Source organism: Pseudoalteromonas sp. MT33b (genome assembly GCF_014117385.1).
Lineage (GTDB): Bacteria > Pseudomonadota > Gammaproteobacteria > Enterobacterales > Alteromonadaceae > Pseudoalteromonas > Pseudoalteromonas lipolytica.
In genome coordinates this window covers 57,672-115,342 of sequence record NZ_CP059831.1, presented here as the reverse complement: position 1 = coordinate 115,342, position 57,671 = coordinate 57,672, and the positions used below count along the sequence as shown (strand labels likewise).

Here is a 57,671-nt window from a genome sequence, read left to right as displayed (position 1 = left end):
CACCAGCATGAATCGTCGCGGCCAAATAAGCATCGTGTACTTGCTTAAAATGGTTAACAAACAACTCTCCGGGAAACCCCATTTCATCTCCAGCTAAATCAACCGCAACAAGATCGTTTTTAAATGCAAGCAGTGCATCAAGTTCTTGTTGGCAAATTTCAGTCCCGTACGTACGTGACATAATACCAATCAAACTCACTTTAATCGGGGCACCTTGGCAAGCACTTTTTACACCATCAACAACCGCTTCCACAACACCTTGTGGATGTAAGCCTTGGCTTTGCGCCATGTAATAAGGGCTAAAACGCAGCTCAACATAATCAAGTTTTTGTGCTAATGCATCTTCAACATTTTCGACTGCGATACGACGACACGCATCATAATCTCCCAGCACTTTTACACCCCAATCAAGCTTTTGTAAAAACGCCACTAAATTAGGTTCAGGGTCAATCACCTGTACGTGCGGAATAAGTGCGTCAATATGGTCTGCCGGTAGCGCAAGATTAAACTGTCGACCCAAGTCTAAAATTGTCTGTGGTCGAACATTACCATCAAGGTGGCGATGAATATCAAGCAAAGGAAGTGTGTTGTTGATCATAATTGGCACTCAGTTCAGTCAGTTTTCGCGGATCATACGTACCCGCGTTGATATTTCAAGTTTAGATGATTTTATTTACTTTATTGAGGTCAATTGTCTGCATTAATTCACTGATTTATTTTGTAAGTGATACCACAAGGTTTTAAAGAGTTTATCGGCATCAATGGGTTTCGTTAAATATCCATCCATGCCACTGGCCAACCCTTTTTTCAAATCATCATCATGCGCATTCGCTGATAAGCCGATAATTGGTAGGTCATTTATTAATAATTCATTACGAATAACTTGCGTTGCTTGCAAGCCATCCATATTCGGCATCTGAATATCCATGAGTACTAAATCATAACTCTTTTCACTAATCATCTTAATTGCTTCGTGACCGTCTTTGGCAACATCGGGAAGGCACCCTTTTGTTTTTAAAATAGCGCATGCCACATGCTGGTTAAGCGGGTTATCTTCCACTAATAAAATAGCCACATTCGCAAATGAAATCGCCGAAATGTCAATTTCTGATAGCACGTCATCCGTGTGGATGACAGCCTCTAAAGGCGACTCAAACGGCACTGTGAATGTAAAGGTAGAGCCTTGCCCTTCAACACTCGTTAGGCTTATGTCTCCGCCCATTAAATCAATAAGCTTTTTACAAATGCTTAAACCGAGTCCCGTACCGCCAAAGCGGCGAGATGTCGAACTATCGGCTTGAGAGAATGGTTGAAATAGCTGCTCCTGCACCTCTTTTTTAATTCCAATGCCCGTATCAATGACGCTAAAATAAGTCATCTTATTTTCTTGCCAAATTCGTAACGTGATCTCGCCTTCAGGGGTGAACTTAACGGCATTATTAAGTAAATTAAGCAGAATTTGTTTCAGCCGAATAGCATCTGTTTGAATCACTAATGATTCACTTCGGTCGTAATCAACCACAAAATTAAGTGAGCGTGAGTTCAGTTCAAACTGCATTAAATTACTGATCTCATTAATTAAGCTATTAATATCGACAGGTTCTTGGTGCAGCTCTAATCGCCCAGCTTCGATTTTCGAAAAATCTAGCACATCATTAAGAACGCGCAGTAACACGTTTAGCGCACCATCTGCTTGTTCGATATAAGCACGGGCTTGCTGCCAATCTTGCTCTTGTAACGCCAAATAATGTAACCCTTTGATACCATTGATTGGGGTGCGGATTTCATGGCTCATATTAGCCAAGAACTCACTTTTAATTTGACTGGCTTTATCGGCTTTTAATTTTTCTTCTCGTAAGCTTTGTGTCTGTTTTGCCACTTGCTGACGAATTTGAATATTCGTGCCCGTCACCGAGATTAAAAACGTAATCAGCAACCATACGAATAGCATGCCCACTATTTGCGCAAACCAATACACAAGCCATGAGGATTGCTTAACCGGCTCCCACAGCTTTACTTGCCAAACACGCTCACCAACAATGAAATTAAAATGCGCTATTACCTTTGTACCAACCCGCTGCGGACTGAATATTTCGGTGGGATTATCTCCATCCGTCATATCATAAAAACTGGCATCAATATCGGTGTTTTGGTTGTAGTTAAGCGTTTGTGCCAAAACCTCTAAGTTAACGACAGCCACAACATAACCTTTAAAACCAACTTGGTGATGTAAATCCGCATACACAGGGTTGAAAAACAGCACTCCCCGTTCATTCCCGCCCCCTTGCATAAGCGAAATAGGTTCACTGACGGTGACACTTTTACTCAAGCGCGAATTGGTCAGCGCCTCAAAACGGACCGCACTTGAGGCCAAGTCAAAGCCTTTCACTGCTTCATTTCCAATCAAGGGATGAATGTACTGCACTGGAAAATAAATATCGCGTTTGCTGACAGCTTGCCATTCACCTTCAGTATTTTTTTCTTTTACGTAATAGTCGTCACCTAACTCATCGCGCAGTAAGTTTTCGTAATTACTCAACTGTGAGTGAATGACTTTGGGTGCCCACTCAAATGCAGCTATTTCGGTGCTATCTTGCAATTGTCGAGAGGTAAAGCGCTTAAACTCTCTAAAATCAACGTCATCGCTGCTAGCAAAAAATGTCGCCAGTAACGCTAGATGAGACTGTATTTCACCAACACGGTGTTCTAAATTAGTCTTAATGGCACTTACTTTAGTCTGTTGACGTTGCTCGTCCTTAGCTTTTTTTACACTTGATGCGCCATAAAAGCTGACACAAATAATCATGTAAATCACCAGAGACGGCACAATAATTTGAACACGTTGTTGAATGTGATTGTAACTAAACGCAGCCAGTACCAATGGAGTAAAAATCAGTACACCAATGCTGTCACCAATCCACCAAGCAACAAAATTGTTTAACGCCATATAATGGGGGATCACATCATTGATAACCAATAATGCGGTGCCTGCAGAGGCAGCTATTAAGCTACACAATGGACCGCCAATAATCAGCCCTTGTACGCTTTGTCTTAGCGAAGAAAGTTCGAGTGGATTTTTTACTAAATGGATAATAATGTAATACGCAAGCCAAGCTTGAAAAGTTGAGGCAAGGGTTACACCGATTGCTTGCAGCATTATCTGCCAATGCAAAATGTCGGATACGTTATCTAAATGAATTAAGTTAACCAGAAATGCACCCAGCAAAACCCCAGGGAGTGCTCGGTTTCGGCTGAGTAAAATACTGGCAAGAGCAATACCCGATGGAGGCCAAGCTGCAACAGCATAGCCGTCGATTGCCAGTAAAGAATTGCTTAAATACCCCGTAAAAAAGTAGGCCAGAGCGATACTTATTGTTAACGTAAACGCATTTTTCAAGCCATCACTCCTTAACTGGCAGTCATAAAATTATTGATACAGAACCAATGCTTTGTCTGGTTGCCCACTCTTACTGTAACTCAATACGGCTTGCTGTAAGTAGTCGTCACGATTCGTTGCGTTCAGTGCTTTATCAAACACACGTGCAGCTAAATCGTATTCGCCATGCGCATTGGCTAAACACGCAAGCGCAAGAAGAAGGTCGGTATTTTCGGTGTCTTTCTTCAATACATCTTGCAAACTGGCCTGCAGTTTTAGCGCATCACCTGCTGCACTAGTGCGAAGAATACGAGCTAAGTCTTTATGTTGCAGAGGCTTTTTAATCATTTTAATTAAGCTTAGCTCTATTTTATTTAGTTTTCCTGCGCGCGCCATGGCTTTTAAGTAACTTACTTCTGCCATTGGTTTTAAGTTCTTTGTCAGTTGCTCAAAACGCTCGGTTAACGAGGTGTCAGCCTGCGCTGCAAAATAACGGTCAAACACCTGTTGCCATTCTTTTTCTGTGAGCACTTTTTTACGCAGTAATCGTGGCATAAAGTCATCAAGCGCAGACCATTTCTGCTCTTGAACTAATACCTGAGCATACATTTTGAGCTCTAGGTTTGTTGCTTTTTTGCGCTCGGCTAACGTTTTTAATTCCGCAAAGATCGTGCTGCATTCACCGCTAGCAAGCCATAAATTAGCCACTTTTAATTGATTTGCTTGGTTGATTTTATCAAGATAGCTAATCGCTTTTTCACTGTTATTATTCGCCAGTGCAGCTTTGGCAAGCAGTGCATAACGTATATCGGTCCACGGCTCTGCGACACTGTTGTTATCCAGTGCTAATTCAAGCTCTGCGTAGTCGTTATTAATCAAACTCCATACGCCTTGTTCAATAGCCGCTTGTTTGCGCTCTTCACTGCGGGCAAAAAAACGATGGCGTGTATGGCTATATAACGACCATAAATAACGCACCAACTTATACCCTAAGTAAGCAATACCACACCCCAGCACAATAAGGGCTGCAACCCCCCATATAGTGCCCTCGATGGTCGTTTTATTGAACGCAATCAGTACATAGCCTTTTTGATCTATAAAAAAAGGAGCAATGCCTAAACAGACTGCAATCGCAATTATCAGCAATAAAAAGCGGATCATTGTGCCCACTCCTTCACCTGCTCCGTACTTTGCAATGACACGTTAGGATTAAAATCGAGTTGCTCTTTAGAAAGCTCAGTTAAACTCTTTAATGCAGCTTTAGTCACGGCATCATCTTGCTTAAAGTAGTCTTTAACAAGCGCATGTGCCGCTTCAACCGCTGTAAAGTACACACTACTTTGCTTGGTTAAAATCGCATCCTGAGCTTGTGCTAAATAGAGACTTAAACGCTGTTTAACTAAATGACGCTCTTGCTCACTTAAAAACGGCGCCACAACCATGTCTTCTCGCGTACGAACCGTGACAAAAAAATCTTTGAATTGCAGCCACGACTTTGCAAGATTCTGACGCCATTCGCTGACATTTTCACTTAATTGATTAGGATCGTCCTGGCTGACTTCTTCAGGTAATGAAATCGCGTTAAATACCAACTCATCGACTTTTTGATTGATGCCATGCAGCTTTAAATAAATCGCTTCAACAGCCACTGGGTCAATGCCGTTCAAAGTTTGTAAGTCCTGATGAATTGCTTGGCGAATAGCCCCCGTACCAGGATGCTCTGCTAATAAGCTGTCTAATCGTGATAAAACAGCAGCCGCTCCCCGAAAGTCATGCTCAGCCCACAACTTAAACTCAGCCATACGCTGCAGACTGGTCACTTCTTGTGGGTTTAACGTATAGCTTTGTTGCTCAGCACGCTTTAAAGCGGCTTGCAGTTGTTGCTGAGTTTGTTCGGCATTTTCACGCAACGTATCCGCGACTTTTTGCTCGCTATTATACAAAGCTTGTTGCAGAGTTTGCTGAGCATTCTTGATGGCATCGAGTTGTTGCTGTAGACGTTGGTTTTCAGTTGTTAACTCGTTAAATGCCAGAGTAGACTGCTGATCGCTATTCAGTTTATGGTAAAACTCATAACCGACCGCTGAAGCAACGAGAAGTGAAATCAACAGTGCCAAACTACCGGTTTTACTTATCCCTTTTTTATGCTGAACCACTTGGTTTGATGCAGGCTTAGTCGCTGCTGCCTTTTTTGCTGGTTCCGCCGCAGCAGGTTTGGCTGACTGTTTTAGATCTGATTCACTCATTTTGCTACCTTGCTGATTAATGCAGGCGAACATAGCGCTATCACTAGCCCCTGCAGCAATATGTATATGTGTTCTAATGACATTTTTTTGTTGTAGGTATTCAGCGATACGTTCACTAGCAACATAAAACTGACACCCCTTCAACCATGCCAACTGTGACTCATTTAAGCCATTAAAAATGGCATCAACAGCCGCATTACTTGTAATGACTATACCCTCTACACCCGCTGTTTGCCAGTGGTCCATCCACTTACCTGATTCGCTTTCTATGGCACGTCGCTTATAAACAACAAGTTGATTTAACACAGCACCACGTTGTTTTAATGTTTTTGCTATTGTGGTACGCCCACCTTCTCCTTTCACTAAAACAATATTGCTAAGCTCTACATCTTGCAGTGTTTTAAGTGCAAGTAAGCCCTCGGAGTCGTGTTTTTTAGGAACTGCTGCGCGTCGCCCAAATGCCTCATGTATCGCATCTGCCGTCTGTTGGCCAACCGCATAAAGCTGCGCAGTTTTGTTAATTGTGGGGGTAAGCTTTAATAATGCGTGAACGGCATCTTGTGAGATAAAAATAATTTTGTCGGCATTTTCAAGCGGCGCGAGTGCTTGACTACTTGGCGTAAGATAATCAAGCGTCAATACTGGGCACAGGGTCGTTTGATAACCCGCCTGCTGAAGCTCAAGTGCAAGCTCAGTGCCTTTTCCTTCTGGACGAGTTATCAAAATATGCATATTACGCGTCTCTGTATACGTCAGCTAAAATTTTGTCTGCACCTTGCGCCAATAACTTTTCAGCGAGTTCAATGCCTAACTTCTCAGCATCAGCTACTGGGCCTGTAACGTCGTCGCGCAGCATTTGACTACCATCAACCGCGCCAACTAAACCACGCAAATAAACGTGATCATCATTCACGAGTGCAAAAGCACCAATCGGCACCTGACAACCGCCTTCTAAGCGTCGATTCATAGCGCGTTCGGCATTAACACGAATACGCGTTTCTGTATGCTCAAGCGGAGCCAGTAACGCTTTAGTTACTTCGTCATCAATACGGCATTCGATACCAACTGCACCTTGACCATTTGCAGGTAAAGAGACTTCTGGCTCGATGAACGCAGTGATTCGTTCTGGCATTTCAAGGCGAATTAAACCTGCAGCGGCAAGGATAATTGCATCGTATTGGCCATCATCGAGTTTCGCTAGGCGAGTATTCACATTACCGCGTAAATCACGGATATCTAAGTCTGGTCGCGCTTCTCGAATTTGACATTGACGGCGTAAACTTGACGTACCGACGATTGCACCCTGTGGTAACGCATCTAAACTCTTAAAGTTGTTTGATACAAATGCGTCTCGTGGGTCTTCACGCTCACAAATCGTATGCAACGCTAACCCTTCAGGGAACTCAACCGGTACATCTTTCATTGAATGAACAGCAATATCAGCGCGGCCGTCAAGCATCGCTTGCTCAAGTTCTTTTACAAATAAGCCTTTACCGCCAATTTTAGCCAAAGGGGTATCAAGAATAATATCGCCTTGCGTTGACATTGGAACGAGTTCAACTGTCACATCGTCATGAAAGTGTTCTAGTTGGGCTTTTACAAATTCTGCTTGCCATAGCGCTAGCGCACTTTTACGAGTGGCAATTCGAACGCGTTTGATTGTCTGTGTCATGAAAAATCCAATTATTTATCTGGCTGAACTTAATCAGCTAAAATTCTAAATTCTTTTTGTGCAAGTAAAGTGCCTTGTGCGTCAACGACTTCAACACGCCACTCACCAAGCTGTTCTGGCATAATATTTTTTGTCGAATAAGTGCGATAACGCGGACTGCTTACTGCTAATTCAATAGAGGCTAGCTGCTCATCTTGGTAATACCATTGATGACGAACCGTTTGCCCTTGCATATTTCTAAGCTCACTAAAGAAGCTCAAACTATGCGTAATGTCCGCTAATCTTACATCGTTTTTTAGAACATTGACTGGTTCTCGATCAACAACATCGGTGGTTAATACCGCACGGCTCACTTTATCTGTATCTATTTTAGCGCCAATGGCCACGCTGGCAACATGAGCTGATTGTGAAAACTGCTGCACTTTATTATTAGGTGCTAAAGCGAGCTGCTGTTCATCGTTATTTTCAGGCTTCGCTTCACTGTCTGTGGTCGTTTTAGCCGGTAATTGAGTGTCTTGCGAAGTAACGGTGTCAAGTGATTGCACGTGTGTTTTGGGCTTGAGAGACTCAGTTTCTGGCTCATTGGCCACACTATTAGGCACAAGGTCAGGGGTATTCACATCGGGCTGCTCTGCACTGTCCTCTGTGTTCTCGTTAACGTGCTCTGCTGCAAGATTATTATCAGGAGCTTGTAATACAGCGGTAGTCAACTCAGTGTGCGGCTCATCTTGTTCACTTTGCTCAGCACTCACAGCACCTACGAAGCTGTATATTACAGTCGCCAGGGCCACTAAAATCACGCCACTGAACATAAAAATACGTCGCCAATGCCATTGGTACGTTACCGCTGTGGGTGATGTGCTTGCAGGCTCCGCCGAATTCATATTTGCTGTTATTACAAGTTTGTTTGTCATGTTGGCCTCTTCACAACCAAAAATTAACTTAAGCGAGCAATTAACCACGCTCGAATAGCCATCAGTTCTTCACCACACACCTGATGTGCCATCGGATAGTCTTGCCAGCTAACTTCCATGTTATTTGCGCTCAGTACGTCAAATGCTTGCCTGCCCGCGCTATGCGGTACAACATCATCCATACGCCCATGCGCCATAAATATATTTAACGCCTGTTGCTTAGCTTCGTCAGCCAACTTATCGGGTGCGCACATATACGTTGATAACGCCATGACACCTGCTAACTTATAATCAAGACGTGGAGCCAAATGCAGTGACACGACTCCCCCTTGCGAAAACCCTGCTAAAATAATTTTACTCGCGGGGATGCCTTTCGCTATTTCTTGATCAATGAGCTCAGCCACTTTAGCAGCAGACTCTCGTACGCCTTGTTCGTCGGCACGCTTATCTAAATCCATCGATTTAATGTCGTACCATGAGCGCATCGCCATGCCCCCATTAATGGTGACCGGTTGCACTGGCGCATGAGGAAACACAAACCGCACACCGAGCTCTTTCGGTATCGCTAACTGCGGAGCAACAGGGGCAAACCCCTCCCCCGAGTCACCCAAGCCATGCAACCAAATAACGGTTGCCTTATGCTCACCTTGCGCGGGGTATTCTATAAACCCTAAACTCATAACTCAGAACGCCACTCGATTGGTTGACCCGCTTGGCGCGTAGCCGCATCGCACATAAATTGCCAGAACTCAGCACCAGAACGATTATCAATCCACTTATCGTCTCGCAATTCAAAGTGATGACCATTGAATTTAGTTGCCACCCACACTTGGTGCAATGGCGCTTGTTTATTGATCACTATTTTGCTGCGATCTGGGAAGATGATTTCTAAAATACCTGATGCAGACTCGTAGTCTAAATCAGCATCACATTCATCGATTTGCTCTTCAATTGTTAGCATCAACGCATCGGCTAGTGTGTGGTATTCATGATCAGTCATTTTAGTGTCCTTTAACGGGCTTTAAGCCTAGATCTGGAGGCAGATTGTGTACATCAAGTGTAACAGGAATAAATTCATCCGCGAATAGCTGCATTTTTTAAATATTCTGTTACTCTGCGATTATAAAGCCAGCAACCGTATTAATCTAATGAAAGAGACTCATAGCCAAAAATTTAAAACAATTTTACCTCTTAGTGCCCTACTTATGCTCACTCTGGTGGGCTGTGGACAAAGCGGTGCGCTTTATCTTCCAGATGATACTGCAAAGCCAGCAGAATCTCAGCCACAGGCTGATCCATCCGAACAACCAGAGCAAAAACAGGACCAATAGATGGACTTTTTTAACTACAATAATAATCAGCTGTTCGCTGAAGACATCGCTGTCAAAGAGCTTGCCGACCAATACGGTACGCCCTGCTATATCTATTCACGTAAAACCTTTGAGCGCCATTATCTCGCTTTCGCCGAGGCAGCTAAATCACACAAAAGTTTAGTCTGTTACGCCGTTAAAGCGAATTCAAACATTGCTGTATTAAATATTTTAGCGCGCTTAGGCTCTGGTTTTGACATTGTTTCTAAAGGCGAGTTAGCTCGCGTTATTGCAGCCGGTGGCGATGCCAGTAAAGTGGTATTTTCTGGCGTTGCAAAAACTGCTGACGAAATTGCCTACGCGCTTGAATTGGGGATCAAGTGTTTTAACGTTGAGTCGGTTGCTGAGCTAGACCGTATATCAGAAGTAGCAACTTCACTAAACCGTGTTGCACCTATCTCGATTCGCGTGAACCCGGATATCGATGCCAAAACACACCCGTATATCTCAACCGGTTTAAAAGAAAATAAATTTGGCATTGATATTCAAACAGCGGTCAGCGTTTATCAATATGCAGCATCGCTTCCAGGCTTAAACATTACTGGGGTTGACTGTCACATTGGCTCACAGCTTACAGAAATTAAGCCTTTCTTAGCGGCTCTGGAAAAAGTGCTGACCTTAATCGAAGAATTAAAAGCCGTGAATATCACACTTACCCACCTAGATATTGGTGGAGGATTAGGCGTGCCTTATAATGGTGAAACACCGCCTCACCCAAGTGAATACGTTGATAAAATCACATCTCGCTTAGCTAATTATCAAGACTTAGAGCTTATTTTTGAGCCCGGTCGAGCCATTGCAGCTAATGCGGGTATTTTAGTGACCAAAGTTGAGTTTATTAAACAAAATCAAGACAAATATTTTGCCATTGTTGATGCCGGTATGAACGATATGCTGCGCCCATCTCTTTACCAAGCATGGCAAAAAATTGTGCCTGTCGAACCGCGCGAAGATGACACGCCACGTCAAAACTACGACATTGTTGGCCCAGTGTGTGAAACGGGTGACTTTTTAGGAAAAGACCGTGAGCTTGCGCTACATGCTGGTGACCTACTGGCGCAACGCAGTGCTGGTGCATACGGCTTTACCATGAGCTCAAATTACAACTCACGTCCACGCGTCGCTGAGATCATGGTCGATGGCAAGCAAAGCCACTTAATCCGCCAACGTGAAACCTTAGAAAGCCTTTGGCAAGGTGAGAAAATTTTACCATAAACGTTTTTATAACCGCCCTGCTCTGTGGCATGATTAGCTCAGAGCAAATCCGAATTAGAGCGCTATGTTAGTTAATTTCTCAAAAATGCACGGCCTAGGTAACGACTTTGTTGTTATTGATAACATCACGCAGAATGTTTTCTTGTCACGTGATCAAATAAAGAAACTGGCAGATCGCCACTTTGGTATCGGCTTCGATCAATTACTTATGGTTGAAGCCCCTTACTCTCCTGATTTAGATTTTCACTATCGTATTTTTAATGCTGACGGCAACGAAGTGGAACAATGTGGCAATGGTGCTCGCTGTTTTGCGCGTTTTGTGCGCATGAAAGGCTTGACCAACAAACATAAAATTACCGTATCAACCAAGTCGGGAAACTTAACCTTATACATTGAAAAAGATGGTCAAGTAACCGTAAACATGGGCCACCCAGTCTTTGAGCCAAACAAAATTCCTCTCAAGGCAAGTAAACGCGAGTTAACTTACATTATTCGCACTGAAGAGCACACCATTTTTAGCGGTGCCGTGTCGATGGGGAATCCGCACTGCGTGTTAGAAGTCGACGACATTCAAACCGCAGAAGTCGCAACCTTAGGCCCACTACTTGAAAACCATGAACGCTTTCCACAGCGCGCAAATGTAGGATTTATGCAGGTTATTTCACAAGACCACATAAAACTAAGAGTGTGGGAGCGAGGCGTAAATGAAACATTAGCCTGTGGTACAGGGGCGTGCGCAGCGGTGGTGATTGGTCAAATACAAAGTAAACTGGCAAGCACTGTACAAGTTGACTTACCAGGAGGAAGCTTACAAGTGCGCTGGCAAGGTGAAGGTCATCCAGTAAGAATGACAGGGCCTGCAGAGCATGTATTCGACGGACAAGTGGCATTATGAGTAAACTAACAGAACAACATGTAGCTGAGTATTTAAAAGCACATCCCGACTTTTTAATAAATAATCCAGATGTTCTTGCGACACTTGAGTTGCAACAGCAAACGGCCGCTGCGACATCATTAGTGCACATTCAGCAGCGTCAGTTGCGTGAACACAACACCTTATTAAAAAATAAAATTGAGCAGTTAGTTGCACAAGCAAAAGAAAATGAATTGATTCATCGTTTGTTTAGCGAATGCCATCGCCAACTGTGGACTAACTACGACTTCAAAACGCTGGCAAATAATCTGCGCAATATTATTTGCACAAACCCGCTAATCAATGAATGTCAGTTAGTAAAGTATGAAAAAAAATACGATGATTTAATTGCTCACCGTTTACAAAATGACGGCATCTACTTAGGACGAGTGAATCAGCAAGAACGCGATTTATTATTTTCAGAATCAACCCAATCAACTGCCTTGTATTTGATTGGAAATAGCAACCACCCTGTCGCTATTTTGGCGTTTGGCAGTGATGATGTTAACCACTTTGAGCCCGCTAAAGACAGTTTTTTTGTGCTTGAGTTCGTTCGCTCATTACAGCTACGGTTATTGGAACTTGCATGAGCGACGTAACAACGCCAGACCTTAATGAATTAAGCGATGCATGGCGTACGCCCATCCAGCTTTTTGCTGACTACTTACGTTACGAAAAACAATATTCGATACACACCATAAACCAATACACCAGCCAGCTCGGCTTTGCCGCTTTATATTTTAGTAAGCTCAGTGAGAACTGGTTTACGGTTCAAGGTGAGCATATTCGCCGCTACAGTATGCAGCTGCGCAGTAAACAGTTAAGTGGCCGCACCATTAGTTTAAAGCTCAGCTGTATTCGCAGCTTGTATAAATTTTTAAAAGCAAAGAACATTGCCAATCAGGCACATTACCATAACCCTGCTGAAGCTATTAAAGGGCCTAAATTCTCAAAACCCTTGCCGAAAAATTTAGACGTTGATCAAATGGCAAAATTGCTAGAATTACCCGATGACGATCCTCTCGCTATTCGTGATAAAGCGATGATGGAGTTAATGTACTCATCGGGCTTGCGTATTAGCGAGTTAGTTGGTGCCAACATACAAGATATCAATCCCCGAGAAGGCGAAATTTTAGTACGGGGTAAGGGCAACAAAGAGCGTTTACTGCCCGTGGGGAGTAAAGCGTTAAGTGCGTTAAAAGCATGGCTAAAAATTCGCCCACAATTTGCACACCCTGATGAAATAGCCATATTCGTCAGCAGCCAAAAGAAACGTATTTCAATACGTCATGTACGGTTGCGCATGCAAGAGTGGGGGATCAAGCAAGGTATCAGCTCACAAGTACATCCGCACAAGTTACGTCACTCATTTGCATCACATATTTTAGAATCGTCGGGTGACCTGCGTGCTGTACAAGAGTTATTGGGACACACTAGTTTGTCTGCGACTCAAGTTTATACACACCTTGATTTTCAACATTTAGCCAAAGTATACGACAACACCCACCCACGCGCTAAAAAGCGCTCAACACCCGAGTAACCCTGTAATTATGATCCGATTTAATCGTGCCTTATCGCCCGTTTCTGTTCTAAGTTTTGATTTAGATGACACCTTATACAACAATCATCCAATCATAAAATCAGCCTTACAAGCCCAAGCTGACTACTTAGCAAATATTGAGCAATGGCCTGCCGACAGTATGAACTACTGGCTGACATGTCGCGATAATGCATTAAAACAAGACACAACCTTGGTTGACGATGTCACTCGTTGGCGACAAGCAGCCCTGTTATATGCAATGCAGGATCTTGGCTTTGAACACGACCTTGCCAAACACCATGCCGAACAAGCATATCAGGCCTTTGCAGATGCTCGTAGTCAAATAACCGTTGCTGATGATGTGCTTGAATTACTTGAAAAGCTTGGCAGGCATTTTCGCTTAATCGCGATTACTAATGGCAATGTCGAGGTTGAAAAGTTTAATCTAAATGGGGTGTTTGAGTTAGTGCTTCAAGCAGGCCCACATGGTAAAGCAAAGCCTCACGCTGCTTTATTTAATAACGCAGCGCAGTTATTAAATGTCGCTCACAGTGAAATTTTGCATATTGGTGATAGCTTAGACACTGACGTACAAGGCGCTAATAATGCGGGCTGTCAGAGTGTTTGGTTAAATAACCAAGCGACTAATTATCAATACAAAGGGCTGGCGGATATTGAAATTGAAGATATTTTTGCATTAAATCACTTAATTAAAGAGTAACTATTTTTACACGGTCTCGGTTGTTGCTAAAGTAATCCTCTAATCATTGAGATTTTTAGGCAAAATAAATGAATACTCTGCTGAAACTTTTACTACTGTGCTCATTAAGCATTAATGGCTACTTTATTTGGCAGCTCAGTCGTCAAGAGACCACGGTGATAGCAGATAAACAGCAATTTACAGCAACTCAGGTTAATAGCGCTGTTCAACCTAAGCTATTTGAGCACGCCATCACATTGTTTAATAACCAACAATTCGATAAGGCTGTTGCCGCATACTCGCAGCTCAAGGACAATTCACCGCAATACGCACAGCAACTTAAACATGCATGGCAACAAACCGTTGAAACATGGCTGCTAGAGCAGCACGAGCATATCAGCGAGCAATTTCTAAGCGCCTTTTTAAACAGTCATCCATACGATGCCGCCATGTTAAAGCTCGATGCAAAACGGTTAATTAATCAAGGTTATGTACAACAGGGTATTGTTAATTTGATGGCGCTAAGTGATCAATTAGACAGTAATCCGCACAGTGACCTCACTCAGCAAATAGAAGAGCTCACTACTTTACACAGCAATCACTTAATTAACACACAACATTGGCAGCAATTGCTCGAACACAGCCAGCAATGGTTAGAATACGCGCCCTATCATGCCTACTACTTATATATTCATGCATTGGCTTACTACCACTTAGGTGACTATGTGGCGAGTCAAATAAGTTTAGAGCAGTTACCTAATAACCATGCCTTTAAAACACAATCCGACCAACTTAGGCAAAAAATACAGCATGCTTTGGCAGGCGTTGAGAAAATAAAATTAACTCCCCGAGGGGCGCATTACCTTGTTAGTAGCGTTATTAATAATGAGATTGAGGCCACGCTCATGATTGATACGGGAGCAAGCTTTACCGTTATTGACCAAGCGCTATTGAATACACTCAGCGAACCGGCACGCTATATTGACACCTTACACGTAAATACGGCGAATGGGCTCGTTGAAGCACAACGCTATCGAGTACAATCGTTTCGCATAGGCCAGCAAAAAGTTGATGACTTTGATATTTTGGTTATCAACAATCACACGGGCTTCGGACTACTTGGTATGAACTTTTTAGAGAAATTTAAGTTTAATATCAATCAGCAACTGGATGAGTTAGAGTTAACAAAGACTATTTATTAAGGACGAAACATGACACTCAATGACTTCTTACAAAAATTAGCTGAAACACCCCATTTAATCGAGTTTACCGATACAATGGCGGTAATTGATCGTCATTATGACTTTACGCCCAGTGGTTTCAATAATCACGGACTAATTAGTTCAGCCAATGAGAATAATGGATCATGTAAAATCTTCGCGTTTGCCAAACTTAATCAACTCAGCAAACAAAACACCCTCGATTGTTTTGGCGCGTTTTACCGTGAAGACGTTGTTAAACACCCTGATGGCCAAGATCACATGAATATACGCACATTTATGCTCGCACCTGAGACTACGCCGTTTTTGGGGATCACCTTTAGTGAAGAAAATGTACTAAAGGCAAAATAACTACAGCTTTTTTTCCATAAAATAACGGCAGCCGTTGAGTGGATAATTTGCCATTTGGTACACCACTTGGTAGCCGTTTTTTTCGTAGAAAGGTTTAGCTTGGAAATCAAGCGTATCGAGTTGAGCGACCGTTGCCCCAAGCGCAATAGCTTTGGTTTCTAACTCATGGAGCAAACGCGTTGCAAGCCCTTTACCTCGTGTAAAGTCGTCGCACCACAGCCAACTTATCAGCAGCCAGTTACCAAATACATAACCATGAATACCCGCAACAGTATCACACTTTTTATTCACGTATTTAAAACCTAACGGCACGCGTTCAGCATTAAAGTGCTGCTTATTAAATGCAACAACATGCGCCCTTAGCTCATCGTTTAGCTCTACCGAGTCATCACTTTTTAATTGATACATAGCATACCTATAAATGTTATGACTCAGTATAAGCGTTTAACGTATTCAGTATAAATGATTTTTTCCGTAAGGGACTTCTAGCATGTTGCTCGCAAGTTTTTCTGGCTGGCCACACATTTCATCGTACGCACTGGTATGACGTAACACCATCTCACCATAGCTCAAATGATCAAGTCGCTTTTGAATATGCAGCGGGCTCAAATCACGGATAAACTCGCCTTTCTCGTCAGTAACATAGTACTCCACATTATTGATAACCACAGACACTTGATAAAGTGCCATTTCCAATGAGTGCACAATAACTTTTTGCAGTGGTTGGTGCGCTGCAAGTTCAGATAACTTAATCGCCATGTGAAATCCTCTTTGTGTATAGAGTTATCTATACGTGAATTTGGTATACTGTGATCAAATTAATTGTGCAAAAATCATCCATGGTAGAAAAAGTACGGCTTGCTAAATATATTGCTCATGCTGGCATATGCTCTCGTAAACAAGCCTCACGCTTAATTGACCAAGGCGTTGTAAGGGTTAATGGCCAAGCGGCAAATCATATTGACCATGTAAACGACGAAGATGAAGTGATTGTTGAAGGACAGACGATCACAGGAAAAGCACCAATGGTTTATTTTGCTTACCATAAACCCGTAGGCATTGATTGCAAACTCAATCGTAGCGATGCACAGAGCCTTATCCATTTTTTACCGAGCGAAACCCGCGTTTACCCCATTGGCCGCTTAGATAAAGACTCCCGCGGACTGTTAATACTGACCAATGATGGTGAGTTTTGTAACCAATTAATCCACCCAGACTTTCATCAGCCAAAACGCTACCTGGTCACGGTCGATAAACCGTTAAATCACACTTTCTGCCAAACAATGGCACATGGCGTGCCTGTCGATAAACACATCACTCTTCCGTGTGAAGTAACGCAAGTAAATGAGCAGCAGTTTATGATTATCTTAAGGCAAGGGCTTAACCGTCAAATTCGCAAAATGGCGCACTATTGTGGCTACAAGGTTATTGATCTTTATAGAATTGAAATTGCCAATTTATCTATCGAACAGCTCGGCCTTGCAGAAGGGCAAACAACCCGTATCGAAAAAACAGACATCATCTAACAAAAAAAGTTTGCATTATTTGACTACAGGTGTAATCTTTAATTAAAGATTACATATGTAGGCAATAAAATGATTGAACTTTCAAAAGCAGAATTCGAAGTATTAGATGCCGTGTGGCTCGATTATCCTGCGACAGCCAGCCAAGTTATTGAGCGTTTAAGTGACGATAAAGAGTGGCACGAAAAAACCATAAAAACCTTACTCAGCCGCTTAGTTAAAAAAGGCGCACTCAGCTTTGAAAAACAAGGGCGACTGTATAACTACACGCCTTGCATTGCGCGTGAAGAGTACACACTAAAAGAAAGCCAAAGCTTTGTTGAACGTTTCTTTAATGGCCGTATAGCCCCGCTGGTTAGCGGCTTTGCAAAGTCTGAACAACTTTCTCAAAACGACATTGATGAGCTTAAAAAAGTCATTAATGATTGGGAAAAGCAGCAAAAGTAAGGTGATGTCATGTTCGAAACGTTTTTTAATTGGCTATTAGAGCAGCAACTCTTTATCTCTTGCGCTATTTTATTTCTTATCCTTCTTGAGCGAAAGCTCCTCAGCCACGTATCTGCTCGCCTTGTTTATGCGTTATGGGCATTACTCCCTGCGTGTTTAATGTTGGCAAATTTGCCTGATCATTTAAAACCAATACACAATCAGTTCATTAGTCAGTTTACCATTACCCCATCTAATCCAGTGACGCCACAGCTATCACTGAGCTGGTTCACTATTTATAGCCTAATAACAATTACACTTATGCTCTGTGCCGTGTACTTTCATTATCAGTTTCTCACTCGCTTAAAATTAAAGCCAATAGCGACCCCTAATGACAACTATAAAGGATTACGTTTTTATCAAAGTGAAAAAGTCAGTTCACCCTTAGTCATTGGGCTGATAAAAACCAAATTAGTCCTGCCATCTAATTACAACATTAATTACGACCAGCATGCTTTAGCCCTTATTTTGGAGCATGAGTGTGTCCACATTCATCGTAAAGATAATTTAATTAACGCGTTGGCGCTCATGGGCACCTTGTTAATTTGGTTTAACCCACTCGCCTGGTTGGGCTATGCCAGCCTGCGTCGATTGCAAGAGCTTTCATGCGATGAACACGTACTAAAAGATAAATCAACGGAACAACGAATTCTATACAGCAAGGCATTAGTGCATTGTGCAAGCTTTAGCACCGTGGGACTCATGGCTTACTCACAATACGGAGATAAAAACACCATGTTACAAAGACTCAACCAAATTAAACAACTCGATAATAGCTCGTTTATTGCAAAAACAGCACTTGTTATTTTTGCGGCCGGTATGCTTAGTAGCTTTGCAATTGCAAAACAGCCTGTGAATGCAGAGAAAGAAAAAGACTACCAAGCTGTGATGCGTGTAGAGCCTATCTATCCAGTGCAGGCAGTAGAGCAAGGAATAAGCGGCTCAGTTGTATTGAAATACGACATTTCACCCAGCGGGGCCACCAGCAATATCAGTGTTGTGAGTGCTGAGCCTGAGGATGTATTTAACCGAGAGGCTAAGCGCGCACTAAAAAAATGGCAATACGCGCCAACTGAATCAGGCTATAAAAATGTCCTCGTGCAGCTCGACTTTGCTTTGGATGAAAACGTTAAAGCGAAGGATTTAATTGAGAAAATTAAAGTGAGCTCTAAGTAATTAACGAGCACCAAAGACCCTAAAGCAAGCGCCTTTTTTAAGCCGCTTGCTTTGTGGTTTTTATAAACAGACTGCAATCATCGCCACGGCACAAACATAACCAACGAGCCAAACCAATGAACGCAGAATATCTTGGTTTATATAGTAAAAAATGCAGTACATAACACGTGAAACAACATGCATAACAGCCAATGTTTCGGTAACGTGATACACATTGTTAGTACTCATAACGACCGCTAAAGCAACACCAAAAACAATCAAAGATTCAAAACTGTTTTGGTGTGCAGCCAACGCGCGAGCGCCAAATCCTGTTAGTTTGCTCTGCTGCTCTCTTGGGTGTTTATTGTCGTATCCCGCAAGCTTATTTTGTGCAAATGCGACGGGCGCTTTCGCTAAATAAGGCAATAATACAGCAATGAGTGCACACAGTATTAATGTTGTCATAACGCTTCCCTATTCTGTTGTATACACCTACCCTAACGTAAACAGAAAAAAGCCGCTACCTTTAACGACACCGTCTAACACAGCTGATTTTTTCTCAAGTTGATCGATAAGCTAATGCGCTTATAACACGGCTTTGTTACTCTAACAGCCTCTCCCCATTAATTTATTTTCAATATGACTTGGATTTTCTTAACCATTTTTGCCGCCTTTATGCAGTCGTGGCGAAATGCATTACAAAGTAAACTCAGCGCACATGTCAGTGTAGCAGGGGTCACTTTGGCACGTTTTATTGTTGCAAGTCCTATTGCAGCGCTGTATTTATTGAGCCTTTATCGTTATCAAGCAACCGCACTCCCCGACTTCAACCCTGCTTTTATTGGTTATATTGTTGGTGCAAGTGTTGTACAAATTGTCGCAACCGGCTTAATGGTTAAACTGTTTAAAATGAACAACTTTGCTGTTGGAGCAGGGCTTGCTAAAAGTGAAGCTTTAATGGCCGCCATTTTAGGAGTGCTATTCTTTGGTTCTGCGCTGTCTTTATTAGGTTGGTTTGGTGTATTTATTGGTGCCATTGCCGTCTTACTGCTCAGTGGGATTGCCAATGTCAAACACTTCAACTTAGGTACCGCGTTATTGGGATTGGCTTGTGGTACTTCATTTGCGCTTTCATCATCTTGGATCCGCGAAGCAAGTCTTAACTCAGGACTGAGTTTTCCGCATTCTGCAGCATGGGTTTTAGTACTTATTATTAGTCTGCAAACTGTTATGTTGTGTTTTTATATCGCGCTAAAAGAACGCGACACCTTTGCAAAAATGTGGCAACACAAAGGCACGACAACTGCCGTCAGTGTGTGTAGTTGTTTGGGGTCTATAGGGTGGTTTAGTGCCATGAGTTTACAGCATGTTGCGTATGTGAAAACGCTAGGGCAAATTGAGGTGTTCTTTACCATAATGGTATCAATACTGTGGCTTAAACAGCCGCTAAAACGCCAAGACACGGCAGGGCTCGTGTTAATTGCGCTCGCGGCTATACTCGTTATGCTTCCTTAAAAGAGCGGCAATAGCCGCTTTTTTAATGACTGATTTTAAGCGTGATCACACCACTTATAATCAGTAATACACCCGCGATGCGACCAAATGTGGCTGCATCGCCGTAAAACAAAATACCCACTAAAAAAGTACCTGCAGCACCAATGCCTGTCCATACTGCATAAGATGTCCCCATGGGTATTTGTTTTTGTGCAAGCCATAACATGAACCCGCTGGCGACCATAAACGCCACGGCAATCGAAATACCTAACCAGCGGCTTTCTTGATCTTGCGACATTTTAAGCCCAACAGGCCAGCCTATTTCTAATAACCCCGCCACAATTAAGTATAGCCATGCCATTAGTCGTCTCTCTTTTTCAGTATCACATCGTACAAGTCTTCACGACGGTCTTTTAAGTTACGCACGGTTCCTTCGCTGTGAAGAATCTTCAACTTATCCATGTCTAAATCACTGAATAACAGCATTTCGGTATTTGGGGTTGCTTCGTTTAATGTCGCATCGTGTGGAAATGAAAAATCTGACGGCGTTAATACTGCCGATTGTGAATACTGTACATCAAGGCTTTCAACTTCAGGTAAATTACCAACAGAGCCAGCAATAACCACGTAGCACTCATTTTCAATAGCACGCGCTTGTGCACAATGGCGCACACGTAAATAACTGTTTTTAGTGTCTGTCCAAAAAGGCACAAACAAAATATCTAGGCCTTGTTTTGCTAAAATACGCGACAACTCTGGAAATTCAACGTCATAACAAATTTGGATCCCCACACGCCCCGCGTCGGTTTCGAATACCGCAATTTTATCGCCGCCTTGAATAACCCAGTCGTTTTGTTCATGAGGCGTAATATGTATTTTACGCTGCTCATCAATTTTACCGCTTCGATGACACAAGTAGCTGACATTATAAATCTTATCGCCCTCTGCCAGTGGCATTGAACCGGTAATAATATTGGCATTGTATTCAACAGCCATACGTGACATCGCATCGCGAAAAGTTTCGGTGTACTCAGCTAAGTAACGGATCGCTTCTGTTTGATTGCTTTGCTCAGTTAAGCCCATTATTGGCGCATTAAAGAACTCTGGAAATAAAATAAAGTCGCTTTTATAGTCAGACACTGTATCCACAAAATATTCAACTTGTTTTAGCAGTTCTTCTACCGAGTCAACACAGCGCATTTGCCATTGTACAGCCCCTACACGCACTATAGATTTAGTTGATTCAAGCACAGTATCAGTGGGTTCAAACATAATGTTATTCCACTCTAACAACGTAGCGTAGCCCACTGACTCTTGGTCTTCAGGTAGGTATTTTTTTAGCAGTCGCTTTACCTGAAAATCATTCGAAAGCTGGAAACTGAGAATCGGATCATATAATTCTTTGTGATCAACTTTCTCAATGTATTCCATTGGCGACATATCACTGCTGTGATTGTAATAACGTGGAATTCGCCCGCCCGCTAAAATAGCGCGTAAGTTATACTGACGACAAAGCTCTTTACGTGCGTCATATAAACGACGACCGAGTCGCATACCTCGGTGGGTCGATGAAATAACCACATCTAATCCGTATAACGCATCGCCTTCTGGATCACTAAAGACACGGTCATGACCATCAACAATATCTTCATAAGTATGGGGGTTAGAAAAACGCGCATAATCAACTTGCACACTCAGTGCTATGCCTACTAAAACGCCATCATCCACAATCCCGATTTGACCTTCAGGAAATTGATCAATCAGTCTGAAAATCGTATGGCTTGGCCACGCGCCCCCCAGCCCAGGATAGGCTTGATCCATTAAAGTTTTTATTTGTGGATACTGCTCTTTCGTTAAATTACAGATCGCTAAATGCGTTTTTTCTGCCGGCATACATACTCCTTTTAGGCACGAGAGGACAAACCAAGCGGCAATGTGCATACTATTCTCTCAACTAATTGATTCTAGTCTGCATCTTTTGCTTGTTATGCTAAACCCTAAGCTTAGCAAATATCAGGTGAACACGTGTTTAATCCTGCGCCCAAATTGTGAACTTTTTTACTGTTATCTATGTGAATAACCTAGAATAGCTGATCACTGCTGAAATTATCATCTATACTTACATTCTCCCTGTCTGTATCTATGAGGTTGGTTTGATAAAACATCTACTTAAACAACCTACGCAGACTGGATTAGAAGAAATTGAACATGTAAAGTTTCTCATCATTTCTAGAATTGCTTATTTTGCGTTAGCAGTTCATGCCTTATTAATACCAGCCTTTGCCCACATTGGAGCCAATACGCTTGCCATAGTAAACGTATTAAGTGTTTTTGCTTGGGGCGGTGGCATCTTTCTTATAAACCAAGGATTAACCTCATTAGCGCTGAGAGTATTTTGCCTCGAAGTGCTCATTCATGCAGTGGTGGTATGTGCAACACTGGGACTCAGCGCAGGGTTTCAATTTTATTTATGGACAATTTCTTGTATTTTAATGATCGACTATCAATTGCCGTTAAAACGCGCTGCTATTTATAGCTTTTTAATGATCATCACCTTTGCTTTGTTATACGTCTTTTTTGCCGAAGTAACCTATACCTTTTCCTACCCTGAACTCATTCCTCATATCAATGTGATCAACATCATTATCGCTGGATTACCCATGGTATATGGCATTGGCTTAATTAGAGAAATAACGATATCACAGCGAATAGAGCTGACAGAAATGGCCTCTCGTGACCCACTTACAAAATTGTATAACCGTCGTTTTGCAAAAAAACTCATCCTAGCAGCCCATAAAAAAAGCATTGAGAACGCTGATAACCTCTGCTTAGTTATGGCTGATATTGATCACTTTAAAAATATAAATGACAGCTACGGCCATGATAAAGGCGACACCATATTGTTGAATATTTCTGCCGCTATTCGTGCTTTTTTAACTGAAAATGATATTGCGGTACGCTGGGGAGGAGAAGAGTTTTTGTTACTACTAGGGCACACCAATCAACAACAAGCCTTTGCCAAAGTCGAAGCATTACGCCAGCAAATTGCAGCCATTGAACCGCATCAAGACTTTCCTGAATTAACCGTCACGATGAGTTTTGGCCTTATTGAATGGCAACCGTTAGCGTCGCTTGAGTGCATGCTGCAACAAGCAGATGCCGCATTGTATAAAAGCAAGCACTCAGGGCGAAATAAAACCACCATCGCGACCGGACAAAGTAGCGTATTTAATAACGTTGACGCCGTTAGTTAACCGCGTTAATCGTAATACTGTGTACGATATTTTGCGGCAACAGTGGCGTCAACTCGCTAGACACATAATCATTAAACCCTGCACGGTAAAACTCCGATAAAGGATGACCTGACTGACCTCCAGGAATCGCCATAATCGCATTTTCTAGATAACCTGGCTGTACGATAAAGCGCTGTGATGCGCCAAAACTTCGACCTTGTACTGCGGGCATAAAAGTATCGCCAAACCCCGGAGCCGTTGGCATATTCAACAGCTTTTTAAGCACTGGGATCTGCTTAGCGAATGGGTGTTCAATCACCAATTGATTCACTTTTCCCCACTCCCAACTATGTAAATTATTGCCATACTGCTTCGTTAATTTAGCGACGGTGTGATCGAATACTGCCAACATTTGCTGCTGCCAATCGCTGTACTTTGGATTTAACCAGTGTGCCGGTTTTTCCTCAATCAATTGCCGAAGCGCAGGCTCTAAATCACGCTTTACATATTTCAAGCTACCGCCGTCTAACTTAAGTGTGTTTTCAAGAGGACTAAATAGGCTATTAATAACTTCGTCTCGATAACGTTTCACTAAGGTATAGCCTATTGAGTCGCTACAAGCACAGGCTTGCCAGTTGTTAAGCGCTGTTAAGTAAACAGCATACTTATCACCGGCAGCAGTTAATTGATTAACAAGTAAATTATGCCAATCTTTTAAAAAGCGCGCTTCATTATCGTGTTGTAAGTCATAAAAGTCTTGTTCGTTAAACTGTTGTTTTTCAAATAAGCGATCGCGAATTTGCGCTGAACGAGCCCCCATCGCATACGCTCCATTACCAAAACGCGCATGGTCTGCTGCAGAAACAACACGTGAATTACCCGTCCAAAGGCGGCCACTCTCAGGGTTTTTAACAAAGGGGCGATCGGTTTCATTATCATGCCATTTGGGTGAGTAATCTTGCTCCGATACCGCAAGCTGATGAGGCACTTTACGTGCTGGAATTGCCCCCATATTTTTCCATGCTGCACTGCCCTTATCATCAACCACCATGAGGTTTTGCACCGGAATACCAACATACTCTGCAAGCGATAAAGCGTCATCGACATTGCGCGCTTGCTCAAGCTTTAAAAGCGCCATGTTTACAGCATAATCATGATGGGCAACCCAGCTTAAGGCGTATGGCTTACCGTTAATCTCTGTCACAGGGCCATATTCACTCATCGTTAATGCATAATGCTCAGTGCTGCCATCATTTAAGAGTATGGGTTCGTCGATTTGCCATGTTTTTTCTTTTCCATCCAGTGCAATCCAGTCAGCAGTGTCGAGGTACCCATTGGTAAACCCCCAAGCGATTTTATTATTAGTGCCCACAACAATAGCGGGCGCTCCCGGTAATGATACCCCTGTAATTTGCTGCATTTCTCCCTTTAATGGGTAATTCAATTGCGCGCGATACCAAATGATTGGCACAGCAAACGACAAATGCATATCATCCGATAACATGGCCGACCCTGTGGCGGTTAAATCGCCTGTTACTGCCCAGTTATTACTGCCTACTTCTTGGTTTTCATCAATGTGAGTCATCGCCCACAGCGGCTCATTTAATGCGGGAATCTTGCCTGAATATGGGGCTAATTTACTGTTATCTAGCGCGGCTTGATAGGGACTCGGTTGAGTTATAAATTCAACCATTGCATTACCGTACCGTTGTTCAATTTCAATCAGTGTTTTATCACGCTCAAAGGTTGCCGTTTGCAAATCTAAGTACATACTAAAAATAATCAGTAAACTGTCTTCACTTTGCCAAGGCTTGGCCTCTGCGCCCGTTAAAATATACTCAAAACTGTCGAAACCAACTTGTGCATGCCCTTCATTGACTCCCGCTGTATAAGCTTTTAATAAAGCCTGATCTTTATCCGGTAATTGTGCGAGCATAATTTGGCTGCGTTGTCGCAATTGATGAAAACGCATTTTTTTATCAAGGCCTAGAGCTGCTTTTCCAAATAGCTCACTCAGTTCCCCTGCTGCGTTTCGACGCAATAAATCCATTTGAAAAAAGCGATCTTGCCCATGCGCAAAGCCAAGTGCATAAGCGGCATCTAAACGGTTTTGAGCATGAATTACGGCTTGCCCCAGCTTATCGCGCTCAATTTTTACTGAGTGGGTAATTGCCGAGCTGGTTCCCCGACCATCTAAAGCAGGTAAACTTAAATTCAACACACCATAAGTGATCCCCGTAGCGAGTAGCCCCACTATAAGTAAGCTTATTAGTAACCATTTGATTATCTTAAACATGCCCAAATTCCTTGCGCGAAAGTAACAAATACATGGGTATAGTAACCCGTGCTTTGTGAAAAAATAGTGTTACGATACAAATAATTAAATTTAACGTGGACAGCTCAATTGTCCATTGTTAATTACGACAGAAATTGTCTATAGTAGGAAGATAGTATAATACGCAATAAGACTTATGCCGCTAGCGACTGAAAACGACAATAAAAAGCTAAGAAAACTCAGGCTCGCTTTCTGGTTTTCGCTCGCGCTAATTGTATTGATTGGTTTTGTATTAGATCACATTAATTACAACCGCGGAAAAGACGCCTTTCGCTCTCAAGAACTGGCTAAATTAAGCGCCTACCGTGCTGAACTTGAATCAATCCTCATTTCAAATATCCAGCTTGTTCGTGGCCTTGCTGTCGCGGTTGCTGCCGAGCCCAACCTTGATCAAACACGCTTTGCACAAATTGCAGCCCCTCTATTTGAGACCTCTTCAGAGCTTAGAAATATTGGTGGCGCGCCCGATATGGTTATTCGTATGGGCTACCCGCTAGAAGGTAACGAAAAGTCGATTGGCCTTAACTTTTTAGAGAATGCAGCACAGCGCGATGATGCCATTAAAGCACGTGACGAGAATACCATTGTCATGGCGGGCCCATTAGAATTGGTGCAAGGTGGCCACGCATTAGTCGCCCGAATGCCTGTTTTTATGCCACCTGACCATAAATTTTGGGGCTTACTCTCGGTGGTGCTCGATATTAATAAGATCTATACCAACTCTGGCTTGGTCTCATTAGGTAATCATTACGACATAGCACTACAAGGGCGAAACGGCAAAGGCCAACACGGTGAATTCTTTTATGGTCAAAAGCATATTTTAGAGAACACGCCACTCAGTTTCAGTATTACATTTCCGGGTGGTGAATGGCGCATGTATGCGGCGCCAAAAGCAGGTTGGAGCCCTCCTAGTTCAACAATATGGCCACTTAGGATAGCCATAATTTTGGTTTGTGCGTTATTTGCTAGCGCATCGCTATTTTTCTTAAAAATGCTAGAACGACAATACAAAAGCGAACGAATGCTTGAAACCATGAGTAGTCTTGCCAAAATCGGCGCGTGGTCTTTTAATCTTGAAACCAAAAACATGTATTGGTCAGATATGACCAAGCAAATATTTAACTATCCGATAAATAAACAACCTGAATGGCCTACCAATTTTAACGGTTTTAAAGCGGGCTTTAGCCGCGACAAAATTCGCCACCTTTACGAGCAGGCGCTTAAACATGGCAAGAGCTTTGAAACACAAATTCAAATTATTAATGCAAAAGGTGATGCGGTTTGGGTTTTAGTCCACTGTGAGGCTGAGCATAAGAATGGTCGATGCATCAAGCTATTTGGCTCAATTCAAGATATAGATGCGCGCAAACTAATCGAACTTGAAAACCAGAAAATAGCACTACACAACGAAATTTTAGCATCTTTAACCGTGAATGATGCAGTCCTGACTGGCAACTTAAACTTGTCTAAGCATGTAATTGTGCAAGCAATTTGCCATGCGCTCAATGTCGACCGTGCAAGTATTTGGTTGTTTAGCGACGATAGGCAGTCACTCAACACTTTTGCTATTCATGATCAGAGCAACCCACAATTTAGTGACCCCATCTGTTTGCAGCAGATTGAGGTGCAAAACTATTTTGATGCCATTAACAATAATGCCGTTATTAACGCCAGCGATGCTCAACAACATCCCTTTACTAAAGACTTATACACGGATTACCTTGATAAGTTTGATATTCGCTCTCTGCTTACGGTGATTATTCCTACAGGCAGTAAAACTATGGGGGTGGTATGTGCTGAAAAGTGCCATAGTCGCCAGCAATGGAGTAAAAACGAAGAAAGCTTTTTAATTGCCGTGGCTGCTCTGATTGGTAGCCTACATGCCAGCCAACGTCGTATAGAAACCGAGCAACAACTGGTGCAAGCGAAAGAAGCCGCAGAGCAGGCTGTTAAAGCTAAAAGTGAGTTTTTAGCCAGTATGAGTCATGAGATACGCACGCCCATGAATGGCGTAATTGGGATGCTTAATATCATCAAGCAAACCAAGTTAGATAGCCAACAAAATCATCATATTCAATTAGCACAATCATCTGCTGAGTCGTTATTGCATATTATCAACGATATTTTAGATTTCTCGAAAATTGAAGCAGGCAAATTAGATATTGAAAATATTAGCTTTAATGTATCAAAACTACTGGGTGACACCGTTGAGTCATTTGCGATTAAAGCAGAGCAAAACAATACCAAGCTTGTGCTTGATGCCACCCAAATTACTCATGAATTTATTGTTAGCGATCCTAATCGTATTCGACAAATTATTAATAACCTACTCGGAAATGCGATTAAATTTACAAAAGATGGCGAAATAATCGTCATTGCGACGGTCAAACAGATTGACGATGCGATGTATTTAGATTGCTCTGTCGTTGATTCTGGGGTTGGTATTAAACCTGAAAAACAAGCCACATTATTTGATTCATTTACCCAAGCCGATGCTTCAACCACGCGCCGATACGGTGGCACGGGCTTGGGTCTTGCTATTGTAAAGCAGCTGTGTAAGTTGATGCAGGGTGATGTCAATGTGGTTAGTTCTTATGGCGAAGGCAGCACCTTTAACTTTTCCATTAAGGTAAAATTAGATTATAAAAAACAGTCCCTCGAGCCTAGCCATATCATTGATAAAAAACAGATATTAATTGCCGACAGCTGTACTCTAAGCAGTAATATTGCCAAAAAGCAGCTGCAATTATGGGGCGCAGAAGTCGAAGAAATAAACGACATGGCCAGTTTATTAAATCGCGCCAAACAACAAAATGGTCAACGTTGCGACGCCATTTTTGTTGATTATCAACTGTATATGCAAGCAAGTGCAGCCGAAAAACAGGCCTTTAAAACACATTTTAATGCAACCCGCTGTAAACGCATTTTAATGGCCCCGATGAGTCTGACAGAAAAACAAACAAGACAAACACTGAAAGTTGAGAGTATTATCTTTAAGCCATTAACGCCCTCTGATTTGTTTAACTCTCTTGCTAACGATAAATATATCGAGCAGCAACAAATCAATAAAGAAACCTTAGTAAAAAAAGTAGCAACGTACACTGTAAATTCGGCATCGCAAATATTGTTAGTTGAAGATAATAAAGTAAATCAGATGGTTGCAGGCGCGCTGCTAAAACAAGCCGGTATTAGCTTTGACATTGCCGAAAATGGCCTTGAGGCAATTGCAAAAATAGCAAACCGAGAACATATGCCCTACGAATTAATTTTAATGGATTGTCAAATGCCTGAAATGGACGGTTACCAAGCGACACGGGCAATTCGTAACGGCGATGCAGGCACAGCACATCGCGAAGTTAGTATTGTTGCGCTTACAGCTAATGCGATGCAAGGCGATAAAGAGCGCTGTTTAAACGCCGGTATGAATGATTATTTAACCAAGCCGCTAAACTTTGATTCACTTAATAAAAAACTATCCGTGTGGTTAGACACCCACCAAGAAAGAGAGTAAAACAATGCAATTATCTCCTAATCAACAACGCGTTATTGGCTGTTTACTCGAAAAACAAAGTACAACACCCGAACATTATCCACTGTCTTTAAATTCATTAACCAATGCCTGTAATCAAAAATCAAATCGGGAACCTGTGCTCTCTCTTACTGAAGCCGATGTGCAAGACACGCTTGATGAGTTAATTGCATTACGCCTTGTCACTGTTGATGAGGGGCTGTCGGGTCGCGTGAATAAGTACGCGCACCGTTTTTGTAATACTGAATTCGGCAGCTTGCAATTTACCGAGCAGCAACGCGCCATTATTTGCTTGTTATTACTACGCGGCGCACAGACGCCGGGCGAATTAAGAACGCGCAGTAATCGCCTTGCTGAGTTTGCAAGCGTCAATGAGGTCGAAAGCGCTTTAAACTATCTAATTGAGCAAGAGTATGTTACTCGCTTAGCGCGTGAGCCCGGTAAACGCGAAAGCCGTTATCAACATCTATTTGTTGATCCACAAAGTGTACATGAAATAACGCATTCAGCAGAGCCTGAACACGATCGTGTCGATGAAGTTGAGCAATTACGGGCTGAGATCGACGAACTTAAGCGACATATAGACACTATAAAAGCACATTTAGGGCTTTAATAAAAAGCAGACCCGTAACATAATACCCCTAGATTCAACGCCAAAAATAACATAAATAGGAGCTCTACCATGCGTGCCGATATTCTGGCAGAAATGAAAGTCCAACCCACGATTGACGTAAAAGCGGAGATCACTCGACGCGTCAACTTTCTTAAAAGCCGACTGCTTGCTGCGCACTCGCGCTCGCTAGTATTAGGTATTAGTGGCGGTGTGGACTCTTCAACCTGTGGCCGTTTATGTCAATTAGCCGTGAATGAATTGAACCAAGAGCATAACACCAACGAGTATCAATTTATTGCTGTGCGCTTACCGTACGGTATTCAAGCCGATGAAGACGAAGCGCAAATGGCCGTTGACTTTATTCAACCCAGCAAGCGCATGACCGTTAATATTAAAGCCGCTGTGGATGGCATGCATGAGCAAGCTATGGCGGCTGTCATCGGCGCTGGGGGTGAATTGCCTGAACAAGCAAAAATCGATTTCATTAAAGGTAACGTTAAAGCTCGCCAACGTATGGTCGCGCAATACGAAATTGCTGGTTTTTGCCAAGGCCTCGTTGTAGGCACAGATCACAGTGCTGAAAATATCACAGGGTTTTACACTAAATTTGGTGATGGTGCATGCGACCTTGCGCCATTGTTTGGTCTGTCGAAACGTCAAGTTAGAGCGCTTGCCGAGCACTTAGGTGCCCCAGCACTGCTCGTACACAAAGTACCAACAGCCGACCTAGAATGTGACCGCCCAGGTTTAACCGACGAAGAGGCGCTCGGCTTAACGTATGAGCAAATTGATGACTTTTTAGAAGGGAAAGATGTGAGCAGTGAAGTAGAGCAAAAACTAACGGCGATTTACCTGCGTACACAGCACAAACGCCAAGCTATCCCCACTGTTTACGACGCGCTTTAAACTGCATTTAACAGCTCATAAACCGTAAATGACACTTCAAGGGCAATTAACAGCAATAAAAAGCCTATTAATTGCCCGCTTTTGACCCGCGCACACACATACGCCCCCAATGGCGCACCAAGCACAACCACAGGGATCGCGGCTAATAAATACGCTTCAACCTGCGCAGTAACTACGTTAAGAAAGAAATAGTTTACACAACTGGCCACCACCGAAGTCAACGCCATTATAATCACCGTGGTTGCTGTCGCACGTTGAATATTCGCATTGTATGCAATGACGAGCAGTGCAAATATGGCAATATCAGCCCCTGAACCAACTAACCCCGATGCAATGCCACCAATAACAGCCACCAGCGCCACTCGCGCTTTATTCACGGTAATATCAGTTTGACTGCAAATATGCTGGGCTCGTCGGTAAATACGCCACGCTAATGTGAGCGCAAAACACAACAGTAGTGAACTAAATACCCCTTTCACGACTAAGCGAGGCACGTAATCTGCAATAAACAGTAAGCTAAAAATAGCGCCCACAATTGCCAAAGGCGCAGCAATCAACACCACGTGCTTGTAATAGGCAATACGACCAAAAATAATTGTTAAAGCCGCGGCTGTCATACCAAAACTTTGAATCGCTAGAGAGAAAACTTTAGCTGTTGCAGGCTCTATTGCTAATACTTTGGTCATCACAGGAAACGCCACCGCCCCCTAATGCCGTACCTCCGGCAACAAAGGATCCGAGAGCCATCGTGGCGGCAATACTCAATTGCGCCATAAAGTGACCCATTAGCCCGGTGGCTCCTTGAGATAATAATAAGGAACAGTACACACTGATAATGAACAGCCATGGCATAAACCGTAACCAATGCCATGACCTTAAAAAAGCAAACATAAGCAGCTAGAAGAATCTCGAGTGCGATTATTATGCCTGACTCTTGAAGTTCAGCAAATGATCTATATAGAGATTAGATACGTAAAAGTTTTGCTTACATGATTGCAGTAAAGATGAAATAGTTCTGTAATTTGGTTTATAGTTGTTACAGTAACGTACTCTTAATGCATACCTTATCGCATTAAAAAGTCTAAGGATTTATATTAATTTATGTCATCGCCCATTTTAATTACTGGTGCAGGTCAACGTATAGGACTTGCTTTAGCAGAGCACTTTTTAGCACAAGGGCAAGCAATCATTGTCACTTATCGCACACGTCATGAAGCGATTGATACACTTGCTGGAAAAGGGGCAACCTGCATTCATGCAGATTTTAATAACGACGAAGCAATTGCGCACTTTATTGAACAATTAAAAAGTCACACAAACCAGCTTAAAGCAATTATTCACAACGCTTCAAGCTGGGACTGCGAAGCAAATAATCACGATTATGCTGCCCTGTTCGACAACATGATGCGCATTCACGCGAAAGCCCCCTATTTAATAAATCTCGCTTCGGCAGACTTATTACTTAATTATCAAAAAAACACAGGACACCCTGCCGATATTATTCATCTTACTGATTACGTAGTTGAAAAAGGCAGCCCTAAACACCTTGCTTATTCTGCGAGTAAAGCCGCGCTTGATAACTTAACAAAATCATTTGCTGCAAAATTTGCCCCAGCAATCAAGGTCAATGCTATCGCCCCTTCACTCATCATTTTTAATGAACACGATAGCGACGAATACAAAGCCAAAACATTGAAAAAATCGTTGATGGGTATTGAGCCCGGCTGCGCCGAAATTATTAACAGTGTAGAGCTACTACTTAACAGTCATTACATCACAGGCCGTTCGATGCCCGTTGATGGTGGCAGACATTTAAAATAACGAATTATTGAGAAACCTATGCACGATGATTTAAAAAAGAGTTACCAAGGCATTATTAGCGCTGTAGGCGAAGACCCTCAACGCGAAGGCTTACTAGATACACCTAAGCGTGCCGCAAAGGCGATGGAATATTTAACAAAAGGCTATCGTCAAACGTTAGATGAAATTACCAACAACGCGGTGTTTACCTCAGATGCTGATGACATGGTATTAATTCAAGATATTGAACTTTACTCAATGTGTGAGCATCACTTGCTACCCTTTGTTGGTCGTTGCCACATTGCTTATATTCCAAATGGTAAAGTACTTGGTTTATCAAAGTTTGCACGTATTGTTGATATGTTTGCACGTCGCTTTCAAATCCAAGAGCAACTTACTCATCAAATAGCGAAAGCAGTTGAAGAAGTCACTGGAGCAAAAGGCGTGGGGGTGATTGTTGAAGCGAAACACATGTGCATGATGATGCGTGGCGTTGAAAAACAAAACTCAAGCATGCGCACCTCAGTGATGCTTGGCAACTTTAGGGCTGATCCAAAAACCCGTAACGAGTTTTTACAACTAGTTAGAGGGTAATTATGGCCAATGCAATTATTAATGTAACGAATTTAAGACTGAGAACCTTTATTGGTTTTAACCCAGACGAGCGGGAAAAAAAGCAGGATGTGGTGATCAACTTAGAAATTCACTACCCGGCTGACCAAGCATGTGAAACAGATGCCGTTGATAAAGCGCTCAACTATAAAACCATCACTAAAGAGGTGATCAGTCTTGTGGAGCAAGGGCATTTTTTACTCTTAGAAAAACTCGTTGCAGAGATACTGGCAATTTGCCATGAGCACCAGAGCGTTCATTACGCTAAAGTGCGCGTTGATAAACCTCATGCTCTTCGCTTTGCTGACTCTGTGTCACTCACACTTGACTGGCAAAAAGACTAAAGCAACCCTTCTAGCCCAACCGCAAAGGCAAGCACGGCTAAATAACGTGCGCCTTTGCCAAGGGCAACTAATATCAAAAACACAGAAAATTTAACTCTAAATATTCCCCCAACCACTGTCAGAGGGTCGCCCACAACAGGCAGCCATGCAAACAACAAACTGTATATGCCGTACTTGTTAAATTGCGTTTCTGCTTTTTTAATTGATTTTTCAGACACCGGAAACCATTTACGGTTTTTAAAACGTAAAACTTGTGTTCCTAACCAATAGTTTACACAGCTCCCTAACACATTGCCTAAGGTGGCACTAAGCCACAGTAACCATAAAACGTAGTTGCCTTTGGCTACCATCGCTGTCATGACTAATTCTGAGGAGCTCGGTAATAAGGTGGCTGAAATAAAAGCAGTAAAAAAAAGTGATAAATAGGCCATTGCACACCAAAAAAGACAAGCTCAGCACGGTTACTGAGCTTTAACAGTATATTGCAATCCCATTATTTTATAAATTCAATACTCAACGGGTAGTTAACGTCTTTACCATCATTGGCCTTAATAGCACTGACCACCACCATGATAAAAGCAAACACCGCAATCACAGGCAGTAAAATCACGCCAATCACTACAAAGATAAGTAAAAAACTCACGATGTAGGCGATCATCATGGTTAATTGAAAATTAAGTGATTTACGGCCATGCTCGGCGACTAATGGCATTTCATCCTTTTTAGCAAGCCACACTATAAGCGGACCAATCACGGAACCAAAGGGGATCAACAGCCCTGCAAACGAGCTTAAGTGGCATAACATCGCCCAAGTGCGTTGCTCTTTATTACATTCTACTAATTCAACTTTTTGATTATCTTCCATTTTATCTCCTTGTTGTATTGTTTTCGTTTTTCATTTGCCTATATTATGAGGGCAGATTAAAAATTAAACGCTCACGATGCAAATGAAAAAAACACGCATAACACTGATACTTTGTAGTTTTCTAGCAACCGCTTGTTCTTCAAACGGAGCAAAGCAAGCTACGGCCCCAGCGTTACCTCAAAACGATTACGTCACGTTTATTAAACCAGGCGAATCATTTAAACATAGCCAATTTACTGATATTGAAAACTATATCGTACAACTTAAGAATAAGAAAAAACTAATTATTTTATTTGCCACCTGGTGCGCTGATTCTCAGCGTACTATTGAGCAATTACAAGCAAGTCCATGGGTCAATAATTCTGAACTGCAAATTATTGCGATTGGCCGTGAAGAAAATTCCACGTCGTTGGCACAGTTTAAACGTGACTACCATCTTAACTATCCGCTTATCAGTGATGAAAATCGCACAATTTATAATGCCTATGCAAACAAAGGGATTCCTCGCCTATTGCTACTCGATGAAGATAACCGACTGATTCAAGAAGAAAATGGCGAAGATGTATACGCCCTTGAACGGCTACTTAATTTGCTGTGATAAAAAAGTGATAACTTCGTGAGGCTTTCTTGATATTGCGCTTTGATACTGTTTTTAAATCATCAAAAACAGGAAAGAACAATGAAAGCTTTACCTTTATCAATGTTAGCAGCCAGCGCTTTGACTAGTTTTTTAGGCCAAGCGGCTGAACCGGACATTAAACTGACCAACCTCACCCAAGGGTTACATTTTACCCCAGTGCTCATTGCAGCCCACAACAGTGAACATAAGTTATTTAACGTAGCAATGCCTGCCTCAACGGCATTACAAACAATGGCTGAAGGCGGAAATTTAGAGCCTTTAATTAATGAAGCGACTGCTGCAAGTAGTGACATGGTTGCGAATCCTGCAGAAGGCTTATTAGCGCCTACCAGTTCCACTATGGCCACATTAACCACCAGCGATGGCAACAATTATTTATCGCTAACTGCAATGTTACTCCCCACCAATGATGGTTTTGTCGGCTTAGATAGCTGGATGATTCCATCGCAAGCAGGAACTTACACCGTGTATTTAAATGCTTATGATGCGGGTACAGAAGCCAATGATGAACGTGTTGTTGAGGGTGCGGGTGCGTTAGGTGTTTTAGGTATTCCTGCGGCACCTGGTGGGAATGCTGGTAGTGGAGCAAGTGGTGTAACAAGTAACGAAAACAATACCATGGTACACATTCATCCAGGTAACTTAGGTGATGACGACCTCGAAGCGGGTATCAGTGATCTTAATAATACAGTACACAGATGGCTTAACCCTGTTGCGATGTTAACTGTAACCGTGAAGTAGGAGGCCGTTATGCGCTTTTCAAAAAGCTTAATTATACTCGCGCTGGGTGTAAGCCTCGCAGCATGCAGTGATTCAGATAACAATGATGTGGAAGTAAAACCTCCCGTGGTTGTCACTCCGACAAGCTACGAATTTACTGTGACAATAACCAATTTAACCGCCGCACAACCTTTTTCTCCTGTTGCCCTTATCGCTCACACAGAGGGTATGCTATGGCAAATAGGAAACTCTGCTTCAGAGGCATTAGAAAGAATGGCCGAGGGCGGTGATAACAGCCAACTATTAACCGTTGATTTTGCAACACACGCTCAGAGTGCTGAAAGCCCACTACCTCCGGGAGAGCAACTTACTCTTACACTCACCACGGAGCAGCTTGAATCATTAAAGATTAGCTTAGCGACAATGTTGGTGAATACAAATGACGCTTTTACCGGTCTTAATGCTATAGACGTGTCTTCGTTAGCTGTTAATGAATCACTTTCTCGCCATAGTCATGCTTATGATGCTGGTACAGAGACCAACTCAGAAGCACATGGTACGATCCCAGGTCCTGCTGACTCAGGAGAAGGTTTTAACGAAAGCCGAGATGATATCAACAGTGTAGCAATGCACCCTGGTGTTGTTAGCCAAGATGATGGTTTACGAAGTTCAGTGCTAACGAACCAACATAAATTTGATAACCCTGTTGCTCAGATAATCATAACGCGGACGCAATAATAATAGCACCCACTTACGCTGAGGGCATAGGGAGGTGCCTTAGCGATTTGGATATGACTATGCGCACAGAAAAAGTATTAATTGTTGAAGATGACCGAACTATACGACACTTGATCGCCACCCAGTTACAAAGCTTAAACCTACACATTGATGAAGCATGCAGTGCTGAATCAGCGATTAAAAAGCTTGCTAGCAATCACTATGGGCTTGTATTACTAGATATAAACTTGCCGCAGATGGATGGATTAAGTTTATGTCGAAAAGTTAAGGAACATTACCCAACTATCGCAGTCATTTTACTAACCGCTCTTAGCAGCGATATGGATAGAGTTATAGGGTTAGAAATGGGAGCAGATGATTATATTTGCAAACCTTTTTTCGCCAGAGAGTTACAGGCACGTATAAAAACCCAACTACGCCATCGCGCACAGCTTCTTATGGCACAATCAAGTAACGAGCAAACTGAGAAACAACCCATAATACAACTAGGCAAACTGCACATAGAATTTGCCAGCCACCAAGCATTTTTAGCTAACCAAGCAATTAACTTAACCGCCACCGAGTTTGATTTACTGGTGTATTTTGCCAAGCACCCGAACCACGTATTTAGCCGACAACAATTACTCGACCAAGTGTGGGGTTATCAACACAGTGGTTATGAGCATACAGTGAATTCACATATCAACCGTCTGCGGAGTAAATTTGAGCAATACCATCAAACACCATTTATAGAAACCGTCTGGGGTGTTGGCTATAAACTAAACCCTCGTCAGTTGAGTGCCAATTAATGCACTCGATGACCTTATATCAAAAGCTCGCATGGTCGTTCATATTTATTTTTAGCCTGTTGTGTGCACTGGTATTCAACTGGAGTAAACAGCTGGAGCAAAGCGCCCAAGATCATGCACAACAAAACCTGCATTTACAGTTAGCTGAGCACCTAGTGAATGACAATCCATTAATTAAACAAGGTGTCTATGACTATAAAGCTTTGGAGAACTTATTTCATACCTTGATGATCCTCGGCCCGGCTTTTGAATTCTACTTTGTTGATTCAACCGGTAAGTTACTGACCTATTCGGCTAAACCTGGGCAAGTAATTAAACAAAAAATAAATCTCGTCCCTATCAAAGAACTAATTAATAAAACGAGTACAACACCGATTTACGGTGATGATCCTCGCAGTAATACCCAAAAAATATTCTCTGCCGCGCCGGTTTATAACCAACAACAATTGCAAGGTTATTTGTACGTGATTATTGGTGGTCAAACCTTTGATACTTTACTTAATAATATTAAAAGTAATGACATTCTTAAGATTGGTGCAATAGGGTTTGTAGTTGCAGTCATTACGTTACTTATTATCATGCTTATTCTCTTTCGATTTTTTACCTTACCCCTCACGCAGCTAAATAACGAGATTTGCCAAATTAGAGCGGCAAATTACAGCTTAACAAAAATGACACAAAGCCCACGCTATTCGGGTAACAATGAAATAGGTAACTTAAGCAAAGGAGTTCATGGCATGTTGTCTCGCATTGATGATCAATTAAAATCGTTACAACAGGCAGATAAACAGCGCCGCGAGTTACTCACTCACCTTTCGCATGATTTAAGAACACCGCTTGCTTCATTGCACGGATTTATTGAAGTAATAAAAAAACCCAAAAGTCATTTGAATGAACACGAAAAACAGCACTACTTAAGCCTTGCTATGGATAACTGCCAGCAGTTAAAACTGTTAATAGAACAAATTTTCGAACTAGCGCACTTAGAAAGTGGCCAAGTAAAAATAAACACAGAAACCTTTAATCTAGGAGAGCTTATTTATGATTGCCTGGCCAAGCTAGCATTAACTGCACAAAAAGCCGGCATAACTCTCCAGGTTATCCCTGAAATCTGCGATTTCACCGTGACCACGGATATTGCCAAACTAGAACGTATATTAACCAACCTGATCGAAAATGCTATTCGCCATACTCCGGAAAAGGGCACTGTCTCAATTAGCGTGTCACAGCAAAGTGAGCAACTTTACGTCACAGTATCAGACACGGGTATCGGCATACACGAAGACGAGTTACACGCGATCTTTGAGCCACATTATCAAGCACGAAACAGTATAAAACGAGGAACATCAGGGCTAGGGTTAGCAATATGCAAGCACTTACTAACCCTAATGGACAGTAATATCGAAGTGAAGAGTACCTTAGGGAAAGGCAGCCAGTTTCGCTTTAACTTATCAAAATAGGCATCAATAAAAGCGCATTGATGCCTTTTTGCTTATTGTTGATAACCCGCTAAATCAAGCATAAAGGCATAGTACAAGGCGGTGTCTTGTAAGCTTTTAAAGCGTCCCGACGCCCCTCCATGCCCGGCTTCCATATCTGTTTTAAACAGTACTAAATTGTTATCTGTTTTGTATTCGCGCAGTTTAGCAACCCACTTTGCAGGTTCGAAATATTGCACCTGCGAATCATGTAACCCTGTAGTGACCAACATATGAGGATAGGCTTGTTTTTTTACTTGATCATACGGTGAATATGACAGCATATAATCGTAAAATACTTTTTCATTCGGATTACCCCACTCGTCATATTCGTTGGTTGTTAGTGGTAAACTTGTGTCTAACATCGTGGTGACTACATCAACAAATGGCACTGCAGCAATCACCCCGCTATAAAGCTCTGGCGCTTGATTAACGACCGCCCCCATTAATAACCCTCCGGCACTGCCTCCCATGGCAAATATGCGTTCTTTGTCACCATACTTTTGTGCAACTAAAGATTTAGTTACATCAATAAAGTCATTAAACGTATTTTTCTTATGAAGTAATTTGCCATCTTCATACCAAGGGCGACCAAGCATTTGAGAGCCACGAATATGTGCAATCGCAAACACAAAACCGCGGTCGAGTAAGCTCAAACGCGAGCTCGAAAAACGCGGATCCATCGTCGCACCATACGAACCATATCCGTATTGTAAAAGAGGGTTACTGCCATCTTTTTTAAACTTATCTTTACGATAAACAAGGCTGACCGGTACATCAACACCATCACGGGTTGTTACATAGATACGCTCAGATGCATAGTTACTTGGCGTAAAGTCACCCAAAACGTTGCGCTGCTTAAGCACTGTTTTTTCGCCGCTTATAAGGTCGATATCGTAATGGGTATCTGGGGTTGTCATACTTGAGTAGTAAACACGTAAACGAGGATTATCCAGCTCAAAATTTCCATAGCTATCAACCATATAAGTTGGATCATTAAAAACAATCACTTGTTCATTTTGGTTTCGTAAGTCACGAATAGTTAAACGGGTTTGCCCCATTTCACGTTCCTTGTATACCAAATGATTCTTAAATAACTCGATATCTTCAAGTTTAACGTTATCCCTACCCGCAATCACCGTTTGCCAATGGCCTTTATCATGCGCTTGTGATTGATGTACCTTCATTAATTGAAAATTAACGGCATGTAGATTGGTGACTATGTAGTACCAATCCCCGTGCTTTTTAATACTATATTCAAGTTCTGGTTCACGCTCAATGAACCGCTTCGGCAAAGTACCTGTGTCATTTGCATCAATAACAGAGACACCAGAAGCACTAGTACTTTCATGATAAATATAGATTTTTTGATGGTCTTTACTCTTACCTATGCTGGTGTAATAGCGAGTATCTTTTTCTTCATAAACCAGTTCATCATCAGCTTGTGGGGTGCCTAATGTATGGCGATAAACCTGATAACCTAATAACGTTTGTGGATCTTTTTTAATGTAGTAAAAAGTGCGGTTGTCATTTGCCCAAACAACATCTCCCTCACTCCCTTCTATCGTATCTGCCAGTCGCTCACCACTGACCAAGTCTTTCACTCTAATGGTATAAATACGCCGACTTAAAGTATCTTCACCGTATGCCAATAAATGCCCATTAGGGCTTACCTCTAAGCCTGTTACAGCAAAGTAGTCATGCTCTTTAGCAAGCTCATTAACATCCAATATGACTTGTTGGTTGTTACCATCACTGGATTTGCTTCGCACATAAATTGGATACTCATCATCACCTCGCGTCTGCGATGAGTAATAATAGTCTCCCTTTTTGGTAGCCACAGAGTTATCGTCTTTCTCTATACGACTTTTAAGCTCATTAAAAAGTGTATCTTGCAGCGCTTTTGTATGCGCCATCGTGCGATCTACGTAAGTATTTTCAGCAGTGAGGTGGGCAATTACCGCCTCATTTTTACGCGCATCATCACGCATCCAGTAATAGTTATCGACACGCGTATCACCATGAATACTCATTTCATGGCGAATTTTTTTTGCAATAGGTGCCGCTATAACTGCATTTTCTGTAATACGTGATTGCTCAATATTATGTGCGGTATCAGGGACTTTATTACACGCCGTTAAAACGGCAAATGAGAGTGCTGCAAAGCAGAGAGAGTAACCAACGTTCATGAGATTCCTGTTGTATTTTTTATTATTCATCCTCCAATATAAGTAAAAACAGAGCAAGATATAAGCATGCTTTGTGAAGCAATGTAAAAAGGGAGCCGAAGCTCCCTTTATTAATTACAAATCAAGTCATTACTTTTGCTTGCGACGGCGCATAAATGCAAACGGTGCAGCTAGTAAAGTTAACCATGCTAATGAACCTGAATCATCTTTATCATCATCGTCATTACTACGAATGTCATTCACTTCAACTTCAACGTTTACTGCGTCTGACATATTGCCGGCAGAATCAACAGCAATTACAGAGAATGTAAATTCACTTTGGAATTCATAATCAAGCTCGCTCGCAACACTAATAACACCATTAGTATTAACAGTAACTAAGTTGCTACCCGATACGATAAATTCAACAACTGGCGTTTCATCTGAATCAGGATCAGAGAACTCTAACGTGCCAATCACAGTACCTAAAGCAACATTCTCATCAACAGAGAAGCGTTGTCCTGAAGCTATAACAGGCTTAGATTCTGCTGGGTCTTCTGTAACTTCAATAGTAACTAGAACAGCCTCAGACATATTTTCAGCACTGTCTATCGCAGTAACCATTAATTCGATAACTGGTGTTGTATCAAAATCAATTTCACCTACAACAGTCAGGCTGCCCATTTCATCAATAGCAATACCATCATGACCTTCTACTGAGTAAGAAACAATTGGCGTAGTTTCAGCGTCTGGATCAGATGCCAAAACAGTACCAATCACTGTTCCTGACACTGCATTTTCTTGAACAGTAAACATTTGACCCGCTTCCACAACTGGCATCATTTCAGCGGCTTCATCTGCTAAGTTATTAACCATTACTGTAACCATAGCCGGTTCAGAAATATTGCCAGCAGAGTCAGTTACCACAACTTCTATCTCTATAGACACAAGTCCTGCGTCGAAATCAAGCATTGCTTCATCCATTACAACAACATCACCTTCAGAAGTTACTGAAACAGCTGTTGAATTGGAACTGAGTACAATAAACTCAGAGATAGGGTTTGCAAGATCTGCACTGTATGTTGCTTCAAGTGTGCCAATAACAGTACCTGTCGATGTATTTTCATCAACGCTAAACATTGCATCAGAAAGAACTGGGGCTGAATTTGCGTCATCACGAGGTGTTGCTACAAATGCTTTAGAACCTGAATCAGACAGGATCATGAAGTCTGCACCTGCGTTTAATAGCGTTGCTGATGCACCAGGCTCAACTGAGCTTACTGCTTCACCAGCTTCATTCACAAGTACAGCATATACATCATTAGAAGCATCAGTAAACGTATATGTTCCCATTGCAACATCGCCTGCACCTGTAGCGATTGGTGTCCATGTTTCTTCCTCTGTACGGAAGCGAACATTTGCTGAGACTTTACCAATATCTTCAGCAGTTAAACCAAAATCACCCAAGCAGCTTTGCATTGTTAAGTGATTATTACCAATGATTTGATAGATATTATTCAGCGCGCCAGAGCTGCTTCCATAACCATGTGTAAAGGTAATTGCAGTACCAGGCTCAACATCATAGAACCACTCAAGTTTACCATTTTGAACTGTTACATCGTATGTACCATCTTGGTCTATATCGAAGTCAGCCATAAAGCCACCCACATAAGAGTGAGTGATACCTTCATTCATCACTACCGTAGTTAAAGTAACAAAACCGCTTGCACAGACTTCTGTTGGCACAGCAAACGTCTCAATTGACGCGCCCACTAAATCAAAGCGTTGGTCTTCATCTATTTCATCAGTCATTACTGTTGGTGCAAATACTGGTTCAAGTGCCACTGCACCAGTATTAGTTAACGTATGAGCAAGGCCATCTTCTGTCATCACAGGAGTAAAGCTCATTGCAGCGTTTGCTTTTGGCAATACGTGATACACAAGGTGGAATGCTCTTTCACTACCATCAGAGAAGACTAACGCACCATCAAGCTCTAAGTTTGTTAAATCAGCAGTGACTGCTTGCGAGCCAATGTTATCATCCGTCAGTGTCCATTCTGGTAATGTAGTAGGGTCAATCGTTGCTGTCACATCAAATGATAGCGTTTGACCTGCAGGAACAGTGATTGTCTCTGGGTAATCTAATGAGAATGAACCACGGTCAATATCGTTTTGATAACGCTGTTCTAAAGAAAGCGAATACACTTTGACTTCATTCGAGAAGTTCTTAACTTGTACCGTTTTTGTTAATTTAACTGTTTCTGATGCATTCACTAAACCAAACGAAAGAGCCGCTTGTTTGGTATCTGCTGCCCAAGCAGCAACAGGTAAGTTTGCAGCTTTATTAACATCAACTAAACCCGCACCGATGTAACTAATTGGCGCAAGTTCAGCATCTGGGTTAAGTGCTAATGGCTCCATTGTTACGTTTAAGTTAGCGGTATTCATTAACGTTGCTTTAATTTCAAGTGCATTGCGCTCTGGTAATGCTTCTTTCAGTAAACTCACTGCACCAGCCGTGATAGGACCAGAGAACGAAGTACCTGTAGCGCCTGTTAAACCATCACCAAGACCTGGGTGAGCCGTCATAATGTTCACGCCCGGCGCGGTAATTTCTGGTTTTAATAAACCGCCCATTGATGGACCACGTGATGTAAAGTCTGCAATTGCACCAGACAATACTAAACGCTCAACAGTTAAGTTAAATGTTCCACCCGCTTTAAGCGCAGCACCTGCTGTAAATGTTACACCTACAGAAGGAATTGTGACTGCTGCATCGGCACCGCCCATAGGTGCTGGCGTGCCATCATCTGTATTATTTGCAATGACAACGAACTCTGCACCTTTTGCTTGAGCTGCTAATACTTTAACTGTGAATGCACACGCACCACGGTCAATAATCACACCTTTGCCAGTAAAATCAACGTCATCAGCAAATGCTTCACACGCTGTTTGATTTGCTTCTGGGTAAACTAATTCAATGTTGTCATTTGTGTAACTAAATGCAGTTTGTGGACCGAAGCTAGCTGGTTGAACAATAGTTTCTTCATCGTTAACTGTACCGCTAGCAACTGACTGCTCTTCTGTAGGGTGAGTCATTGCTCCAACAGACAACGCATTCTCTGTTGTACTCGGACCACCAACAATAAATGGGTATGCACCATCATTACCCGCTGAAATAACCACGTTAGTGCCTAGCTTTACAGCCTCATTAATGAAAAGTCCAACCGCGTCGTTAGCAATGTCACCATAGTCACCACCTAAAGACATATTAATGACATCTACACGATCAGAAATATCACCATCACCATCAGGGTCCATCGCATTCTCTAACGCAAGTAATTGCGCCAACCCTGGACAGTTAGCAGCACACACTGAATAAACAAATAAATCAACATTTGGTGCAATGCCATTCACAGAGTGAGATACGTGCGTACCATGGTTTGTCGTTACATCTATTGGATCCGCATCATTATTAATGTAATCGAAACCACCAAGCACTTTTCCTTGCGGCCAATCAACAGTTGTAGGGTCTGCAATGGCTGCTTCATAGGCAGCTTCAGTGCCTTCACCACCAAATGCAGTGTGCGTATAATCAATACCTGTATCTAGTACAGCAACACGTACACCTTGACCCGTCGCTAAGCCATTCGCTACAAGTGGAGTCGCTTCAATATAGTCAGCACTATCAGCTACATGTAATTTGTAATCATAGACGGGATAAATACCTTCAACTTGCGAGTTTGAAAGTAATTTTGCGATATCTTGTTTGTTACCATTCAGTACAACCGAGCTTACAAGTGTTGATGTCTTAGCTACAACTTGAACGGGTAAGTCCATACTCTGAATAGCTTGCTCTACACTGGCTTGTGCTAATTTGGCTTGTGCTTGAACTGAGGCAACATCTGCCCCTAAACTTTTTGCATTAATAGTTGCTGGCACATTTAATTTAACTAACCAACTAGTCACTTCACTGCGAGTATTTTGTTCTTTTTTACTTACCGCACTCGGTTTAATTAATTCTTTACCTGCTAGATTATATTTTGAAAAATCATTCGCTTGCGCGCTGGCACATAGTGCACTAGTCACAGCTAAAGCAACGGCTGTTCTTTTTATTAGATTATTAGACATGGGTTCCCCTGGGATATGTTATGTTATCGTCTAAATAGTGATTGAAACTACGTTTCAGTACCAATATAAAACGTAAACACAAACCAGAACAACATCTCGATTACATTATGGTTACATTACAACCTACAAAAGGTGCCAATGTTAATCTACCCCATTGTTTTAATTGAGCTTTGACATCATAAATTTGATGTAAACGTTTGTAAACGAAAGTAGTATTTTTAGAGTAGAGTAAGGCACAATGAACTCAGAAGTCATTAACATACTAACGATGGCAAAGGTTATACAAACCGCTGTCGCTCCAGTCTTTTTAATCACCGGTATTGCGGCAACCTTAGGTGTTTTATCAAATCGTTTAGCGCGTATTACAGACCGCGCTAGGCAGTTAGAGCGAAAGCTAAAAGTCAGTACCGACGAAGAGTTCAATAAGTCACTGACCACAGAATTAAGAGCCCTGCTAAAACGTTCTCGCTGTATTCATATTGCATTTAGTGCAAGTGTATTAAGTGCTTTGCTCGTGTGCGCCGTGGTTATGTGTTTATTTTTATCACACATTCACTCTATCAACTTAAGTGTGACCATTGCCAGTTGCTTTGTGGCTGCGATGGCACTGCTCATTTGTGGCTTTTTATCGTTACTTGGCGAAGTTTTCTTAGCAACACGTAGCATGCGACGCGGGATGATTTTCGCTGACATTGATATTAATGATTAAATTAAACTTAAGTTAAGATTAACCGCATTACACTTGAATAAAACACCTAGCTAAGATACAACTCAAACAGTTTATCTTTATGACATCTAAAGGGGCAAAAGGAATGAAATTAAAACACTTAGTATTAGGTACCATGTTATCGACACTGGCACTAGGCGCAACAGCAAGCACCGTATTCGAAGAACCTAGCGACGCGATTGAATACCGCCAAGCTGCGTTTTCTATGATCCGTGTACAAATTGGTGATATGGGCGACATGTTAAAAGGAAAAGTCCCTTTTGATGCTGAGCGCTTCCAAATGCGAGCAAATAATGCTGCCGCTTTATCAAAAATGCCATGGGAAGCATTTGTTGCAGGTTCAGACAAAGGCGAAACATCAGCGCTTCCCGCGGTGTGGAGCGATAACGACACTTTTATGAAAAAAGCAGTCGCTTTCCAGCAATATGCGGATGAACTTGCGGTTGCAGCAAAAAGTGGTGATCAGAAAGTAATTGGTAAAGCATTCGGTGCGTGGGCTAAAGGATGTAAAGACTGTCATAAGTCATTTAAAGACTAGTCAACGACATTAAAAAAGGCGCTGTCTGCGCCTTTTTTAACACTTAACTCACTCAACTCACTTAATTAAACAAATAACTTAATGGCTCAGCACCCCATGTGGTAAAAAGTACCACTAAACACAGCGCAAAAATAACGAATGCAAGCAAGGGTGATTTTGTCACAGGCTCAGTCACAGAAACTTGCTCACTACTGCCCGTCAGCATTGGTTTAACGAGGTTCTTGCCTTTAATGCGATATATCACAATCGCAATTACATGCAGCACAATAGCATACAGCAAAATATCAAAGTTCAGGTGATGTAACCAACCTGCAAACTCAACCGTGTCCGTAGATACATATTTAACAAGCGGTCCATCGGTAAGTATGTCATCGCTGGTCATCAATCCTGAGCCTAGTTGCGCCAAAATTAATATAAAAAACGCAATGACCATATAGCTGCCGGCAGCCCCGTGACCAGCTTTATGCTCATTATTTTTAAATGACTTAATTGCCGCAATCGGTGAATGTATCAATGAGGACAGCTTGGCCGTTTTACTGCCAATAACCCCCCATATAAGACGCGTGATTATGAGCGCTAGCGTGAAATACCCGGTTGCAAAATGTAGCTCCAGCATGCCTTCTTCAGCACTAAAATAAAGCGTTGCAATTGCAACAACTAATAACCAATGAAAGCTTCTTATAAAGCCATCCCATACTTTCACTTTAGACATGATAACGCTCCCTATGAAATATACTCAAAGCACTTAAAAAGACCAGAACCGGTAAGGCATTGGGGTATACATTATTGCAAACTTCGGTTATTTTGACACGCCTCTATTACAGGTGTTTTGATCTGAGCCATAACAACAAGTAAGAGCGATAAAATGCAAAAACCTATTCTCAAAGCGTTATTAAAAGGCTTTTTCGACATGCTCCCGCTATGTTTAGCCGTCATCCCATGGGGCATTCTGTGTGGCTCTTTAGCAATCCAAAATGGTTTTAGTGCGTTTGAAACACAAGCAATGTCACTACTCGTATTTGCCGGTTCTGCGCAGTTAGTCGCGATTGAATTAATGGCTGGCAATACACCCTTACTCACTATTTTATTTACCACGCTTATTATAAGTTCAAGACACTTTTTGTATGGCCTAGCCATCCGCCATAAAGTCATTGATCAACCATTTGGTTGGCGTTTACCTGTCAGCTTTGTTTTAACCGATGAGTTATTTGCTTTTTCGCATCACCCTAAAGCCTACCAAACAAAGCTGCGCCTTATTTATGCTTTAAGTGCTGGCTTTAGTTTTTATATCGCATGGAACATATGGACATTGCTTGGTATTGTTGCTGGCAGCTTATTGCCCGATTTAACAAACCTAGGCCTTGATTTTGCTATTGCCGCCACTTTTATTGCATTAGTGGTGCCAGGGGTGAAAAACCTCGCAACACTTGCCACCGTCGTCACCGCAGGAGTCGTTGCAACCCTCCTTAAAAGCCACGGTTTTCAGTTATGGTTAGTAACAGCAGCATTGATTGCTATGTCGGTTGGTTACGCAATTAGCCGCTGGCAAGCAAAAGAGGAGCATAGTGCATGATGACCACGATTGTATTAATGGCGTGTATTACTTTTTTTACGCGTTACTTGTTTCTACACCGCGCTTTGCCTTTTAAGGTAGGCCCTAAAATGCAGCAGTTTTTGAGTTTTAGTGCTCCTGCCGTGCTCACTGCTATTTGGGTGCCCATTGTATTTATTAATGATGAAGGGATTAATTTAGATTGGCAAAATCCCTACCTAAGTGCTGCGGTACTTGCCGTTATTGTGGCTTACAAAACACACAACATTTACTACACAACACTGGCAGGGATGGGATTATTTATAATCTTGAGCTAACGCAACTTATACGCTGGCGAGCAAAATAGCGCGGCTTTTCTCAAGTGTCACTTGCTCACGCTCACCCAGAGCAGTCATGCCATGGCGCTCTAACTGCGCAACAAGCTTATCTGCCACACTGTCGTCTAAGTTATAATCGCTCAAACGTGTTGGCATTTTAACACTGTGGAAGAAAGCTTCCGTTGCAGCTATCGCGTGTTCAATTGCCGCCTCTTCATTGGTAATATCCAGTCCCAGCACACGTTCTGCATATTGTAGTAACTTACCGCGCTTAGTGTCTTTTTGCTCAGCCATCATGCGTGGTAATACAATCGCTAGGGTTTGCGCATGATCAAGGCCGTACACTGCTGTCATTTCATGCCCTATCATATGTGTTGCCCAATCTTGAGGTACGCCCGCACCAATCAACCCATTTAATGCCATTGTTGCTGACCACATAATATTAGCGCGCACCTGATAATTTTCTGGCTCTGAGAATGCTTTAGGCCCTTCTTCAATGAGGGTCATTAAAATTCCTTCGGCAAAGCGGTCTTGCAACTTTGCACCTACATCATACGTAAGGTATTGCTCCATAGTATGTACAAATGCGTCAACAATCCCGTTAGTCACTTGGCGCTCTGGTAATGAAAACGTTACTGCGGGGTCAAGTACCGCAAAACGAGGGCGCACATACTCACTGGCAAATGGAAGTTTATCGTGAGTTTCAAGGTTTGAGACAACACTAAAGGTATTCGACTCAGACCCCGTTGCAGGCAAGGTCAGTACCACACCGAGTGCAACCGCCGATTTTACTTCTGCGCCGTTTGCTAAAATATCCCAAGGCTCACCCGTGAATTCAGCCGCAGCGGCAATAAACTTACTGCCATCAACCACAGAACCCCCACCTACAGCCAGAATGAAATCAATCTGCTTTTCTTTAACAAGCTCTACGGCTTTCATACAGGTTTGGTAACTTGGGTTTGGCTCAATACCTGCAAACTCAAACCACGTATGCTCACTTAATGCTGCTTTAACCTGATCATAAACGCCATTTTTCTTAATGCTGCCACCACCATAAGTGACGAGTACTTTGGCATTTTTAGGGATTTCTGACTGAATCTCTTTAATCTGTTGCTCACCAAAATGAATCTTGGTTGGGTTTTCAAAACTAAAATTTAACATGTGGCTTCCTCATCGTTGATGTGAGTTTTTATCAGTGAATAAACCATTTTAGTTATTTTTATATAGGGATAAAGCGGTAAAATAGATAATCACTTTTGCAGTAATGCAATAATAATTAACGTAAACTCACACTAGCTAGAAATCTTAGGATATGAATATGTGGCAAGGTTTAGACGAATTTTTATATGTTGTTGAGCAAGGGAGCTTTACCCATGCAGCCAAGGCGATGGAGGTCTCTACTTCACATATTAGTAGGCAAATTCAACAACTTGAAAACCGCTTAGGGTCAGTCCTTTTTCAGCGTACCACGCGAAAAATAAGCCTGACAGAGGCCGGAAAAGAATATGCGATCAAACTTAAAGCAATCCGGCAAGAGCTTATCGATGCGAATAACCAGTTACAGGGTGAGCAACGCCAACCTAAAGGGCTTATTCGTATTACAGGTGCCGGTGAATTTGTTGCCAATCAAGTTGCACCGAAAGTTGCCGAATTTGTCAAACGCTACCCAGAGGTCGAAGTCGAAATCGACTTCAATAGCCGTAATGTCAATTTAGTTGAAGAGGGCTTTGACTTAGCCGTTCGTTTTGGCCGCATGGAAGACTCCAATCTTATCGCCAGACCTCTTTGCAAGCGAATAATGACGCTTGTCGCAAGCCCTGAATACCTAGCCAACCATCCACGCTTAACGCACCCTTATGAGTTGACTGAACACAATTGCCTAATCGCGATGAGAAAACGTTGGCGTTTTAACATTGATGAACACATCAAAGAAGTCCGTATAAATGGCAATTGGCGCAGCAATCACCCTCAAGCCATTTTAAGTGCAGCTATTGCTGGCATCGGAATCGCACATTTGGCACACGACATTGTTGAGCCCTATATTGCAAAAGGGCAACTTGTAACAGTGCTGGATGACTTTCAAGTCAGCGACAACGCCTCTTGGTTGGTGTATCCGCGCAAAGATCTCTTGCCTTACCGCGTACGTTTACTAATTGAGCACCTTACCAATGAATTCGCTGAATAAAATTCACACTTTCAGAAATAAGGCAAGCGGGTTAGAATCAATCAAATAATAATAAAAAGTCACTATTATGAACGAATTTTATCAACTCTCAGCAACCAACTTACAAGGCCAAACGGTTCACTTTTCTGATTTCGAAAATAAAGTCGTTTTAGTCGTCAATACAGCGAGCAAGTGTGGTTTTACACCACAATACGAAGGCCTGCAAAAATTGCACGAAAAATACCATGATCAAGGCCTCATTATTATCGGCTTTCCGTGTAATCAGTTTGGTAAACAAGAGCCCGGTGACGCAAAAGAAATTAAGGAAGGCTGCCTCATCAACTATGGCGTGAGTTTCTTAATGATGAGTAAGGTGGATGTCAATGGTGAACATGCTCACCCTGTCTTTAGGCACCTAAAATCAGAACTACCGGGCTTTATCACCCGTAAAATAAAGTGGAACTTTACAAAGTTTCTGATTGGTAGGGATGGTAAAGCAATTAAACGATTCTCGCCCCTCACTAAACCAGAACACATCGAGTCTGCAATTATTACGGCACTGAGCAAATAAACCTCGAATCAAAAAGCAATAAAGAGGCAATAGCCTCTTTATCTAAATTTATGCTTAGTCGTTCATGTACTCATCAAAGTCGTCTTCGCCTAAGTTTCTGCGCAAGCGTTTTTGCTCAAGATAGTCTTCCAACTTCTTCTTAACGCGTTGCTTTTTCTTGTCGTGTTGATTACGCCCGACCATTTCGTACTCGTCTTCAACAAAATCGTCATCTAGCGCATCATAACTAAATGTCTTACCCACAACCCACTCCATAAAGTGTTTGAGACCAATTCAGGAGATTAAAATTTGCTCTGTGAATTGGCAAAGATTAAAAAGCTCAGTGGTTATTTAGTATGTAAAAAACCACCAAAATAAAGCCACACCGCCATGCTAAAGTGGCGATATGTCAATATTGTGAATAAATAGCGCTAAATTTGATTTCTGAAAAGTGAGAGTTTTTTATCGTTTCGATAAAACACATTTATCCACGTATGTTTTTTAGTTAATTTGACTAAAAAATGGTTAAAAAACCAAACAGATTTCATTTTAAAAAACCACAAAAACAACATAACTCAATGAAAATAAACACAATAAAAACCTTGGCATTAAGTTTGATTATTTATTTTCGTCATTTCAAACAGGAAAGAAAAAAAATGAAAAAGTTATTGTTAGTAAGTTCTTTATTTATCGCAACCAGCGCTATGGCTCATAACGATAATGATACGCATATTTCATTCAGTGGTGAGCAATGTGATGTTGAGTTCAAGAACGATGTTCGCATCACGCCAAACGAATTAGAAGTGTTCACTGCTGATAACCGCACAATGAAAATCATTGATCAAAATAACTTATACATTGATGGCGAAAACATCTCGCTGAATGCATCTCAACAACAAGCTATTGCAAATTACTCAGATAGCTTACGTAGCCAACTACCCGAAGTGGCAAACATTGCTCTAGAGGGTGTGAAAATTGCCGGTGTTGCAATTGAAGAAGTGGCAAACGCATTCAACATTAGTGGCTTTGATGACATCTCGGAATTAATGGATGAGATTAGTGTAGAAGTGCAAAATACCTTTTACCAACAAGGTGCATTCACCATGGGTCAGCAAAGTTTTGAAAAGTTTGGTCAAAATTTTGATGAACAATTCGACCAACAAATTGAGTCTGCAGTTGAATCGGCAATGATGCAATCAATGGGCAGTATTTTAGTTGCGCTAGGCTCTGAGCTTCTTGGCTCGGGTGGTGACATGGACACGTTTGAACAGCGCATGGAAAACATGGGTGAACAAATCGAAGCGCGTGTAGAAACACAAGCAGCGCAACTTGAAAAACGTGCCGACGCATTGTGTGGCAGCTTTGCCGATATTGCTCACAAAGAGCAACAGCTCGTTGCTTTAGTGCCACAACTCAAAGAATACCAACTGTTCACGTTCAAACAGAACACCCTGTAATGCATTAACATCCCTGAACCAATCTACTTGGTCTTATGGCGCAGAGCTTGCTCTGCGCTTTTTTTATTTTTTTGCAAGTACGGTTAGTTGTGACAACGTTTTGACTGCGTCTTCCAAACGCTCTGACCAAGGCAAACCATAGCTTAATCGAAAACAGCTGCGGTATTTTTTCCCCGCCGAAAAAATAAGCCCAGGAGTAATACTAATCCCCGCATCTAATGCTAAATGGAATAGTTTAACGGCATCATATTGACTCCCTAAGTCCACCCAAATAACACACCCTCCCTGCGGGTTACTAATACGTGCACAACTTGGCATATATTGCTGCAGGCACCAAATCATTCGCTCTTTGTTGGCACTTAGTCGCTGGCGTAATAAACGAATATTTCTGTCGTATTCACCACTGGCAATAAATTCATACAAGGTCCATTGATTGATCAATGGCGCTGAGCAGCTCAAGGCTCGTTTAAAACGTCTGGCTTGTTCAGCAAACTGGCCCGCAATAATCCAACCAATCCGATAACTCGGTGCAGCCGTTTTTGAAAATGAGGCGCAGGTGATCACCAATCCTTTTTTAGAGTAAGCCTGCGCTGGTGTAGCACGTTTTGCGGTGTAATGTAGGTCACCGTATACATCATCCTCTATCAGCACAACATCACGAGCCTCGAGTAAAGCGACCAGCTGTTCACGCTTACTATCAGGCATAAAACTCCCCACGGGGTTATTCAATGAGGTAGAGAACACGCATGCTCTTATATCATGCTCATCTAGCGCCTGCTGTAAGTCATCTAACCAAATGCCTTCATCTGGGCATAGTGGGATTTCCAGCGCTTTCAATCCTAAACTTTCAATTAACTCAATGATGCCAAAGTAACAAGGTGATTCAATCGCAATCACATCACCAGGTTTTGCCACGCATTTTAGTGCAATGGCAAGCGCTTCTTGTGCCCCATTGGTGATCACCAATTCATCGCTCGCCACACCAATTCCGAAATCTAAATAACGATGAATCAATTGCTTTTTTAACGGAGCAAAGCCATCCATCGGCCCATAATTAATTACCGTAGCTCCGGCCAATGTCATCACTCGGCGCATCGTTCGTGCTAATGCTTTATCGGTGGGTGCCGCAGCAATTGGATTAGCAATACCAAACGGGACAACATTGGCTTTGTGAATTGCGCTATAAACTTGCTCTATCAGCGCTTGCTTGTTGACAGTCATTGGCTCGCGGCTTAATTTCACGCGCTTGGGTCTTGATTGATTTAACTGCGATGATTTTAAAAAGTATCCCGACTTCTCTCTCGCTTCAATCAACCCTTGCCCCTCAAGAAGCTGATAGGCCTGCTTAACGGTAGGAATACTGACATTAAGCTTTTCAGCCATTTTTCGCAATGAAGGGAGTTTTTCACCGGGTAATAACGATCCCTGTGACGATAAATCTCTTACTAACTGAGTCACTTGCTGATACAAGAACTCACTGTTACTGCGACTGATCACTTGTGACATAGCTCACCAAACTGTATAGGTTGCATTTGTAGTTTTCTGTATATGTTAAGTATACAGAATCAACTTAAAATAAACACACTTACCCTATTTAGGCAATAAAGATGAAAAGCGCCGCTCTTTACCTTGCAACTGTATTGATCTGGGGATCAACGTGGCTGGCTATTGAGTTTCAACTAGGTGATGTCGCCGTTGAAATTTCTTTGTTCTATCGTTTTGCGATTGCCGCCATTTTAATGTGGGCATTTGTGTTATTTAAAAACCTGCCGATGCGTTATTCATGGCGTGATCATGGTTTTTTTACCCTACTGGCATTATTTAACTTTGGTTTGAACTACCTAACACTGTATTGGGCACAAAATTACCTTAGTTCTGCCATGGCCTCCATTGCATTCTCAATGCTATTAGTGATGAATATTATTAATACCCGACTGTTTTTTTCGAAACCAATCGCCAAGCGAATTTACGTTGGCGCATTGTTAGGCGTTTTGGGTATCGCCAGCTTGTTTTGGCCACAAATTCAGCAGTTCGACTTGAGTAATGGTACGTTGGTCGGGTTACTACTTGCGCTGTCAGGGACCTTTGTGGCTTCATTAGGTAATATGATCAGCGTCCGCAATTCTCAGCGTGATATTGGCGTTATGCAGGGGAATGCATGGGGCATGCTTTACAGTGCTATTGGCTTAGCCGTGTATGTATTAATAAGCGACGTGCAACTGACATTCACTGCACCTGCAAGTTACTGGGTATCGCTACTTTACTTAGCCATATTTGGCACTGTCATCGCATTTGCTTGTTATTTTGCGCTATTGAAAAATATTGGTCCCGAGCGCGCCAGTTACGTCATTGTATTATTTCCTCTGGTTGCAGTCGTACTGAGTACATTGTTTGAAGGGTTTGAGTGGCAAACCAACACATTTATAGGGTTTAGTTTAGTGCTATTTGGCAATGCCATTGTATTAACGCCCACACAACGAATTAAAGCGTTTTTTGCTACAAGAAATAGTCTGCAAAATCGCTCTGTCCCCAGTTAGAAGTGATTATGTCACCTCTAACACCAAGCGCCTGCTAAAAATAGCAGGCGCTTTTTTATGGTAAATGAAAACGTAATGCTTGGTGATACATGACAACTTTTGCAGGTGTCACACCGACCAACTCGCCATCAGCCTCTATTAGCAAACCGGCAGTGTGTATTTCGGCACGAGACAAACGGCAGTATTGAAGCTCCTTTAAATTATGATGTTTTACAAAAATGAGATGTAAAAAACTGCGTAAATTCTTCACTAAGTTACCTGCTGGCATGCGATAACACTCAAGCTCTCCATCATTCAATATGGCATGAGGCGCAATTTTTAAGCCTCCACCAAAATAATGATGGTTAGCAAATAAAGTCACTAAATTAGTGAACTCTTCATGCTTGTCGGCAAATACCCCAGATAAAGACTTTGCTTGAAAAGAAAATAACTGTTTAATGCCCTGCCATAGATAACCAAACGCAGTAAACCGCCCCACTTGATTTAATTGACTAACAACATCCGCATCAAAACCGACCCCAGCCACATTAATAAAATACCGCTGATTAATTTTCCCAACATCAATTAACTGAGTATGGCCTGAAAAGACAGCGTCTCGCCATTGTTGCGGCTTAAAAGCAAAGCCTCGCGCAAAGTCATTACCGGTCCCTGCTGGCAATAAGGCAATTGAACAATCACAACCAAACAGTGCATTAATGGCTAAATGCAGTGAACCATCGCCACCAATAACAACAGCCTGATTAACGTGCTTTGCAAGATTCGCAATTGCTTTATGGTCACTTTCAAAGTGTCCCGTGGTAAAGAAAAGTTGCGGCTCAATGTGCCGTAATGTGCATTCGTTTAATAACCATTCGACACTTTGCTTAGTATTTTTTTTGTCACTTGGCTTTATTATTATTAACATCAACTATCACTTCATCTTCTTAGCAAGAAACCTCTTTTTATTCAAATTAAATTAATCTGAATAAATACTCAATTTGAAACTTTAAAAACGCATAAAACAAAGTTTCAAAATCTAAAAACTCTTATAAACAAGGGTTTTAGAGCGAACCCCCTTAGCATAATTATTCAAAAAACAATGAGACACGTAACTTAACCCACCGTTAACAAGGCACATTCAGATGAGAAAAAGTTATCCGGTAGACTCAAATTTTATCGTTTTATTTTTGTTCACTTTGCCTGCAAAATACCCATGTTTTCAACCAAACAAAATCTGGAGCAAAGTAATGAACCCAATTAACACTTTAAATCAAAATGCTGCAACTCATGTTGCCGTAAAACCAACTAACCGCAAAGCAAAAATGTTGGCAAAACTTAATCGCTACGGCAAAAAGCTAGCGCTTGGCGGTGCAGTACAATATAAGTAATCCCCAACCATGGTTACTTTTTAGGTGCAGCAAACACCCAACCACTAACGAAGCATCTTCTTTAGCTCCTCGTTTGCTGCTCCCCTCTTTTTAAAAGCACTAAAACAGCAAAAATTTAAAGCTTTTTACAAAAAACACCGTCTTTACGCTCAAAAAACAAGCAAACGAACTTTTTCCTATTTACACAACCGATTCAGCTAAGTATTATTCTCTCAACACTTTGTGGAGAGATGGCAGAGTGGTCGAATGCACCGGTCTTGAAAACCGGCAGGGGTTTGTAGCCCCTCTAGGGTTCAAATCCCTATCTCTCCACCACTTATTTTTATTTGTTGATAATTATCAGCAAGTTACAATCTGAATTATGCGTTGGAGAGGTGGCCGAGTGGCCGAAGGCGCTCCCCTGCTAAGGGAGTATAGGGTTTGTAGCTCTATCGAGGGTTCGAATCCCTCCTTCTCCACCATTTTATTATTAAAAACCGCTTTTTAGCGGTTTTTTTATGCCCAAAAACTTGCACCTTTTATTGTTAATCATGCATGCTAAGTCTCAGTTAAATTATCGGTGAGACGCCATGATCAGTTCAGCTTTGTTAACTTTAACATTACTGTTAGGCGCGAATAGCAGCCAAGCAACTGTCTATAAATGCATGATAAAGGGTGTTGCCACTTTCTCAGAGCAACCCTGTGGAAAAGACGCCACTATCATAAAAATCAACCTTCCCCCTAAACAACTCACCGATAATACAAAAAAACAGCCTGAGCTAAGCGTTGATGACTACCTACAAGTCCAAGAAATCGATCGCAAAATTCAACAACTAGAATTAGAACGTAAAAACCTAAAGCAACAACAGCGCGAACGAATAGAAAAACTTAAGTTAATGACTCAAGATGCGGCGAACAGATTAGGTGCAGATTCGATTGACGATGCAATAAGTAAACAAAGTAAGCGCATAAATTCATACTATGAAAACCAACTTACGCAATTTGCACAACAGATAAAACAATTAGAAGAGCGTAAAAAGCAACTGAAAGGCACACAAACCCCCTAATTTTCCTAAACTGGTCAGGCATGATATAACAATTGAGACGGGTTAATTAAGGGAGCGAGGGTAATGCACATACACACAATCGAAGGCTATATTCAAAATATTTACTTAGTTGAATATCCCGACAAACTAATGCTACTCGATGGGTGTTGCCGCGCTGATGTCGACACCGTATTTAACTATATTACCGAACAACTCAACCGCCCTCTGACTGATTTAAAACTGATTGTTGTGACTCATATGCACCCCGATCATGCCGGTGGCGCCCATGCCCTAAGAAAACTAAGCGGTGCAAAAATTGCGACATCTAATGCACCGGGGCAATGGTATAAGGGCCTTGATGG

At 42.1% G+C, this 57,671-nt stretch carries 59 protein-coding genes and 2 tRNA genes (2 of these 61 cut by a window edge); 37 read left to right on the top strand and 24 right to left on the bottom strand.

Translation table 11 applies throughout. The features are described 5' to 3' along the window. The 8 genes from add to cyaY all read right to left on the bottom strand — a co-directional run. Positions 1-598 carry the 5' portion of an adenosine deaminase gene (add, locus tag H3302_RS00600; protein WP_182395953.1) on the bottom strand. It extends 404 nt beyond the left edge of the window, so 598 of the gene's 1,002 nt are visible here — the first part of the coding sequence; its start codon is at positions 596-598; its stop codon lies off the left edge, out of view. Between the two features lie 102 nt (positions 599-700). Then, on the bottom strand, positions 701-3,397 hold the full coding sequence (locus H3302_RS00595) for a CHASE domain-containing protein (RefSeq protein WP_036974432.1): 2,697 nt from the start codon (positions 3,395-3,397) through the stop codon (positions 701-703). 30 nt (positions 3,398-3,427) lie between these two features. Continuing rightward, entirely contained in the window at positions 3,428-4,537 is a 1,110-nt protein-coding gene (locus H3302_RS00590) for a heme biosynthesis HemY N-terminal domain-containing protein (protein ID WP_065978890.1), read from the bottom strand. Beyond that, a complete protein-coding gene (locus H3302_RS00585; RefSeq protein ID WP_182395951.1) occupies positions 4,534-6,354 on the bottom strand; it encodes a uroporphyrinogen-III synthase in 1,821 nt (606 codons plus the stop codon). Before H3302_RS00585 ends, H3302_RS00590 begins: the two co-directional genes overlap by 4 nt. A gap of 1 nt (position 6,355) precedes the next feature. Beyond that, a complete protein-coding gene (hemC, locus tag H3302_RS00580) occupies positions 6,356-7,294 on the bottom strand; it encodes a hydroxymethylbilane synthase (protein ID WP_036974425.1) in 939 nt (312 codons plus the stop codon). A gap of 29 nt (positions 7,295-7,323) precedes the next feature. Further along, the gene (locus tag H3302_RS00575) at positions 7,324-8,208 is read right to left on the bottom strand and encodes a DUF2914 domain-containing protein (protein ID WP_036974464.1); all 885 of its coding nucleotides are present in this window, start codon (positions 8,206-8,208) and stop codon (positions 7,324-7,326) included. Positions 8,209-8,231: 23 nt separating this feature from the next. Beyond that, positions 8,232-8,888 carry an alpha/beta hydrolase gene (locus H3302_RS00570; protein WP_182395949.1) on the bottom strand — a complete coding sequence of 219 codons (657 nt, stop codon included), beginning with the start codon at positions 8,886-8,888 and terminating at the stop codon, positions 8,232-8,234. Continuing rightward, entirely contained in the window at positions 8,885-9,208 is a 324-nt protein-coding gene (cyaY, locus tag H3302_RS00565; RefSeq protein ID WP_036974421.1) for an iron donor protein CyaY, read from the bottom strand. The genes H3302_RS00570 and cyaY overlap by 4 nt, the downstream gene beginning before the upstream one ends. A 148-nt stretch (positions 9,209-9,356) precedes the next feature. Between cyaY and lptM the strand changes: the two genes are divergently transcribed. From lptM to H3302_RS00525, 8 genes are all read left to right on the top strand, one after another. After that, the gene (gene lptM, locus H3302_RS00560; protein WP_036974419.1) at positions 9,357-9,539 is read left to right on the top strand and encodes an LPS translocon maturation chaperone LptM; all 183 of its coding nucleotides are present in this window, start codon (positions 9,357-9,359) and stop codon (positions 9,537-9,539) included. After that, the gene (gene lysA, locus H3302_RS00555; protein ID WP_182395946.1) at positions 9,540-10,793 is read left to right on the top strand and encodes a diaminopimelate decarboxylase; all 1,254 of its coding nucleotides are present in this window, start codon (positions 9,540-9,542) and stop codon (positions 10,791-10,793) included. 64 nt (positions 10,794-10,857) lie between these two features. Further along, on the top strand, positions 10,858-11,688 hold the full coding sequence (gene dapF, locus H3302_RS00550) for a diaminopimelate epimerase (RefSeq protein ID WP_036974416.1): 831 nt from the start codon (positions 10,858-10,860) through the stop codon (positions 11,686-11,688). After that, complete coding sequence (locus H3302_RS00545; protein ID WP_036974415.1) at positions 11,685-12,296, top strand: DUF484 family protein; 612 nt, start codon at positions 11,685-11,687, stop codon at positions 12,294-12,296. Before dapF ends, H3302_RS00545 begins: the two co-directional genes overlap by 4 nt. Then, complete coding sequence (locus H3302_RS00540; RefSeq protein WP_036974413.1) at positions 12,293-13,246, top strand: tyrosine recombinase XerC; 954 nt, start codon at positions 12,293-12,295, stop codon at positions 13,244-13,246. The genes H3302_RS00545 and H3302_RS00540 overlap by 4 nt, the downstream gene beginning before the upstream one ends. Positions 13,247-13,256: 10 nt before the next feature. Further along, positions 13,257-13,967, top strand: coding sequence for an HAD-IA family hydrolase (locus tag H3302_RS00535; protein ID WP_180311284.1), 711 nt, complete (start codon positions 13,257-13,259; stop codon positions 13,965-13,967). A 68-nt stretch (positions 13,968-14,035) separates the two neighbouring features. Then, the gene (locus H3302_RS00530; protein WP_180311283.1) at positions 14,036-15,148 is read left to right on the top strand and encodes a TIGR02281 family clan AA aspartic protease; all 1,113 of its coding nucleotides are present in this window, start codon (positions 14,036-14,038) and stop codon (positions 15,146-15,148) included. Between the two features lie 9 nt (positions 15,149-15,157). Then, positions 15,158-15,517: a HopJ type III effector protein gene (locus tag H3302_RS00525; RefSeq protein WP_074989623.1), complete on the top strand. Its 360-nt coding sequence runs from the start codon at positions 15,158-15,160 to the stop codon at positions 15,515-15,517. Here the strand turns inward: H3302_RS00525 and H3302_RS00520 are convergent, their stop codons facing one another. After that, positions 15,518-15,925, bottom strand: a complete 408-nt coding sequence (locus H3302_RS00520; protein WP_065978881.1) for an N-acetyltransferase — start codon at positions 15,923-15,925, stop codon at positions 15,518-15,520. A gap of 45 nt (positions 15,926-15,970) precedes the next feature. Further along, entirely contained in the window at positions 15,971-16,276 is a 306-nt protein-coding gene (locus tag H3302_RS00515; RefSeq protein ID WP_036974408.1) for a DUF6482 family protein, read from the bottom strand. A gap of 80 nt (positions 16,277-16,356) precedes the next feature. On the opposite strand from H3302_RS00515, the gene H3302_RS00510 reads away from it, so the two are divergent. The 3 genes from H3302_RS00510 (at position 16,357) to H3302_RS00500 (ending at position 18,702) form a co-directional block, all read left to right on the top strand. Beyond that, a complete protein-coding gene (locus H3302_RS00510) occupies positions 16,357-17,043 on the top strand; it encodes a pseudouridine synthase (protein ID WP_075594412.1) in 687 nt (228 codons plus the stop codon). A gap of 69 nt (positions 17,044-17,112) precedes the next feature. Further along, positions 17,113-17,487, top strand: a complete 375-nt coding sequence (locus H3302_RS00505; protein WP_036974407.1) for a BlaI/MecI/CopY family transcriptional regulator — start codon at positions 17,113-17,115, stop codon at positions 17,485-17,487. Positions 17,488-17,496: 9 nt separating this feature from the next. Continuing rightward, positions 17,497-18,702: a M56 family metallopeptidase gene (locus tag H3302_RS00500; RefSeq protein ID WP_182395944.1), complete on the top strand. Its 1,206-nt coding sequence runs from the start codon at positions 17,497-17,499 to the stop codon at positions 18,700-18,702. A 60-nt stretch (positions 18,703-18,762) separates the two neighbouring features. On the opposite strand, the gene H3302_RS00495 is transcribed toward H3302_RS00500, so the two are convergent. After that, entirely contained in the window at positions 18,763-19,146 is a 384-nt protein-coding gene (locus H3302_RS00495) for an MAPEG family protein (protein ID WP_065978879.1), read from the bottom strand. 174 nt (positions 19,147-19,320) lie between these two features. On the opposite strand from H3302_RS00495, the gene H3302_RS00490 reads away from it, so the two are divergent. Then, on the top strand, positions 19,321-20,196 hold the full coding sequence (locus H3302_RS00490) for a DMT family transporter (protein WP_083633684.1): 876 nt from the start codon (positions 19,321-19,323) through the stop codon (positions 20,194-20,196). 22 nt (positions 20,197-20,218) lie between these two features. Here the strand turns inward: H3302_RS00490 and H3302_RS00485 are convergent, their stop codons facing one another. After that, positions 20,219-20,536 (bottom strand): multidrug efflux SMR transporter, encoded by a 318-nt coding sequence (locus H3302_RS00485; RefSeq protein ID WP_036974404.1) that lies wholly within the window; start codon positions 20,534-20,536, stop codon positions 20,219-20,221. Beyond that, on the bottom strand, positions 20,536-22,068 hold the full coding sequence (locus H3302_RS00480) for a carbon-nitrogen hydrolase family protein (RefSeq protein WP_036974402.1): 1,533 nt from the start codon (positions 22,066-22,068) through the stop codon (positions 20,536-20,538). Before H3302_RS00480 ends, H3302_RS00485 begins: the two co-directional genes overlap by 1 nt. A 260-nt stretch (positions 22,069-22,328) precedes the next feature. On the opposite strand from H3302_RS00480, the gene H3302_RS00475 reads away from it, so the two are divergent. Continuing rightward, the gene (locus H3302_RS00475; RefSeq protein WP_230237321.1) at positions 22,329-23,429 is read left to right on the top strand and encodes a diguanylate cyclase; all 1,101 of its coding nucleotides are present in this window, start codon (positions 22,329-22,331) and stop codon (positions 23,427-23,429) included. Here the strand turns inward: H3302_RS00475 and H3302_RS00470 are convergent. Beyond that, complete coding sequence (locus H3302_RS00470) at positions 23,422-25,704, bottom strand: penicillin acylase family protein (protein WP_180311282.1); 2,283 nt, start codon at positions 25,702-25,704, stop codon at positions 23,422-23,424. The two genes, H3302_RS00475 and H3302_RS00470, sit on opposite strands and share 8 nt — an antisense overlap. A 175-nt stretch (positions 25,705-25,879) precedes the next feature. On the opposite strand from H3302_RS00470, the gene H3302_RS00465 reads away from it, so the two are divergent. The 3 genes from H3302_RS00465 to nadE all read left to right on the top strand — a co-directional run bounded on the left by H3302_RS00465 (position 25,880) and on the right by nadE (position 30,791). Next, positions 25,880-29,254, top strand: a complete 3,375-nt coding sequence (locus tag H3302_RS00465; protein ID WP_180311281.1) for a response regulator — start codon at positions 25,880-25,882, stop codon at positions 29,252-29,254. Positions 29,255-29,258: 4 nt separating this feature from the next. Continuing rightward, positions 29,259-29,885 (top strand): YceH family protein, encoded by a 627-nt coding sequence (locus tag H3302_RS00460; protein ID WP_180311280.1) that lies wholly within the window; start codon positions 29,259-29,261, stop codon positions 29,883-29,885. A 69-nt stretch (positions 29,886-29,954) separates the two neighbouring features. Then, positions 29,955-30,791, top strand: coding sequence for an ammonia-dependent NAD(+) synthetase (gene nadE / locus H3302_RS00455; RefSeq protein WP_180311279.1), 837 nt, complete (start codon positions 29,955-29,957; stop codon positions 30,789-30,791). Here nadE and H3302_RS00450 read toward each other — a convergent pair. Next, positions 30,788-31,477 (bottom strand): sulfite exporter TauE/SafE family protein, encoded by a 690-nt coding sequence (locus tag H3302_RS00450; RefSeq protein WP_259369872.1) that lies wholly within the window; start codon positions 31,475-31,477, stop codon positions 30,788-30,790. The two genes, nadE and H3302_RS00450, sit on opposite strands and share 4 nt — an antisense overlap. A gap of 415 nt (positions 31,478-31,892) precedes the next feature. On the opposite strand from H3302_RS00450, the gene folM reads away from it, so the two are divergent. From folM to folX, 3 genes are read left to right on the top strand one after another with little or no spacing between them, the layout of a single operon-like run. Further along, positions 31,893-32,612, top strand: a complete 720-nt coding sequence (gene folM, locus H3302_RS00445) for a dihydromonapterin reductase (RefSeq protein WP_036974391.1) — start codon at positions 31,893-31,895, stop codon at positions 32,610-32,612. 18 nt (positions 32,613-32,630) lie between these two features. Beyond that, positions 32,631-33,185, top strand: a complete 555-nt coding sequence (gene folE, locus H3302_RS00440; RefSeq protein WP_036974389.1) for a GTP cyclohydrolase I FolE — start codon at positions 32,631-32,633, stop codon at positions 33,183-33,185. A 2-nt stretch (positions 33,186-33,187) separates the two neighbouring features. After that, a complete protein-coding gene (gene folX / locus H3302_RS00435) occupies positions 33,188-33,547 on the top strand; it encodes a dihydroneopterin triphosphate 2'-epimerase (RefSeq protein WP_036974387.1) in 360 nt (119 codons plus the stop codon). Here folX and H3302_RS00430 read toward each other — a convergent pair. Next, complete coding sequence (locus H3302_RS00430; protein WP_036974386.1) at positions 33,544-33,978, bottom strand: YqaA family protein; 435 nt, start codon at positions 33,976-33,978, stop codon at positions 33,544-33,546. The two genes, folX and H3302_RS00430, sit on opposite strands and share 4 nt — an antisense overlap. Positions 33,979-34,040: 62 nt before the next feature. Continuing rightward, positions 34,041-34,412, bottom strand: coding sequence for a DUF4870 domain-containing protein (locus tag H3302_RS00425; RefSeq protein ID WP_036974384.1), 372 nt, complete (start codon positions 34,410-34,412; stop codon positions 34,041-34,043). A gap of 82 nt (positions 34,413-34,494) precedes the next feature. Between H3302_RS00425 and H3302_RS00420 the strand changes: the two genes are divergently transcribed. The 5 genes from H3302_RS00420 (at position 34,495) to H3302_RS00400 (ending at position 38,758) form a co-directional block, all read left to right on the top strand. Continuing rightward, positions 34,495-35,010: a TlpA disulfide reductase family protein gene (locus tag H3302_RS00420; protein ID WP_182395941.1), complete on the top strand. Its 516-nt coding sequence runs from the start codon at positions 34,495-34,497 to the stop codon at positions 35,008-35,010. Positions 35,011-35,091: 81 nt separating this feature from the next. Next, positions 35,092-35,793 carry a spondin domain-containing protein gene (locus H3302_RS00415; protein WP_182395939.1) on the top strand — a complete coding sequence of 234 codons (702 nt, stop codon included), beginning with the start codon at positions 35,092-35,094 and terminating at the stop codon, positions 35,791-35,793. Between the two features lie 9 nt (positions 35,794-35,802). Continuing rightward, positions 35,803-36,510 carry a spondin domain-containing protein gene (locus H3302_RS00410; protein ID WP_075594396.1) on the top strand — a complete coding sequence of 236 codons (708 nt, stop codon included), beginning with the start codon at positions 35,803-35,805 and terminating at the stop codon, positions 36,508-36,510. Between the two features lie 59 nt (positions 36,511-36,569). Then, on the top strand, positions 36,570-37,298 hold the full coding sequence (locus tag H3302_RS00405) for a response regulator transcription factor (RefSeq protein WP_074989615.1): 729 nt from the start codon (positions 36,570-36,572) through the stop codon (positions 37,296-37,298). Between the two features lie 8 nt (positions 37,299-37,306). Then, positions 37,307-38,758, top strand: a complete 1,452-nt coding sequence (locus H3302_RS00400; RefSeq protein WP_259369871.1) for a HAMP domain-containing histidine kinase — start codon at positions 37,307-37,309, stop codon at positions 38,756-38,758. A gap of 32 nt (positions 38,759-38,790) precedes the next feature. On the opposite strand, the gene H3302_RS00395 is transcribed toward H3302_RS00400, so the two are convergent. Together H3302_RS00395 and H3302_RS00390 are read right to left on the bottom strand one after the other, a co-directional pair. Beyond that, positions 38,791-40,965: a S9 family peptidase gene (locus H3302_RS00395; RefSeq protein ID WP_118843877.1), complete on the bottom strand. Its 2,175-nt coding sequence runs from the start codon at positions 40,963-40,965 to the stop codon at positions 38,791-38,793. 129 nt (positions 40,966-41,094) lie between these two features. Continuing rightward, positions 41,095-45,075 carry a S8 family serine peptidase gene (locus tag H3302_RS00390; RefSeq protein ID WP_075594399.1) on the bottom strand — a complete coding sequence of 1,327 codons (3,981 nt, stop codon included), beginning with the start codon at positions 45,073-45,075 and terminating at the stop codon, positions 41,095-41,097. 238 nt (positions 45,076-45,313) lie between these two features. On the opposite strand from H3302_RS00390, the gene H3302_RS00385 reads away from it, so the two are divergent. Further along, a complete protein-coding gene (locus H3302_RS00385; protein ID WP_036974373.1) occupies positions 45,314-45,784 on the top strand; it encodes a DUF2721 domain-containing protein in 471 nt (156 codons plus the stop codon). A 103-nt stretch (positions 45,785-45,887) separates the two neighbouring features. Further along, on the top strand, positions 45,888-46,340 hold the full coding sequence (locus tag H3302_RS00380; RefSeq protein ID WP_036974371.1) for a cytochrome c: 453 nt from the start codon (positions 45,888-45,890) through the stop codon (positions 46,338-46,340). 61 nt (positions 46,341-46,401) lie between these two features. On the opposite strand, the gene H3302_RS00375 is transcribed toward H3302_RS00380, so the two are convergent. After that, complete coding sequence (locus tag H3302_RS00375) at positions 46,402-47,052, bottom strand: cytochrome b/b6 domain-containing protein (protein ID WP_036974369.1); 651 nt, start codon at positions 47,050-47,052, stop codon at positions 46,402-46,404. 153 nt (positions 47,053-47,205) lie between these two features. On the opposite strand from H3302_RS00375, the gene H3302_RS00370 reads away from it, so the two are divergent. Together H3302_RS00370 and H3302_RS00365 are read left to right on the top strand one after the other, a co-directional pair. Then, on the top strand, positions 47,206-47,913 hold the full coding sequence (locus H3302_RS00370; protein WP_036974367.1) for an AzlC family ABC transporter permease: 708 nt from the start codon (positions 47,206-47,208) through the stop codon (positions 47,911-47,913). Continuing rightward, positions 47,910-48,209, top strand: a complete 300-nt coding sequence (locus H3302_RS00365; protein WP_036974365.1) for an AzlD domain-containing protein — start codon at positions 47,910-47,912, stop codon at positions 48,207-48,209. Before H3302_RS00370 ends, H3302_RS00365 begins: the two co-directional genes overlap by 4 nt. Positions 48,210-48,215: 6 nt before the next feature. On the opposite strand, the gene H3302_RS00360 is transcribed toward H3302_RS00365, so the two are convergent. Next, positions 48,216-49,370 carry an iron-containing alcohol dehydrogenase gene (locus H3302_RS00360; RefSeq protein ID WP_036974363.1) on the bottom strand — a complete coding sequence of 385 codons (1,155 nt, stop codon included), beginning with the start codon at positions 49,368-49,370 and terminating at the stop codon, positions 48,216-48,218. A 151-nt stretch (positions 49,371-49,521) separates the two neighbouring features. Here H3302_RS00360 and H3302_RS00355 point away from each other — a divergent pair, with 151 nt between their 5' ends. After that, positions 49,522-50,394 carry a LysR family transcriptional regulator gene (locus tag H3302_RS00355; protein WP_036974361.1) on the top strand — a complete coding sequence of 291 codons (873 nt, stop codon included), beginning with the start codon at positions 49,522-49,524 and terminating at the stop codon, positions 50,392-50,394. A 67-nt stretch (positions 50,395-50,461) separates the two neighbouring features. Beyond that, positions 50,462-50,944 carry a glutathione peroxidase gene (locus H3302_RS00350; protein WP_075594400.1) on the top strand — a complete coding sequence of 161 codons (483 nt, stop codon included), beginning with the start codon at positions 50,462-50,464 and terminating at the stop codon, positions 50,942-50,944. Between the two features lie 54 nt (positions 50,945-50,998). On the opposite strand, the gene H3302_RS00345 is transcribed toward H3302_RS00350, so the two are convergent. Continuing rightward, the gene (locus H3302_RS00345) at positions 50,999-51,187 is read right to left on the bottom strand and encodes a PA3496 family putative envelope integrity protein (RefSeq protein WP_036974357.1); all 189 of its coding nucleotides are present in this window, start codon (positions 51,185-51,187) and stop codon (positions 50,999-51,001) included. 392 nt (positions 51,188-51,579) lie between these two features. Between H3302_RS00345 and H3302_RS00340 the strand changes: the two genes are divergently transcribed. Next, entirely contained in the window at positions 51,580-52,380 is an 801-nt protein-coding gene (locus H3302_RS00340; RefSeq protein ID WP_065978869.1) for a YggN family protein, read from the top strand. A gap of 63 nt (positions 52,381-52,443) precedes the next feature. Here the strand turns inward: H3302_RS00340 and H3302_RS00335 are convergent, their stop codons facing one another. Further along, complete coding sequence (locus tag H3302_RS00335; RefSeq protein ID WP_075594417.1) at positions 52,444-53,877, bottom strand: PLP-dependent aminotransferase family protein; 1,434 nt, start codon at positions 53,875-53,877, stop codon at positions 52,444-52,446. Between the two features lie 110 nt (positions 53,878-53,987). Here H3302_RS00335 and H3302_RS00330 point away from each other — a divergent pair, with 110 nt between their 5' ends. Continuing rightward, the gene (locus tag H3302_RS00330; RefSeq protein ID WP_036974353.1) at positions 53,988-54,917 is read left to right on the top strand and encodes a DMT family transporter; all 930 of its coding nucleotides are present in this window, start codon (positions 53,988-53,990) and stop codon (positions 54,915-54,917) included. 55 nt (positions 54,918-54,972) lie between these two features. Here H3302_RS00330 and H3302_RS00325 read toward each other — a convergent pair whose 3' ends face one another. Beyond that, a complete protein-coding gene (locus H3302_RS00325; protein ID WP_118843876.1) occupies positions 54,973-55,821 on the bottom strand; it encodes a diacylglycerol kinase family protein in 849 nt (282 codons plus the stop codon). A gap of 322 nt (positions 55,822-56,143) precedes the next feature. Here H3302_RS00325 and H3302_RS00320 point away from each other — a divergent pair, with 322 nt between their 5' ends. The 5 genes from H3302_RS00320 to H3302_RS00300 form a co-directional block, all read left to right on the top strand. Beyond that, positions 56,144-56,284, top strand: coding sequence for a hypothetical protein (locus H3302_RS00320; protein WP_162898013.1), 141 nt, complete (start codon positions 56,144-56,146; stop codon positions 56,282-56,284). Between the two features lie 224 nt (positions 56,285-56,508). After that, positions 56,509-56,599 (top strand) — tRNA-Ser (locus H3302_RS00315). Between the two features lie 53 nt (positions 56,600-56,652). Then, positions 56,653-56,745, top strand: a tRNA-Ser gene (locus H3302_RS00310). A gap of 108 nt (positions 56,746-56,853) precedes the next feature. Then, positions 56,854-57,330, top strand: coding sequence for a DUF4124 domain-containing protein (locus H3302_RS00305; protein WP_075594403.1), 477 nt, complete (start codon positions 56,854-56,856; stop codon positions 57,328-57,330). A 63-nt stretch (positions 57,331-57,393) separates the two neighbouring features. Next, a protein-coding gene (locus tag H3302_RS00300) for an MBL fold metallo-hydrolase (RefSeq protein WP_075594404.1) crosses the window boundary here: on the top strand, positions 57,394-57,671 show its start. It continues 487 nt past the right edge of the window; 278 of the gene's 765 nt are visible here — the first part of the coding sequence; its start codon is at positions 57,394-57,396; the stop codon falls past the right edge of the window.

What these genes read in the sequence shown, in the direction of transcription:
- H3302_RS00590 (WP_065978890.1), bottom strand. Translation starts at nt 4,537, where the DNA reads ATGATCCGCTTTTTATTGCTGATAATTGCGATTGCAGTCTGTTTAGGC.
- H3302_RS00585 (WP_182395951.1), bottom strand. Translation starts at nt 6,354, where the DNA reads ATGCATATTTTGATAACTCGTCCAGAAGGAAAAGGCACTGAGCTTGCA.
- hemC (WP_036974425.1), bottom strand. Translation starts at nt 7,294, where the DNA reads ATGACACAGACAATCAAACGCGTTCGAATTGCCACTCGTAAAAGTGCG.
- H3302_RS00575 (WP_036974464.1), bottom strand. Translation starts at nt 8,208, where the DNA reads ATGACAAACAAACTTGTAATAACAGCAAATATGAATTCGGCGGAGCCT.
- H3302_RS00570 (WP_182395949.1), bottom strand. Translation starts at nt 8,888, where the DNA reads ATGAGTTTAGGGTTTATAGAATACCCCGCGCAAGGTGAGCATAAGGCA.
- cyaY (WP_036974421.1), bottom strand. Translation starts at nt 9,208, where the DNA reads ATGACTGATCATGAATACCACACACTAGCCGATGCGTTGATGCTAACA.
- lptM (WP_036974419.1), top strand. Translation starts at nt 9,357, where the DNA reads ATGAAAGAGACTCATAGCCAAAAATTTAAAACAATTTTACCTCTTAGT.
- lysA (WP_182395946.1), top strand. Translation starts at nt 9,540, where the DNA reads ATGGACTTTTTTAACTACAATAATAATCAGCTGTTCGCTGAAGACATC.
- dapF (WP_036974416.1), top strand. Translation starts at nt 10,858, where the DNA reads ATGTTAGTTAATTTCTCAAAAATGCACGGCCTAGGTAACGACTTTGTT.
- H3302_RS00545 (WP_036974415.1), top strand. Translation starts at nt 11,685, where the DNA reads ATGAGTAAACTAACAGAACAACATGTAGCTGAGTATTTAAAAGCACAT.
- H3302_RS00540 (WP_036974413.1), top strand. Translation starts at nt 12,293, where the DNA reads ATGAGCGACGTAACAACGCCAGACCTTAATGAATTAAGCGATGCATGG.
- H3302_RS00535 (WP_180311284.1), top strand. Translation starts at nt 13,257, where the DNA reads ATGATCCGATTTAATCGTGCCTTATCGCCCGTTTCTGTTCTAAGTTTT.
- H3302_RS00530 (WP_180311283.1), top strand. Translation starts at nt 14,036, where the DNA reads ATGAATACTCTGCTGAAACTTTTACTACTGTGCTCATTAAGCATTAAT.
- H3302_RS00525 (WP_074989623.1), top strand. Translation starts at nt 15,158, where the DNA reads ATGACACTCAATGACTTCTTACAAAAATTAGCTGAAACACCCCATTTA.
- H3302_RS00520 (WP_065978881.1), bottom strand. Translation starts at nt 15,925, where the DNA reads ATGTATCAATTAAAAAGTGATGACTCGGTAGAGCTAAACGATGAGCTA.
- H3302_RS00515 (WP_036974408.1), bottom strand. Translation starts at nt 16,276, where the DNA reads ATGGCGATTAAGTTATCTGAACTTGCAGCGCACCAACCACTGCAAAAA.
- H3302_RS00510 (WP_075594412.1), top strand. Translation starts at nt 16,357, where the DNA reads ATGGTAGAAAAAGTACGGCTTGCTAAATATATTGCTCATGCTGGCATA.
- H3302_RS00505 (WP_036974407.1), top strand. Translation starts at nt 17,113, where the DNA reads ATGATTGAACTTTCAAAAGCAGAATTCGAAGTATTAGATGCCGTGTGG.
- H3302_RS00500 (WP_182395944.1), top strand. Translation starts at nt 17,497, where the DNA reads ATGTTCGAAACGTTTTTTAATTGGCTATTAGAGCAGCAACTCTTTATC.
- H3302_RS00495 (WP_065978879.1), bottom strand. Translation starts at nt 19,146, where the DNA reads ATGACAACATTAATACTGTGTGCACTCATTGCTGTATTATTGCCTTAT.
- H3302_RS00490 (WP_083633684.1), top strand. Translation starts at nt 19,321, where the DNA reads ATGACTTGGATTTTCTTAACCATTTTTGCCGCCTTTATGCAGTCGTGG.
- H3302_RS00485 (WP_036974404.1), bottom strand. Translation starts at nt 20,536, where the DNA reads ATGGCATGGCTATACTTAATTGTGGCGGGGTTATTAGAAATAGGCTGG.
- H3302_RS00480 (WP_036974402.1), bottom strand. Translation starts at nt 22,068, where the DNA reads ATGCCGGCAGAAAAAACGCATTTAGCGATCTGTAATTTAACGAAAGAG.
- H3302_RS00470 (WP_180311282.1), bottom strand. Translation starts at nt 25,704, where the DNA reads ATGTTTAAGATAATCAAATGGTTACTAATAAGCTTACTTATAGTGGGG.
- H3302_RS00465 (WP_180311281.1), top strand. Translation starts at nt 25,880, where the DNA reads ATGCCGCTAGCGACTGAAAACGACAATAAAAAGCTAAGAAAACTCAGG.
- H3302_RS00460 (WP_180311280.1), top strand. Translation starts at nt 29,259, where the DNA reads ATGCAATTATCTCCTAATCAACAACGCGTTATTGGCTGTTTACTCGAA.
- nadE (WP_180311279.1), top strand. Translation starts at nt 29,955, where the DNA reads ATGCGTGCCGATATTCTGGCAGAAATGAAAGTCCAACCCACGATTGAC.
- H3302_RS00450 (WP_259369872.1), bottom strand. Translation starts at nt 31,477, where the DNA reads ATGACCAAAGTATTAGCAATAGAGCCTGCAACAGCTAAAGTTTTCTCT.
- folM (WP_036974391.1), top strand. Translation starts at nt 31,893, where the DNA reads ATGTCATCGCCCATTTTAATTACTGGTGCAGGTCAACGTATAGGACTT.
- folE (WP_036974389.1), top strand. Translation starts at nt 32,631, where the DNA reads ATGCACGATGATTTAAAAAAGAGTTACCAAGGCATTATTAGCGCTGTA.
- folX (WP_036974387.1), top strand. Translation starts at nt 33,188, where the DNA reads ATGGCCAATGCAATTATTAATGTAACGAATTTAAGACTGAGAACCTTT.
- H3302_RS00430 (WP_036974386.1), bottom strand. Translation starts at nt 33,978, where the DNA reads ATGGCCTATTTATCACTTTTTTTTACTGCTTTTATTTCAGCCACCTTA.
- H3302_RS00425 (WP_036974384.1), bottom strand. Translation starts at nt 34,412, where the DNA reads ATGGAAGATAATCAAAAAGTTGAATTAGTAGAATGTAATAAAGAGCAA.
- H3302_RS00420 (WP_182395941.1), top strand. Translation starts at nt 34,495, where the DNA reads ATGAAAAAAACACGCATAACACTGATACTTTGTAGTTTTCTAGCAACC.
- H3302_RS00415 (WP_182395939.1), top strand. Translation starts at nt 35,092, where the DNA reads ATGAAAGCTTTACCTTTATCAATGTTAGCAGCCAGCGCTTTGACTAGT.
- H3302_RS00410 (WP_075594396.1), top strand. Translation starts at nt 35,803, where the DNA reads ATGCGCTTTTCAAAAAGCTTAATTATACTCGCGCTGGGTGTAAGCCTC.
- H3302_RS00405 (WP_074989615.1), top strand. Translation starts at nt 36,570, where the DNA reads ATGCGCACAGAAAAAGTATTAATTGTTGAAGATGACCGAACTATACGA.
- H3302_RS00400 (WP_259369871.1), top strand. Translation starts at nt 37,307, where the DNA reads ATGACCTTATATCAAAAGCTCGCATGGTCGTTCATATTTATTTTTAGC.
- H3302_RS00395 (WP_118843877.1), bottom strand. Translation starts at nt 40,965, where the DNA reads ATGAACGTTGGTTACTCTCTCTGCTTTGCAGCACTCTCATTTGCCGTT.
- H3302_RS00390 (WP_075594399.1), bottom strand. Translation starts at nt 45,075, where the DNA reads ATGTCTAATAATCTAATAAAAAGAACAGCCGTTGCTTTAGCTGTGACT.
- H3302_RS00385 (WP_036974373.1), top strand. Translation starts at nt 45,314, where the DNA reads ATGAACTCAGAAGTCATTAACATACTAACGATGGCAAAGGTTATACAA.
- H3302_RS00380 (WP_036974371.1), top strand. Translation starts at nt 45,888, where the DNA reads ATGAAATTAAAACACTTAGTATTAGGTACCATGTTATCGACACTGGCA.
- H3302_RS00375 (WP_036974369.1), bottom strand. Translation starts at nt 47,052, where the DNA reads ATGTCTAAAGTGAAAGTATGGGATGGCTTTATAAGAAGCTTTCATTGG.
- H3302_RS00370 (WP_036974367.1), top strand. Translation starts at nt 47,206, where the DNA reads ATGCAAAAACCTATTCTCAAAGCGTTATTAAAAGGCTTTTTCGACATG.
- H3302_RS00365 (WP_036974365.1), top strand. Translation starts at nt 47,910, where the DNA reads ATGATGACCACGATTGTATTAATGGCGTGTATTACTTTTTTTACGCGT.
- H3302_RS00360 (WP_036974363.1), bottom strand. Translation starts at nt 49,370, where the DNA reads ATGTTAAATTTTAGTTTTGAAAACCCAACCAAGATTCATTTTGGTGAG.
- H3302_RS00355 (WP_036974361.1), top strand. Translation starts at nt 49,522, where the DNA reads ATGAATATGTGGCAAGGTTTAGACGAATTTTTATATGTTGTTGAGCAA.
- H3302_RS00350 (WP_075594400.1), top strand. Translation starts at nt 50,462, where the DNA reads ATGAACGAATTTTATCAACTCTCAGCAACCAACTTACAAGGCCAAACG.
- H3302_RS00340 (WP_065978869.1), top strand. Translation starts at nt 51,580, where the DNA reads ATGAAAAAGTTATTGTTAGTAAGTTCTTTATTTATCGCAACCAGCGCT.
- H3302_RS00330 (WP_036974353.1), top strand. Translation starts at nt 53,988, where the DNA reads ATGAAAAGCGCCGCTCTTTACCTTGCAACTGTATTGATCTGGGGATCA.
- H3302_RS00325 (WP_118843876.1), bottom strand. Translation starts at nt 55,821, where the DNA reads ATGTTAATAATAATAAAGCCAAGTGACAAAAAAAATACTAAGCAAAGT.
- H3302_RS00320 (WP_162898013.1), top strand. Translation starts at nt 56,144, where the DNA reads ATGAACCCAATTAACACTTTAAATCAAAATGCTGCAACTCATGTTGCC.
- H3302_RS00305 (WP_075594403.1), top strand. Translation starts at nt 56,854, where the DNA reads ATGATCAGTTCAGCTTTGTTAACTTTAACATTACTGTTAGGCGCGAAT.